The 56,488-nt window shown below is 71.5% G+C and carries 51 protein-coding genes (2 of these 51 only partly in view); 23 read left to right on the top strand and 28 right to left on the bottom strand.

The window, feature by feature from the left end; genetic code table 11:
* The 3 genes in view from ABZ622_RS18590 to ABZ622_RS18600 are tightly spaced (at most 60 nt apart) and all read left to right on the top strand, a layout consistent with a single transcriptional unit that may run on beyond the window.
* Positions 1–322 carry the final stretch of an ABC transporter permease gene (locus ABZ622_RS18590; protein ID WP_360544360.1) on the top strand. 728 nt of this gene lie to the left of the window's left edge, so the window shows 322 of its 1,050 coding nt (coding positions 729–1,050); its start codon lies beyond the left edge, outside the window; it ends in the stop codon at positions 320–322.
* Between the two features lie 60 nt (positions 323–382).
* Positions 383–1,450, top strand: coding sequence for a rhamnose ABC transporter substrate-binding protein (rhaS, locus tag ABZ622_RS18595; protein ID WP_360544362.1), 1,068 nt, complete (start codon positions 383–385; stop codon positions 1,448–1,450).
* A gap of 23 nt (positions 1,451–1,473) precedes the next feature.
* The gene (locus tag ABZ622_RS18600; protein WP_360544364.1) at positions 1,474–1,788 is read left to right on the top strand and encodes an L-rhamnose mutarotase; all 315 of its coding nucleotides are present in this window, start codon (positions 1,474–1,476) and stop codon (positions 1,786–1,788) included.
* Positions 1,789–1,812: 24 nt separating this feature from the next.
* Here the strand turns inward: ABZ622_RS18600 and ABZ622_RS18605 are convergent, their stop codons facing one another.
* The 5 genes from ABZ622_RS18605 to ABZ622_RS18625 form a co-directional block, all read right to left on the bottom strand.
* Positions 1,813–2,280: a DUF1772 domain-containing protein gene (locus ABZ622_RS18605; protein WP_360544366.1), complete on the bottom strand. Its 468-nt coding sequence runs from the start codon at positions 2,278–2,280 to the stop codon at positions 1,813–1,815.
* Positions 2,281–2,321: 41 nt separating this feature from the next.
* Complete coding sequence (locus tag ABZ622_RS18610) at positions 2,322–3,929, bottom strand: von Willebrand factor type A domain-containing protein (protein WP_360544368.1); 1,608 nt, start codon at positions 3,927–3,929, stop codon at positions 2,322–2,324.
* A gap of 132 nt (positions 3,930–4,061) precedes the next feature.
* Positions 4,062–4,940: an ABC transporter permease gene (locus ABZ622_RS18615; protein WP_360544370.1), complete on the bottom strand. Its 879-nt coding sequence runs from the start codon at positions 4,938–4,940 to the stop codon at positions 4,062–4,064.
* The gene (locus tag ABZ622_RS18620; RefSeq protein ID WP_360544592.1) at positions 4,937–7,507 is read right to left on the bottom strand and encodes an alpha/beta fold hydrolase; all 2,571 of its coding nucleotides are present in this window, start codon (positions 7,505–7,507) and stop codon (positions 4,937–4,939) included. Before ABZ622_RS18620 ends, ABZ622_RS18615 begins: the two co-directional genes overlap by 4 nt.
* Positions 7,508–7,746: 239 nt before the next feature.
* Positions 7,747–8,469 carry a DUF981 domain-containing protein gene (locus tag ABZ622_RS18625; protein WP_360544372.1) on the bottom strand — a complete coding sequence of 241 codons (723 nt, stop codon included), beginning with the start codon at positions 8,467–8,469 and terminating at the stop codon, positions 7,747–7,749.
* Positions 8,470–8,692: 223 nt separating this feature from the next.
* Here ABZ622_RS18625 and ABZ622_RS18630 point away from each other — a divergent pair, with 223 nt between their 5' ends.
* Positions 8,693–9,838: a DUF3103 family protein gene (locus ABZ622_RS18630; RefSeq protein WP_360544374.1), complete on the top strand. Its 1,146-nt coding sequence runs from the start codon at positions 8,693–8,695 to the stop codon at positions 9,836–9,838.
* 168 nt (positions 9,839–10,006) lie between these two features.
* Here ABZ622_RS18630 and ABZ622_RS18635 read toward each other — a convergent pair whose 3' ends face one another.
* A complete protein-coding gene (locus ABZ622_RS18635) occupies positions 10,007–10,612 on the bottom strand; it encodes a DUF4291 domain-containing protein (RefSeq protein ID WP_360544376.1) in 606 nt (201 codons plus the stop codon).
* Positions 10,613–10,825: 213 nt separating this feature from the next.
* Here ABZ622_RS18635 and ABZ622_RS18640 point away from each other — a divergent pair, with 213 nt between their 5' ends.
* Entirely contained in the window at positions 10,826–11,530 is a 705-nt protein-coding gene (locus ABZ622_RS18640) for a VC0807 family protein (protein ID WP_360544378.1), read from the top strand.
* Between the two features lie 120 nt (positions 11,531–11,650).
* On the opposite strand, the gene mmsA is transcribed toward ABZ622_RS18640, so the two are convergent.
* Genes mmsA through iolC form a run of 5 tightly spaced genes read right to left on the bottom strand, consistent with a single transcriptional unit; the run spans position 11,651 to position 17,839 of the window.
* Complete coding sequence (gene mmsA / locus ABZ622_RS18645; RefSeq protein WP_360544380.1) at positions 11,651–13,150, bottom strand: CoA-acylating methylmalonate-semialdehyde dehydrogenase; 1,500 nt, start codon at positions 13,148–13,150, stop codon at positions 11,651–11,653.
* Positions 13,151–13,162: 12 nt separating this feature from the next.
* Positions 13,163–15,046 carry a 3D-(3,5/4)-trihydroxycyclohexane-1,2-dione acylhydrolase (decyclizing) gene (iolD, locus tag ABZ622_RS18650; protein WP_360544382.1) on the bottom strand — a complete coding sequence of 628 codons (1,884 nt, stop codon included), beginning with the start codon at positions 15,044–15,046 and terminating at the stop codon, positions 13,163–13,165.
* A complete protein-coding gene (gene iolB / locus ABZ622_RS18655; protein WP_360544384.1) occupies positions 15,043–15,924 on the bottom strand; it encodes a 5-deoxy-glucuronate isomerase in 882 nt (293 codons plus the stop codon). Before iolB ends, iolD begins: the two co-directional genes overlap by 4 nt.
* Entirely contained in the window at positions 15,921–16,856 is a 936-nt protein-coding gene (locus tag ABZ622_RS18660; protein WP_360544386.1) for a deoxyribose-phosphate aldolase, read from the bottom strand. The genes iolB and ABZ622_RS18660 overlap by 4 nt, the downstream gene beginning before the upstream one ends.
* Positions 16,853–17,839, bottom strand: coding sequence for a 5-dehydro-2-deoxygluconokinase (iolC, locus tag ABZ622_RS18665; protein ID WP_360544388.1), 987 nt, complete (start codon positions 17,837–17,839; stop codon positions 16,853–16,855). The genes ABZ622_RS18660 and iolC overlap by 4 nt, the downstream gene beginning before the upstream one ends.
* A gap of 132 nt (positions 17,840–17,971) precedes the next feature.
* Between iolC and ABZ622_RS18670 the strand changes: the two genes are divergently transcribed.
* The 5 genes from ABZ622_RS18670 to ABZ622_RS18690 all read left to right on the top strand — a co-directional run bounded on the left by ABZ622_RS18670 (position 17,972) and on the right by ABZ622_RS18690 (position 23,524).
* Positions 17,972–18,949, top strand: coding sequence for a sugar phosphate isomerase/epimerase (locus ABZ622_RS18670; RefSeq protein WP_360544390.1), 978 nt, complete (start codon positions 17,972–17,974; stop codon positions 18,947–18,949).
* A gap of 103 nt (positions 18,950–19,052) precedes the next feature.
* Complete coding sequence (locus ABZ622_RS18675) at positions 19,053–19,478, top strand: peptidoglycan-binding protein (protein WP_360544392.1); 426 nt, start codon at positions 19,053–19,055, stop codon at positions 19,476–19,478.
* Positions 19,479–19,861: 383 nt separating this feature from the next.
* Positions 19,862–20,617 carry a PrsW family intramembrane metalloprotease gene (locus tag ABZ622_RS18680; RefSeq protein WP_360544394.1) on the top strand — a complete coding sequence of 252 codons (756 nt, stop codon included), beginning with the start codon at positions 19,862–19,864 and terminating at the stop codon, positions 20,615–20,617.
* 104 nt (positions 20,618–20,721) lie between these two features.
* Positions 20,722–21,030: a heavy-metal-associated domain-containing protein gene (locus ABZ622_RS18685; protein ID WP_360544396.1), complete on the top strand. Its 309-nt coding sequence runs from the start codon at positions 20,722–20,724 to the stop codon at positions 21,028–21,030.
* A gap of 118 nt (positions 21,031–21,148) precedes the next feature.
* Positions 21,149–23,524 (top strand): heavy metal translocating P-type ATPase, encoded by a 2,376-nt coding sequence (locus ABZ622_RS18690; RefSeq protein ID WP_360544398.1) that lies wholly within the window; start codon positions 21,149–21,151, stop codon positions 23,522–23,524.
* Between the two features lie 496 nt (positions 23,525–24,020).
* Here the strand turns inward: ABZ622_RS18690 and ABZ622_RS18695 are convergent, their stop codons facing one another.
* Positions 24,021–25,310 (bottom strand): citrate synthase, encoded by a 1,290-nt coding sequence (locus ABZ622_RS18695; RefSeq protein WP_360544400.1) that lies wholly within the window; start codon positions 25,308–25,310, stop codon positions 24,021–24,023.
* A 129-nt stretch (positions 25,311–25,439) separates the two neighbouring features.
* Complete coding sequence (locus tag ABZ622_RS18700; RefSeq protein WP_360544402.1) at positions 25,440–27,770, bottom strand: ATP-dependent RecD-like DNA helicase; 2,331 nt, start codon at positions 27,768–27,770, stop codon at positions 25,440–25,442.
* A gap of 108 nt (positions 27,771–27,878) precedes the next feature.
* Between ABZ622_RS18700 and ABZ622_RS18705 the strand changes: the two genes are divergently transcribed.
* The gene (locus ABZ622_RS18705; RefSeq protein ID WP_360544404.1) at positions 27,879–28,178 is read left to right on the top strand and encodes a hypothetical protein; all 300 of its coding nucleotides are present in this window, start codon (positions 27,879–27,881) and stop codon (positions 28,176–28,178) included.
* The gene (locus ABZ622_RS18710; RefSeq protein ID WP_360544406.1) at positions 28,175–28,645 is read left to right on the top strand and encodes a hypothetical protein; all 471 of its coding nucleotides are present in this window, start codon (positions 28,175–28,177) and stop codon (positions 28,643–28,645) included. The genes ABZ622_RS18705 and ABZ622_RS18710 overlap by 4 nt, the downstream gene beginning before the upstream one ends.
* A 95-nt stretch (positions 28,646–28,740) precedes the next feature.
* Here ABZ622_RS18710 and ABZ622_RS18715 read toward each other — a convergent pair whose 3' ends face one another.
* From ABZ622_RS18715 to ABZ622_RS18725, 3 genes are all read right to left on the bottom strand, one after another.
* Entirely contained in the window at positions 28,741–29,394 is a 654-nt protein-coding gene (locus tag ABZ622_RS18715) for a hypothetical protein (RefSeq protein WP_360544408.1), read from the bottom strand.
* An 87-nt stretch (positions 29,395–29,481) separates the two neighbouring features.
* Positions 29,482–29,835, bottom strand: a complete 354-nt coding sequence (locus tag ABZ622_RS18720) for a hypothetical protein (RefSeq protein WP_360544410.1) — start codon at positions 29,833–29,835, stop codon at positions 29,482–29,484.
* The gene (locus tag ABZ622_RS18725; RefSeq protein WP_360544412.1) at positions 29,832–30,161 is read right to left on the bottom strand and encodes a hypothetical protein; all 330 of its coding nucleotides are present in this window, start codon (positions 30,159–30,161) and stop codon (positions 29,832–29,834) included. The genes ABZ622_RS18720 and ABZ622_RS18725 overlap by 4 nt, the downstream gene beginning before the upstream one ends.
* Before the next feature lie 187 nt (positions 30,162–30,348).
* On the opposite strand from ABZ622_RS18725, the gene ABZ622_RS18730 reads away from it, so the two are divergent.
* Positions 30,349–31,188: a helix-turn-helix transcriptional regulator gene (locus ABZ622_RS18730; RefSeq protein WP_360544414.1), complete on the top strand. Its 840-nt coding sequence runs from the start codon at positions 30,349–30,351 to the stop codon at positions 31,186–31,188.
* Positions 31,160–31,384, top strand: a complete 225-nt coding sequence (locus tag ABZ622_RS18735) for a DUF397 domain-containing protein (protein ID WP_360544416.1) — start codon at positions 31,160–31,162, stop codon at positions 31,382–31,384. Before ABZ622_RS18730 ends, ABZ622_RS18735 begins: the two co-directional genes overlap by 29 nt.
* An 88-nt stretch (positions 31,385–31,472) precedes the next feature.
* On the opposite strand, the gene ABZ622_RS18740 is transcribed toward ABZ622_RS18735, so the two are convergent.
* The 5 genes from ABZ622_RS18740 to ABZ622_RS18760 form a co-directional block, all read right to left on the bottom strand.
* Positions 31,473–32,261, bottom strand: a complete 789-nt coding sequence (locus ABZ622_RS18740; protein WP_360544418.1) for an ABC transporter permease — start codon at positions 32,259–32,261, stop codon at positions 31,473–31,475.
* On the bottom strand, positions 32,258–33,250 hold the full coding sequence (locus ABZ622_RS18745) for an ATP-binding cassette domain-containing protein (protein ID WP_360544420.1): 993 nt from the start codon (positions 33,248–33,250) through the stop codon (positions 32,258–32,260). Before ABZ622_RS18745 ends, ABZ622_RS18740 begins: the two co-directional genes overlap by 4 nt.
* Before the next feature lie 81 nt (positions 33,251–33,331).
* Positions 33,332–34,177, bottom strand: a complete 846-nt coding sequence (locus ABZ622_RS18750; RefSeq protein WP_360544422.1) for a DUF4097 family beta strand repeat-containing protein — start codon at positions 34,175–34,177, stop codon at positions 33,332–33,334.
* Positions 34,178–34,244: 67 nt separating this feature from the next.
* The gene (locus ABZ622_RS18755; RefSeq protein ID WP_360544424.1) at positions 34,245–34,775 is read right to left on the bottom strand and encodes a toxin-antitoxin system HicB family antitoxin; all 531 of its coding nucleotides are present in this window, start codon (positions 34,773–34,775) and stop codon (positions 34,245–34,247) included.
* 267 nt (positions 34,776–35,042) lie between these two features.
* A complete protein-coding gene (locus ABZ622_RS18760) occupies positions 35,043–35,699 on the bottom strand; it encodes an NAD(P)H-binding protein (protein ID WP_360544426.1) in 657 nt (218 codons plus the stop codon).
* A gap of 103 nt (positions 35,700–35,802) precedes the next feature.
* On the opposite strand from ABZ622_RS18760, the gene ABZ622_RS18765 reads away from it, so the two are divergent.
* Positions 35,803–36,255: a helix-turn-helix domain-containing protein gene (locus ABZ622_RS18765; protein WP_360544428.1), complete on the top strand. Its 453-nt coding sequence runs from the start codon at positions 35,803–35,805 to the stop codon at positions 36,253–36,255.
* A 108-nt stretch (positions 36,256–36,363) separates the two neighbouring features.
* Here ABZ622_RS18765 and ABZ622_RS18770 read toward each other — a convergent pair whose 3' ends face one another.
* Genes ABZ622_RS18770 through ABZ622_RS18780 form a run of 3 tightly spaced genes read right to left on the bottom strand, consistent with a single transcriptional unit; the run spans position 36,364 to position 39,525 of the window.
* The gene (locus ABZ622_RS18770; protein ID WP_360544430.1) at positions 36,364–37,191 is read right to left on the bottom strand and encodes a sugar phosphate isomerase/epimerase family protein; all 828 of its coding nucleotides are present in this window, start codon (positions 37,189–37,191) and stop codon (positions 36,364–36,366) included.
* Entirely contained in the window at positions 37,188–38,330 is a 1,143-nt protein-coding gene (locus tag ABZ622_RS18775; RefSeq protein ID WP_360544432.1) for a dihydrodipicolinate synthase family protein, read from the bottom strand. Before ABZ622_RS18775 ends, ABZ622_RS18770 begins: the two co-directional genes overlap by 4 nt.
* A gap of 43 nt (positions 38,331–38,373) precedes the next feature.
* Complete coding sequence (locus tag ABZ622_RS18780) at positions 38,374–39,525, bottom strand: Gfo/Idh/MocA family oxidoreductase (protein WP_360544434.1); 1,152 nt, start codon at positions 39,523–39,525, stop codon at positions 38,374–38,376.
* A 131-nt stretch (positions 39,526–39,656) separates the two neighbouring features.
* On the opposite strand from ABZ622_RS18780, the gene ABZ622_RS18785 reads away from it, so the two are divergent.
* From ABZ622_RS18785 to ABZ622_RS18805, 5 genes are all read left to right on the top strand, one after another.
* Complete coding sequence (locus ABZ622_RS18785; protein WP_360544436.1) at positions 39,657–40,790, top strand: LacI family DNA-binding transcriptional regulator; 1,134 nt, start codon at positions 39,657–39,659, stop codon at positions 40,788–40,790.
* Between the two features lie 228 nt (positions 40,791–41,018).
* On the top strand, positions 41,019–44,147 hold the full coding sequence (locus tag ABZ622_RS18790) for a type 2 lanthipeptide synthetase LanM family protein (RefSeq protein WP_360544438.1): 3,129 nt from the start codon (positions 41,019–41,021) through the stop codon (positions 44,145–44,147).
* A 143-nt stretch (positions 44,148–44,290) separates the two neighbouring features.
* Positions 44,291–44,491 (top strand): hypothetical protein, encoded by a 201-nt coding sequence (locus tag ABZ622_RS18795; protein ID WP_360544440.1) that lies wholly within the window; start codon positions 44,291–44,293, stop codon positions 44,489–44,491.
* A 70-nt stretch (positions 44,492–44,561) separates the two neighbouring features.
* Complete coding sequence (locus ABZ622_RS18800) at positions 44,562–47,480, top strand: AAA family ATPase (RefSeq protein ID WP_360544442.1); 2,919 nt, start codon at positions 44,562–44,564, stop codon at positions 47,478–47,480.
* 187 nt (positions 47,481–47,667) lie between these two features.
* Positions 47,668–48,456, top strand: coding sequence for a sugar phosphate isomerase/epimerase family protein (locus ABZ622_RS18805; protein ID WP_360544444.1), 789 nt, complete (start codon positions 47,668–47,670; stop codon positions 48,454–48,456).
* A 38-nt stretch (positions 48,457–48,494) separates the two neighbouring features.
* Here ABZ622_RS18805 and ABZ622_RS18810 read toward each other — a convergent pair whose 3' ends face one another.
* A complete protein-coding gene (locus ABZ622_RS18810; protein WP_360544446.1) occupies positions 48,495–49,418 on the bottom strand; it encodes an EamA family transporter in 924 nt (307 codons plus the stop codon).
* A 171-nt stretch (positions 49,419–49,589) separates the two neighbouring features.
* Here ABZ622_RS18810 and ABZ622_RS18815 point away from each other — a divergent pair, with 171 nt between their 5' ends.
* Positions 49,590–50,498, top strand: a complete 909-nt coding sequence (locus ABZ622_RS18815; protein ID WP_360544448.1) for a LysR family transcriptional regulator — start codon at positions 49,590–49,592, stop codon at positions 50,496–50,498.
* Positions 50,499–50,666: 168 nt separating this feature from the next.
* A complete protein-coding gene (locus ABZ622_RS18820; RefSeq protein WP_360544450.1) occupies positions 50,667–52,520 on the top strand; it encodes a glycoside hydrolase family 3 N-terminal domain-containing protein in 1,854 nt (617 codons plus the stop codon).
* Positions 52,521–52,599: 79 nt separating this feature from the next.
* Here the strand turns inward: ABZ622_RS18820 and ABZ622_RS18825 are convergent, their stop codons facing one another.
* Both ABZ622_RS18825 and ABZ622_RS18830 read right to left on the bottom strand, forming a co-directional pair.
* Complete coding sequence (locus tag ABZ622_RS18825) at positions 52,600–54,069, bottom strand: S28 family serine protease (protein WP_360544452.1); 1,470 nt, start codon at positions 54,067–54,069, stop codon at positions 52,600–52,602.
* 148 nt (positions 54,070–54,217) lie between these two features.
* Entirely contained in the window at positions 54,218–54,589 is a 372-nt protein-coding gene (locus tag ABZ622_RS18830; protein ID WP_360544454.1) for a hypothetical protein, read from the bottom strand.
* Positions 54,590–54,853: 264 nt separating this feature from the next.
* Between ABZ622_RS18830 and ABZ622_RS18835 the strand changes: the two genes are divergently transcribed.
* Positions 54,854–55,351 (top strand): hypothetical protein, encoded by a 498-nt coding sequence (locus ABZ622_RS18835; protein WP_360544456.1) that lies wholly within the window; start codon positions 54,854–54,856, stop codon positions 55,349–55,351.
* Between the two features lie 29 nt (positions 55,352–55,380).
* Here ABZ622_RS18835 and ABZ622_RS18840 read toward each other — a convergent pair whose 3' ends face one another.
* Positions 55,381–56,488: the end of an ABC transporter ATP-binding protein gene (locus ABZ622_RS18840; protein ID WP_360544458.1), read on the bottom strand. Its footprint extends 2,648 nt past the window's final position; only the last 1,108 of its 3,756 coding nucleotides appear in the window; its start codon lies beyond the right edge, outside the window; the stop codon is at positions 55,381–55,383.

Raw genomic sequence — 56,488 nt, forward strand, 5'->3', positions numbered from 1 at the left:
CGCCTCGTTCACCGGTGTCCTGTTCACGCTGCGGTACGGCAGTGCCCGCGCCGACAACGGTCTCGGCTTCGAGATGCTCGTGATCGCCTCCGTGCTGCTCGGCGGGATCGACTTCGACGGCGGGAAGGGCACCCTCTTCGGCGCGGTCGCCGGGGTGCTGCTGATCGGGGTGCTGAAGAACCTGCTGACGCTCAACGACATCGCCAACGAGGTGCAGGTGATCGTGACCGGCCTGCTGCTCGTGGCGTCCGTACTCACCCCCCGGGTGATCGCCGCCGTCGTCGAACGACGGCACCGGCGCGCCGCCGGCGACCGGCTCTGAACCCCCTCCGCCCTCCCCCTCCCCCGTCCCCGTCCTCCCGTCGAAAGGCACGTCACCGCCATGATGCTCCGCACCGCCGCGACCGCCGCGGCCGCCGTGTCCCTCGCCCTAGCCCTGGCCGCCTGTTCCGGCACCACGAAGGACAGCGTGGGCAAGGACTCCGCGAAGTCCGGGGCCACGGCGAAGGCCGATCCGGACGCGCCGCTCAAGAAGGGCCTGAAGCTGGCCTTCCTGCCCAAGCAGATCAACAACCCGTACGAGAAGATCGTGGACGACGCGGGCATCGCGGCGGCCCTGGAGTACGGCGGCACGGGCAAGGAGGTCGGCCCCTCCGATGCCGGTGCCTCCTCACAGGTCAGCTACATCAACACGCTGATCCAGCAGCGCCAGGACGCGATCCTGGTCGCGGCCAACGACCCCAACGCGGTGTGCGGCCCGCTGAAGCAGGCCATGAAGAAGGGCATCAAGGTCGTCGCGTACGACTCCGACACCGCGAAGGACTGCCGTCAGCTCTTCATCAACCAGGCGAGTTCCGAGCAGATCGGCCGCAGCCTGGTCCAGCACCTCGGTGAGCAGATCGGTTACAAGGGGAAGGTCGCGATCCTCTCGGCCACCCAGAACGCCACCAACCAGAACACCTGGATCGGCTTCATGCAGGACGAGTTGAAGCTGCCGAAGTACAAGGACATGAAGCTGGTGAAGGTGGCGTACGGGGACGACGCCGACCAGAAGTCGTTCCAGCAGACGCAGGGCCTGATGCAGGCGTACCCGGACCTGAAGGGCATCATCTCGCCCACCACCGTCGGCATCGCCGCCGCCGCCCGCTATCTGAGCGACTCCTCGTACAAGGGCAAGGTCGTGCTGAACGGTCTGGGCACGCCGAACCAGATGCGCGAGTACGTCAAGGACGGCACCGTCGAGCAGTTCTCGCTGTGGAACCCGCAGGAGCTGGGACACCTCGGTTCGTACGCCGCCGCCGCGCTGGCGTCGGGGCAGATCACCGGTGCGCAGGGGGAGAAGTTCAAGGCGGGCCGGCTCGGCGAGTACACGGTCGGCAAGGACGGCGAGGTCATCCTCGGCGAGCCGACCGTCTTCGACCGCAAGAACATCGACAAGTTCAACTTCTGACCGGACACCGGGAGCCCCGCACCATGCAGCGCGTCTGTTTTCTGCTGACCATACGCAAGGACCGGATCGACGAGTACCGCGAGCGCCACGCCTCTGTCTGGCCGGACATGCTCGACGCGCTCCGCGCGGCCGGCTGGCACAACTACTCGCTCTTCCTGCGGGAGGACGGTCTGCTCGTCGGCTATCTGGAGACACCGGACTTCGACGCGGCCCGCGAGGCGATGGCCGCGACCGGGGTCAACGAGCGGTGGCAGCGCGACATGGCGGAGTTCTTCGAGCAGTCGGAGGCGGCCGACGAGGCGATGGTCCCGCTCACCGAGGTCTTCCACCTCGCGTGAGCGGGACGCGCCCCGGGGCACCCGCTAGAACTCCGCCCCGACCACCGCCAGCAGGGCGAACGCGGCGAGGGAGAGCGCCGCCCGGACCAGGTGGAGCCTGTTCCAGGGGGCCTCGAAGGCGGCCCGGGCCGCGCTGTCGTCACCGCCCTCGGACTCCGCGAGCGCCTTGTTCAGCGGGATGTTGCCGGCGATCGTGATCAGGTGCCCGGCGACCGCGCAGCCCAGCGCCGCGACGGCGAGCACCCGGTCCCTGCCGCCGTCGCCGCCGAACACCACGACCGCCGGGAGGGCGATCACGCCGAGGAAGAGGACCAGGAAGGCCGGCCCCGGCACCTTCTCGTTGAAGCGGCGCATGGCGTCGGTGAACCGCTCGTCGGGCAGTGCCGCGATGCCGGGCATGATCGCGATCCGGAACGTCAGCATGAATCCGGCGTACAGGCCCGTCGTGATCACGGCGAGCGCCAGGAACAGGGAGGACAGGGAGGACGACATGAGGGACATCATGTCGTCGGCGGATGCCCTTTGTTCCCCGTTCAGTCCAGTTCGCCCTCCGGCGCTCCGCCGGAACCGCCGTCGCCCGAGCCGCCCCTGAGCCGGTCGGCCTGCCCGATCGCGGTCGCCAGCTTCCGTACGGATGCGTCCTCGGTGGCGGACGCCAGCCTGCCCGCCCGCGAGGCGAGTTCGCCGAGGCCGGGCGCGCCGGGCAGCTGTTCGCCGCGCAGTGATTCGGCGAAGTAGGCGGCGACCGCGGTCACTTGGAGGCGCTTGCTGTCGCCGCTCCACAGCGGTCCGTCGATCGCGCCCGTCGCGACCGTGCCCTTCTCCTCGTGCGGTGCCCGGGTCTTCGGGTCCAGCCAGCGCACGGTGGCCGTCGCCACGTGCCCCGAGGCGCCCGCCCTGAGGCGTACGGCGTAGAGCGCGGTCACCGTGTGGCCGGGGCCGACCTCGCCGCCGTCGACGCGGTCGTCGCGGAAGTCCTCGTCGGCGACCTTGCGGTCCTCGTACCCGATGAGTTCGAACTGCTTGACGGTCTTCGGGTCGAAGGCGACCTGGGCCTTGGCGTCGCGCGCCGTCAGTTCGAGGTGGGCGGGCAGCTGGTCGACGAAGACCTTGCGGGCCTGCTCCTCGTCGGCGATGTAGGTGGTGTGGCCGTCGCCCTTGTTGGTGAGCTGCTCCATGAACGCGTCGCCGTAGTCGCTGCCGACGCCGACCCCGAAGAGGGTGATGCCGTGGTCGCGGCGGGCGGAGCCGATGCGTTCCAGGATGGCCGCGGCGTCGGTCTCGCCGGAGTTGGCGAGGGCGTCGGAGAGCAGCACGACCCGGTTGTTGGCGCCCTCGACGTGGCCGTCGACCGCTTCGTCGTAGCCGCGCCTGATGCCGGCCTCCACGTTGGTGGAGTCGGTGGCCTCCATGGAGTCGACCCGGTCGCGGATCCTGCCGCGGTGGTCCCGCAGCCGGGTCATCGGCAGCAGGGTCTCCGCCTCGTCGCTGAAGGTGACCAGGGAGACGGAGTCGTCGTCGCGGAGCTCGTCGGTGAGGATGTCCAGGGACTTCTTCACCAGGTCGAGGCGGCCCGTCTCGGCCATCGAGCCGGAGATGTCGACGACGAAGGTGAGCGCGGCGGGCGGGCGTTCGTCACGGGCGGGGGCGGCCCGGGTGGCCAGGCCCACCCGCACCAGCGACCAGTCCTCGCCCTTGTCCCCGGCGCGGGCCCCGTCGACGTTCACGCTGAAGCCGTTGCCGTCCGGGCGCTCGTAGCCCTGGCGGAAGCTGTTGACGAACTCCTCGGGCCGCACGGTGGACGGCTCCGGCAGCCCGCCGTCGGCGAGGGTGCGCCGGGCGTAGCCGTACGAGGCGGTGTCGACGTCCAGGGCGAAGGTCGACAGGTAGTCCGGCGGTGCGGACTCCCGCAGCCCGTCCTGCTTCTTCGCGCCGTCGCTCTCGGCGGGGCCGGCCGAGGCGGCGGGCCCGGGGCCTGAGCGTGCGCCGTCCCGGCTGTCGGTGGCGGCCTTGGTGCCGCTCGACGTTCCCGAGCACCCGGTGAGCAGCACCCCGCCCGCCAGCAGCACCCCGAGTGCTCCCCGCGCTCCCCGCCATGCCCGTACGTGCCGCCCTGTGTGTTTGTCCGTCCGGCGTTCCATCGCCTGCCCCCAACGTCGTCGTGCCAGCACTTGTGAATGTGACGTGCGAGACGGTGCCGGGGAGCCGACGAAGACGTTGCGGATGGATCTCGATGCGGCAACGAAGGCCGGGAATCCGGCGGAACATCAAGGTCAGGACACGATGTCCTTACGACTGAACCCCCGGAAGGCGAGCGCGAACAGGATCAGGGCGTAGGTCACCGAGATCGCCGCCCCCTTGGCCATGCCGCCCCATTCCAGGTCCGGCTGGAGCGCGTCCGCCCAGGCGAACTGCCAGTGCGCGGGCAGGAATTCGCGCCAGGAACCCAGCGCGGTGACGGCGTCCAGCACATTGCCGACGATGGTCAGCCCGACCGCGCCGCCGACCGCGCCCAGCGGTGCGTCGGTCTTCGTGGACAGCCAGAACGCCAGTCCGGCGGTGACCAGTTGGGACACGAAGACGAACGTGACGACGAGCGCGAGCCGGGGCACGGTCGCCGAGGCGGCGAGCGCGCCCCCGGTGGGCAGTTCGAGCGGCCCCCAGCCGTACGCGACGGCTCCCGCGGCCAGTGCGACGAGCGGCAGCAGGACCATCGCGGCCAGGCTGAAGCCGAGCGCCACGACGAGCTTGCTCCACAGCAGCCTGGCCCGTGGCACGGGTGCCGCCAGCAGGTAGCGCAGTGACGACCAGCCGGCCTCGGAGGCGACGGTGTCCCCGCAGAACAACGCGACCGGGATGACCAGCAGGAACCCGGCGGAGACGAACAGGCAGGTCGCGGCGAAGTTCGCGGCGGACGCGGTCGCGGTGTCCATCAGGGTGATCCGGTCGCTGCCGCCGCCCCGCGAGTCCGGGGTGCCACCGATCGCGAACGCGGCGATCAGGATGAACGGCAGCGCGGCCAGCACCCCGCCCATGAGCAGGGTGCGGCGCCTGCGCAGCTGGCGCATCGCCTCGACGCGCAGCGGCAGGGTGTGCCGGGCCCGGTAGCCGGGGGCTGCGGCGCCCTGGGCGAGATCGACTGCGGCACTCATGCGGAGCCTCCGGAGATCAGGGTGAGGAACGCGTCCTCCAGGCGGCGGTGCGGTCCGACACCGGTCAACGGCACGTCCAGCCTGACCAGTTCGGTGATCAGCCCGGACGCGGTGGCGCCGTCGAGCCGGACCAGCAGTCCGAGTCCGCCGTCGGTGCGGACCGCCGAGCCGATCCCCGCGAGGGCGGCGATCTTCTCCACCAGCGGTTCGGGGACCTCCTGCGCGGTGGTGACGAGCAGCATGTCGCCGGAGCCGGTGATCTCGGCGACCGGGCCCGCCTGGACGAGCCGGCCGCGGTCCATGACCACGAGGTGGGTGCAGGACTGTTCGACCTCGGAGAGCAGGTGGCTGGAGACGATGACGGTCCGGCCACCGGCCGCGTAACGGATCATCACGTCACGCATCTCGCGGATCTGGGGCGGGTCGAGGCCGTTGGTCGGTTCGTCGAGGATCAGCAGGTCCGGCATGCCGAGCATGGCCTGGGCGATGGCGAGCCGCTGCCGCATGCCCTGGGAGTACGTGCGGACGGCGCGGGCCAGGGCGTCGCCGAGTCCGGCGATCTCCAGGGCCTCCTCCAGGTGCGCGTCCTCGGCGGGGCGCCCGGTGGCCTGCCAGTACAGCTCCAGGTTGGCGCGCCCGGACAGGTGCGGCAGGAAGCCGGCGCCCTCGACGAACGAGCCGACCCTGGACAGCACGGGCGCTCCCGGCCGGATGGCCTGGCCGAAGACCCGGATCTCGCCGTCGTCGGGGGTGATGAGGCCCATCAGCATCCGCAGGGTCGTGGTCTTGCCCGCGCCGTTGGGCCCGAGGAGACCGAGCACCTGGCCCTTCTCAACCCGGAAGGACAGCTCCTTCACGGCGTACCGGTCGGTGGACTTGGCGTACTTCTTGGCCAGTCCGGTGATCTGGAGGGGTACGTCGGCGAGCGCCGGATCGGGTGCGGGCGTCGCGGTGCGGCGGCGGGCGGTGAGCAGCAGCAGGGCGGCGATCACGACGGCGGCGGCCGGGAGGCCCCAGGTCCACCAGGGCAGGGTGGCCGGTGCGGTCTTCAGTGCGGGCGCGGTGGGGACGGTCAGCGGGCCGGCGGGGGTCACGGTGTACGTCGTCGGCTCGGCCGGTGAGGAGTAGCCGAGGTCGGTGGCGGAGAGGACGAGCCGGAGCCGGTGTCCGGCGTCGAACCGGTGGTCGATGGCGGGGAGGGTCAGCCGGACCGGCTTGCCCTGCTGGTCCGGGGTGATCCGGAAGGGGGCGACGAGCTGGGCGGGCAGCACCTGCTGCTTGCCGTCCGGCGACACGTCGTACACCTTGCCGAACAGCACCGCGTCGCCCCGCTCCGCCTTGACGTCGACCCGTACGGCCGGTGAGCCGGTGACGCTCAGCGGCTCGTCCAGCGGGGCCGAGTCGAAGCGGGCGTACTGCCCGGGGAAGTCGATCGAGAGCCCGACGCCGAGGGAGGACAGCTGGGCGAGGCCGCCGCCGACTCCGGGAACGGCGGAGATGGCGGGCGGGCTGGCCCCGGCGGGGTTGCGGAACGTCTTCGTGCGCCCGCCGAGGGCGACGCTCTCCGCTCCGCTGGTCAGCCCCGGGTACGTATCGCCGCTCGCCCCGCGCGTGAGGGCGGCGCCGTCGGTGGAGTCGATGCCTCCGGTACGGGTGACGCGGAAGCCGGGACCGGTGCCGGCGCCCTTGTCGTCCTTCAGGTACCGGTCGAACCAGTCGCCGATCCGCCGCTGGACCCGGTCGGTCTCCAGGTCGCCGCCGTCGTGTCCGCCGGCGATCCAGTCGACGGCGACCGGTGCGCCGTTGCCGCTGACGGCCTCGGCCATGGCGTCGGCCTGGCCGAGCGGGAAGAGGGAGTCGGACTGGCCCTGCACGATGAGCGCGGGCACCTTGATCCGGTCGGCGACGGCGCTCGGCGAACGCTCGGTCAGCAGGGCGCGCGCGGCGGCGTCCGGCTTTCCGCTGACGGCGACCCGTTCGTACATCTCGCAGAGCCGCTTCTCGAACTTCTGGCAGCCGCCGCCGGTGGTGACGAAGATCCCGGCCCAGAGCTTCTTGAAGACCCCGTCGGGGAACAGGGCGTCGGCGAGGTTCCAGTAGGTGATCTGCGGGGCGATGGCGTCGACGCGCTTGTCGTACCCGGCGGCGAGGAGGGATACGGCTCCGCCGTAGGAGGCGCCGGTGATCCCGACGCGGGGGTCGCCCTTCGCGTCGAGTTCCACCTCGGGCCGGTCCGCGAGCCAGTCGATCAGCCGGGACACGTCCGCGACCTCGCGGTCGGGGGCGTTGAGCGAGATGTCCCCGCCCGACTTCCCGAATCCGCGGGCGGACCAGGTCAGCACGGCGTACCCGGAGCGGGCCAACTGCTCGGCCTGCGCCCGCACATCGTCCTTGCTGCCGCCGAAGCCGTGCCCGATCAGCACGGCGGGCCGGCGCCCGGTGCCGCCCGCGGTGAAGTACGAGGTGTCGACGGACACCCCGTCGGCCTTCATCATCCGGTCCTGGCGGTGCACGGTGGGCCCGCTGTCGTCGGCCGCGGCGTTCCAGGTGCCCGCGCCGGCCACCACGGCGAGCGCCGCGAGGCCCGCGACCCACCGGCCGCGTCTGCGGTGCGGCGGCCGCCGCCACCTGGACCTGCTCGCATCGGAAGTCTCCATGATGCGACCCTAAGCGGACCGCCGCGGCGTGCGACCGGCCACCAGGGGGAACTCTCCGGCCTCCTTGCGGCGTACGGCGGTCGCCCCCGGTACTCCATACGCGGTATGCCGGGCCGTTCGCCCGCGGGGGCCACCGGATACGGGCCGGCTCACATGGTGTTGACGATGAGGCCGATGTGGGTGAAGTAGTTGAGCCCGCCGAAGATCAGGAACGCCAGACCGGCCAGCCCCCAGACGACACCGATCACCGGGGCCATCCAACTCGACGGCCGGCGCAGCACGAACGGGAACAGCAGCGCGCCGATGCCCACCAGGACGTACAGCCCGGACATGAAGCTCGCCTCCAGGATCGGCCACCGCGCGAACTCCCCGGAGATGGGTTCCTCGGGCGGTGCGGCGAAGAGGGTGTACTTCCAGCCCGCGGCGGCGATGCCGAAGCAGGCGAGCCCGAGCCCGAACACGAAGACGGAGATGGGCATGGCGACGCGGGCCGACCGGTCGATGCGGTCCGCGCTGTTGAGTTCGGCTCCGCGTTTCCAGAGGTAGAAGGCCGCGGCGAAGAGGAAGACACCGAAGGCGAGCGCCGGTTCGCCGAAGATGATGTTGTCGAACGGGAAGCCCTGCCCGGCGAGCGGCCAGGTCAGGGTCATGTGCAGGCCCGTGGTGACCAGGGTGAAGCCGAGGGCCCCGAAGGCGAGGACCCAGCCTTCGGGGTTGATGGTGCGTTCGGGCACGAGGAGCTGTCGCCCCAGCGCCACCACGAGCAGCAGCCCCGCGCCGGCGGCCACCGACATGATCGTGTTGTACGTCGGCATCCTGACCCAGTCGATCTTCAGGCCGGATGCCGCCAGGGGGATGACATGGTGAATCATCCCGGGAGCGTATCGATGGATATGCGCTCTATGCGGCATTTACCCATCCGCCCGAGTCGCAGGGACGCACCACGTCCCCGCAACCCCGGCGGCCTTGTCATGAACACCCAGTCGCGGTCTACTCGCATAGACCGATGCGCTCACCTCCCCGCACCGCTCGCCGGATGCCGGTGGCCGCTTCGACATTCCCGTAGTGCTCCATCTGTCGGCAGGAGAGCTCCCCTTGAGTACATCCACACCGCTGCGCACGGCACTGATCGGTGTCGCCCTGGCCGCGACCGCCCTGGTCCCGCTCCAGGGCACCGCGCTGGCAGCACAGCCCGGAACGAACGCGACGGCCACCACCACTTCCTCGGTCTCCGGTATCGAGGACGCCACCGCGCTGGCGCTCGCCCGCTCCCTGGCCGATCCGGACTGGAGCAGAGAGGTCCGCAGAGCCGCCCTGGCCGCGGATTCGGTCGGCCTCGGCGCACTGACCGACGACGCCAACGCCCCGGCCGGGCGGAAGCTCGCCGCCCGGATCACCGCTGCCGACCGGGGCGTCGCCGCCGCCAAGGGCCTGGGCAGCGGCGTGGGTCCGCTGCTGCGGCTCGGTCTGGCGGACGCATCGATGAAGGACCGGCTCGCCCCGGGCACGGCCCCGCTGGTGGCCGCCGCTCCGTCCGACGACGACGGCGCGTCGACGTTCACCGCGTACGACAGCCGGGGCGCGGCCCATGAACTGCCCCTGGACATCGCCCCCGACCGGCCGGTCTACCTCGTCGACATCGATGGCGCGAAGGCCGTCACCGAGGGCCTGAAGGTCATCGACAAGACCCTGGAGTCCAAGGGCCTCGGCCTCCCCGCACCGTCCGCCGGAACCAGCCTGTCCGCCGCGTCGGGCATCGACACCACCCGGATCGACTCGGTGCGGCTCGGCGACGTCGAGGAACCGTTCTTCAAGGGCGACGCCGAGATCTTCACCCTCGTCACGGGGTTCGGCAAGGACGGCAAACCGCGCGTCGACACCGTCGAGATGCCCTATCTGAACAAGGAGGACACGACCTACTACCCGGGCCAGGTCCTGGTGAACTGGTCCAACTACAAGTACGACATGGCCGACGCGGTCATGATGGAGGACGACGGGGACACCAACTACCAGGCCCTGGCCAAGGCCATCGCCACGGTCCTGCTCACCATCACCGACCAGGGCGCGTACATCCCCCTGGTCGACGCGCTGCTCGACGCCATTCCCACCGCCTGGTGGACCGACGACCCGGACTACGTCGACTCCTGGTACACCCTCGCCAGGAGCAGCAGCGGCCAGCGCAACGGCGCCGCGGGCAACGGCTGGATGACCGTCTCGCCGTACCACGTGCCGGAACTCTGACCACCCGCGCCATGACGCGCCGGAGCATGCGCGGGGCTCGGTGCCGCGCATGCGTCCGGCTTGCCGATCGGGCGGTGCGGGCGGAGGTCGGGGCAGGGCGGCCGACGGGGCCCACGATCAGGGGCGCCCGCCTGCCCGCTTCTTGGCCGACGGGCACCTTCCCGTTGGTCAGGCCGCCGCCTGTGCCGGGAGCGGGACGCCGCCGAGCGGGTACGGGGTCTCCTCGGGCAGGAGCGCCGCCGCGTCGTCGAGCCGCCCGGCACGCACCAGTTGATGGATCTGCCGGGCGAGCGGGGTGACGTCGCGGATGGACACCGTCCACTCGTCCGCGTACCGCCGTGACGCCTCGCCACTGAGCCCGAGCTGGAGGGAGCGGTACGGCAGCCGGTCCAGGCGCAGATCGCGCTCGGGGTCCCACTGGACGCGGGCCGGGGCGCGGCGCAGCTCCCGCTGCCAGGTGGCGCGGTCCGGGTGGACTCCCCTGACGTAGTGCGAGAGTTCGGCGTGCTCCAGGGCCCGGTCGAAGCCCTCGCGGGTGATCTCGACGGCCAGCACGGTCTCCTGACCCTCCTTCAGCGCCCAGCCGCAGCGGTACATCATCCACAGGAAGCTCGGCTTTATCCATGTCATGCGGTCGCGCTTCCAGGCTTCGGGGAAGCGCCCGTCACGGACGGCGGGCACGCCGATGAAGGGGGCGTACGCCTGGTAGACGGTGACGGTGGTGTCCGTGTGCTGGGCGCGGATCTCGTACTGCGGCCTGGTCGGAGCGGTCATGGCCCCATCAGAACACCGGCGCGGAGGGCGCGGCGAACGGTTTACGGGCGTGACGAGGTCCCGGTGGGCGGACGTGTCACCCACGGGGGCTGACATTCGTCATACGGAGTCCGGTACACGCGGCTCTGCCGGGCACCGGGCCCCGGCGGCCAGTCTGTACGTATCGAGAGCGGGGCCGGAAAGGCACCGCCGACACGCGGGAGAGGACCCCTCATGACCAGCCCGGCCGCCACCGTCACCGCCCCGGTCGCAGATGCTCCGGCCGCCCCGCACACGCCGCGCAATGCCCTGCTGGACAGCCTGATGCCGCTGCTGGTGGATGTCGGGGTGCCGCTCGCCTCGTACTACGCGCTGAAGACGGCGGGCCTCGGCACCTTCGCGGCGCTGGCCTGGAGCAGTGTGCTGCCGGCCGTGCGCACCGTGTGGGGCGTGGCGCGCAAGCGCCGGCTCAACGGGCTGGCGGCGCTGATCGTGACGGTCAACGTGGTGAGCCTGCTGACCAGTCTGGCGGTCGGGGACCCGCGGCTGATGCTCGCCAAGGACAGCGGGGTGAGCAGCATCATCGGGCTGGTGATCCTGGTGACCGCGCTGAAGGGGCAGCCGATGATGACCGCGGGGTTGCGGCCCTGGCTGGTGAAGGGCGATACGGCCAAGGACGCCGCCTGGCAGCGGCTCGCGGCGGGGTCGGCGGCGTTCCGGCGGGCGGAGATCCGGTTCTCGGCGGTGTGGGGTGCGGCGCTGCTGGGCGAGTGCGTGGTGCGGGCCGTGGGCGCGTACACGCTGCCGGTGGAGACGATGGTGTGGCTCGGCACGGTGGCCATGGCGGCGACGCTGGTGTTCGCGTTCCTGCTCTCGGGCCGGGTGGGCGCGGTCCCGATGGAGCGGATGATCGCCGAGGAGGCCGGGGCCGGCCGCTGATCCCTCAAGAACCGCTGCCGACCGCCCAGAAACCGCCGCAGGGCCGCCCCGGGGGAGCGGCCCTGCGGCTCTGTCCGGCCCCGGACCGCGTGACGCGTCCGTTCGGGGCCGGGTCGTTGGTCAGTGGTTGCGGGGGAAGCCCAGGTCCACGCCCGCCGGGGCGTCGGCCGGGTCCGGCCAGCGGGTGGTGACGACCTTGCCGCGGGTGTAGAAGTGCACGCCGTCGTTGCCGTAGATGTGGTGGTCGCCGAAGAGCGAGTCCTTCCAGCCACCGAAGGAGTGGTAGCCCACCGGCACCGGGATCGGCACGTTGACGCCGACCATGCCGGCCTCGATCTCCAGCTGGAAGCGGCGGGCGGCGCCGCCGTCGCGGGTGAAGATCGCGGTGCCGTTGCCGAACGGCGAGGCGTTCATGAGGGCGACGCCCTCCTCGTACGTCTCGGTGCGCAGCACGCACAGGACCGGGCCGAAGATCTCGTCCTTGTACGCGTCCGAGTCGGTGGACACGTTGTCGAGGAGGGAGAGGCCGATCCAGTGGCCGTCCTCGAAGCCCTCGACGGTGAAGCCGGTGCCGTCCAGGACGACGTCGGCGCCCTGGGCGGCGGCGCCCGTGACGTAGGAGGCGACCTTGTCGCGGTGGGCGGCGGTGATCAGCGGGCCCATCTCGGACGCCGGGTCGTTGCCGGGGCCGATCTTGATCTTCTCGGCGCGCTCCTTGATCTTCGCGACGAGCTCGTCGGCGATGGCACCGACCGCGACGACCGCGGAGATGGCCATGCAGCGCTCACCGGCGGAGCCGTACGCGGCGGAGACGGCGGCGTCGGCCGCGGCGTCGAGGTCCGCGTCGGGCAGCACCAGCATGTGGTTCTTCGCGCCGCCGAGCGCCTGGACGCGCTTGCCGTTGGCGGTGGCGGTGGTGTGGATGTGGCGGGCGATCGGGGTGGAGCCCACGAAGGAGACCGCGGCGACGTCCGGGTGGCTCAGCAGCCCGTCGACGGCGACCTTGTCACCGTGCAGGACGTTCAGCACACCGTCCGGCAGACCGGCCTCGGCGGCCAGCTCGGCCAGCAGGTTGGCGGCCGAGGGGTCCTTCTCGCTGGGCTTGAGGACGAAGGTGTTGCCGCAGGCGATGGCGAGCGGGAACATCCACATCGGCACCATGGCCGGGAAGTTGAACGGGGTGATGCCGGCGACGACGCCGAGCGACTGGCGGATCGAGGAGACGTCGACCCGGCTGGAGACCTGGGTGGACAGCTCGCCCTTGAGCTGGGTGGTGATGCCGCAGGCCAGCTCGACGATCTCCAGACCGCGGGCGACCTCGCCCAGCGCGTCCGAGTGCACCTTGCCGTGCTCGGCGGTGATCAGCGCGGCGATGTCGTCGCGGTGGGCGTCGAGCAGCGCCCGGTAGCGGAACAGCACCGCGGTGCGGGCGGCCAGCGAGGACGTGCCCCAGGTGGCGTAGGCGTCCTTGGCGGCGGCGACCGCGGCGTCGACCTCTTCGAGGGAGGCGAGCGTGACCTGGGTGGTGACGGCGCCGGTGGCCGGGTCGGTGACCGGGCCGTAGTTGCCCGACGCGCCCTCGACGGTCTTGCCACCGATCCAGTGGTTGACGGTCTTCATGACAGAACTCCTTCAGAGGTGGGGGCGTCGGTCGGCGACGTGACGTTCGTACACTTTCCGGGCTTTCACGGCCGACGGCCGGGTGGCCGTCTCGGCTACGGGAACATCCCACCACGCCTGCGCCGGAGGGGGGCCCGACACAGTGTCTGCCGTTTCGGTCTCGACGTAGACACAAGTGGGACGGTCCGCACCGCGCGCCTCGGCGAGGGCTTCGCGCAGGTCACGCACCGTCCTGGCGCGCAGCACCCGCATGCCGAGCGAGCCGGCGTTGGCGGCGAGATCGACAGGCAGCGGCGGGCCGGTGAACAGGCCGTCCGCCCCTCGGTGCCGGTAGGCGGTGCCGAGGCGTTCGGCGCCGACCTGCTCGGACAGGCCACCGATGGAGGCGTAGCCGTGGTTCTGGAGGACGACCAGCTTCACCGGGAGTTCCAGCTGGACGGCGGTGACGATCTCGGTGGGGTTCATCAGATATGTGCCGTCGCCGACCAGTGCCCAGACGGGACGGCCGGGGGCGGCTAGCTGGACCCCGATCGCGGCCGGGATCTCGTAGCCCATGCAGGAGTAGCCGTACTCCACGTGGTACTGGTGCGGGGAGCGGGTCCGCCAGAGCTTGTGCAGGTCGCCGGGGAGCGAACCCGCCGCGTTGATCAGGATGTCGTCCTCGGTGACCAGGGCGTCGAGCAGGCCGAGGACCTGGGCCTGGGTGGGCCGGGCGTGCGGGTCCCCGGCGGTGAACGCGGCGGTGACGCGCCGCTCCCACTGCTCCTTGGCCTCGGTGTACTCCGTCTCGTAGGCGGGGTCGACGCGGTGGTTGCGGGCAGCGAGCGCGGCGGTGAGGGCTTCGAGGGCGGCGCGGGCGTCGGCGACGAGCGGGAGGGCGCCGAGCTTGTGGGCGTCGAAGCCGGTGACGTTGATGTTGAGGAAGCGGACCGCCGGGTTCGAGAAGAGCGTGCCGGAGGCGGTGGTGAAGTCGGAGTAGCGGGTGCCGATGCCGATGACCAGGTCGGCGGTGCGGGCCAGCTCGTCGGCGGTCGCGGTGCCGGTGTGGCCGACGCCGCCGACGTCGGCGGGGTGGTCGTGGCGCAGCGAGCCCTTGCCGGCCTGGGTGGAGGCGACGGGGATCCGGGTGGCGGCGGCGAACGCGGCGAGGGTCTCCTCGGCGGCACTGTGGTGGACCCCGCCGCCCGCCACGATCAGCGGCCTGCGGGCGGTACGCACCGCCCGTACCGCCCGGTCGAGTTCGTACGGGTCGGGGGCGGGGCGGCGTACGTACCAGACGCGTTCGGCGAAGAACTCCGCCGGCCAGTCGTACGCCTCCACTTGCACGTCCTGCGGCAGCGCCAATGTCACGGCGCCGGTCTCCGCCGGGTCGGTCAGGGTCCGCATCGCCTGGAGGGCTGCCGGGACCAGGGCCTCGGGGCGGGTGATCCGGTCGAAGTAGCGGGAGACGGGGCGCAGGCAGTCGTTGACGGAGATGTCACCGGCGGACGGGACTTCGAGCTGCTGGAGCACGGGGTCGGCGGGCCGGGTCGCGAAGGTGTCGCCGGGCAGCAGGAGGACCGGAAGGTGGTTGATCGTGGCGAGGGCGGCGCCGGTGACGAGGTTGGTGGCGCCGGGGCCGATGGAGGTGGTGACGGCCTGCGCGGAGAGCCGGCCCGACTGGCGGGCGTAGCCGACGGCGGCGTGCACCATGGCCTGTTCGTTGCGGCCCTGGACATAGGGCATCGCACGGCCCGACTCGACGAGCGCCTGGCCGATGCCGGCGACGTTGCCGTGGCCGAAGATGCCCCAGGTGGCGCCGATCAGGCGCTGCCGTCGGCCGTCGCGCTCGGTGTACTGGCGGGACAGGAAGGACATCAGGGCCTGGGCGGTGGTGAGGCGGCGGGTACTGCTCATGGGCGCGGCTCCGTCCCGTGGAAGGGGAGTCTGGGGTCCACCGGCTGCGCGGGCCAGGTGTCGCGGATCCAGCCGTGGTCCGGGTGGTCGCTGATCAGCCACTCCCGCTGCTCCCCCGGGCCCGCCATCACATTGAGGTAGTAGAGGGTGCGGCCGGGGGAGGCGATGGACGGGCCGTGCCAGCCGTCGGGGATCAGGACCGTGTCGCCGCTGCGGACCTCGGCGAGGACGTCCGTACCGCCGTCCCGGGACGGCGACACCCGGTGGTAGCCGAGGCCGTCGTGCTCCACCTCGAAGTAGTAGATCTCCTCCAGCACGGATTCGACGCCGGGGCGGTGCTCGTCGTGTTTGTGGGGCGGGTAGGACGACCAGTTGCCGCCGGGGGTGAGGACCTCGACGGCGATCAGCCGGTCGCACTCGAAGGTGTCGGCGGCGGCGAAGTTGTTGACCTGGCGGGAGCAGTTCCCGGAGCCGCGCAGTTCGACGGGTACCTCCGGCGCGGGGCCGTAGCGAGCGGGGAGTCGTCGCTCGCACTTCGCTCCTGCCAGGGCGAAGCGGCCTCCTGCGCCGGAGGCGATCTGTGCATGGGCGTCACGCGGTACGTACGCGAAGTCGGATACCCCGCTGAACACGCTTTCCCGGCCCAGCAGTTCAAAGATCTCACCTGAGGAGTGCACCGTACAGCCACCGGTCAACGGCAGAACGATCCACTCGCTCCCACCGGTGACGAGCGTGTGGACTCCGCCGGGGGCGAGTTCCAGGATCCGCAGGCTCGACCGGTCCCAGCCGGCCCGCTCCGGGCCGATGTCCAGGGTGTACGAACCGTTCGCCGTGCTCCCGGCCTTCAGGTGGTACCGCGATCCGTCGTCCGTCGTCATGGCCGTTCCCCACTCGTTGTCCGGTCCGTTTCCGGCTCTCTCGGCTCCAGCAGCGAGACGGCCGTGTCGACGGCCGCGGTCACCTCTCCGTCGGCCGGGTAGAGCAGCGAACGCCCCACCACCAGACCCTGGACGGTGGGCAGTCGCAGCGCCGTGCGCCATTTCTCGAACGCCCCGTCCAGGTCGTCGCCCACCTCCCCGCCCAGCAGCACCGCGGGCAGCGTCGACGCCTCCATCACCCGGGCCATGTCGTCGGGGTTCTCGGTGACGGGGACCTTGAGCCAGGTGTACGCGGACGTCCCGGCCAGCCCGGACGCGATGGCGATCGAGGTGGTGACCGCCTCGGCGCCGAGGTCGTTGCGGACCTGGCCGTCGGTGCGGCGGCAGAGGAACGGCTCGACGAAGACCGGCAGCCGGTACGCGGCCATGGCGTCGATGGCGCGGGCGGTGGCGTGCATGGTGTCGAGCGAACCGGGGTCGTCGTAGTCGATCCGGAGCAGCAGTTTGCCCGCGTCGAAACGGAGCCGGGCGAGGTCCTCGGGGCGGTGGCCGGTGAACCGGTCGTCGAGCTCGAAGGCCGCGCCCGCGAGCCCGCCGCGGTTCATCGAGCCGATGACGACCTTGTCCTCCAACGCACCGAGGAGCAGCAGGTCGTCGAGGATGTCGGCGGTGGCGAGCACTCCGTCGACGCCGGGGCGGGAGAGCGCCAGCCGGAGCCGTTCCAGCAGCTCGAAGCGGTTGGCCATGGCCAGTGCGCGGTCGCCGACGGAGAGCGAGCCACGGGCCGGATGGTCGGCCGCGATGATCATCAGCCGTCCGCCGCTGCCGACCAGGGGGCGTCTGCGGCGTCGCGCGGCGGCTTCGGCGACGGCCTCGGGGTGGCGCATGCGCAGCTGGACGAGCTCGGAGACGGAGGAGGCCGGGGGTGTCATGGAGTGGCTCCGGTGGGGCGGGAGGTGACGGCGCCTTCGGTCAGGGCCGCTTCGACCTCGTACGGGAACGGCATGGCCGACGAGCAGGCGAGCCGGGAGGCGACGATGGCCCCGGCGGCGTTGGCGTACCGCATCACGCGGGTGATCCCCCAGCCCGCGAGGAGCCCGTGGCAGAGCGCCCCGCCGAAGGCGTCTCCGGCGCCGAGGCCGTTGACCACCTCGACGGGCAGTGGCGGCACCTCGGCCACCGTGCCGTCGCGGTGGACGGCGAGCACACCCCCGGGGCCCTGCTTGACGACGGCGAGTTCGACGCCCGCGCCGATCAGGGCGCGGGCGGCCGCGTGCGGTTCGCGCTCGCCGGTCGCGATCTCGCACTCGTCGAGGTTGCCGACGGCGACGGTGGCGAGGGCGAGGGCCTCGCGGTAGCGGGCTTCGGGGTCGTCCTCCTGGATGTTCCAGAACATCGGGCGCCAGTCGAGGTCGAAGACGGTGGTGCCGGAGCGGTCGCGGGCGCGCAGCGCGGCGAGGGTCGCGGTCCGGCTCGGTTCGGCGCACAGCCCGGTGCCGGTCATCCAGAAGACCCGGGCGGAGCGGACCGCTGCGAGGTCCAGCTCCGAGGCGTGGATCTCCAGATCGGGGGCCTTGGGCTGCCGGTAGAAGTAGAGGGGGAAGTCGTCGGGCGGGAAGATCTCGCAGAAGGTGACCGGTGTCGGATACGCGTCCACGGGCGTCACCCACCGGTCGTCCACCCCGAACTCCCGCAGCTGGTGGTGGAGATACTCGCCGAAGGCGTCCCGGCCGGTGCGCGTCACCACCGCCGTCCGCCGGCCGAGCCGGGCCGCCGCGACGGCGACGTTGGACGGTGAGCCGCCGAGGAACTTCCCGAAGCTTTCGACCCGGGCCAGTGGCAGACCGGTCTGGAGGGGGTAGAGATCCACACCGATGCGGCCCATGGTGATGACGTCGTACCGCTCCTCGGGCATGACCATCCCTTCGACCGCCGTCCGGGGTGACTGCCCCCAGGTCTAGCCCTCCCCCGGAACCGTGTCAATGCTTTGTCCGGACATACGGACGAATGATTGACACCCGCTCCCCCGGCCGGAACCCTGGACCGCATGACCTCCTCCGCAGTGGCCCCGGCCCGTATCCGTATCGGTTCGGCACCCGACTCGTGGGGGGTGTGGTTCCCCGACGATCCGCTCCAAGTGCCCTGGCAGCGCTTCCTCGACGAGGTCTCGGCGGCGGGTTACGAGTGGATCGAGCTGGGCCCGTACGGCTACCTCCCGACCGACCCGGTCCGCCTCGCCGACGAGACCCGACGCCGGGGGCTCTCGGTCTCGGCCGGGACCGTCTTCACCGGATTGCACCACGGGCCGGGCGTCTGGGACCGGACCTGGGCGCATGTCGCCGAGATCGCGGCACTCACCCGGGCGATGGGCGCCGGGCATCTGGTGGTCATCCCCTCGTTCTGGCGCGACGACCGGACGGGCGAGGTCCTGGAGGACCGCGGTCTCACCGCGGAGCAGTGGCGCGATCTCACCACCCAGACGGAGCGGCTGGGCCGCGAGGTGCTGGACCGCTTCGGGCTGCGCATCGTCGTCCACCCGCACGCCGACACCCACATCGACACCGAGGAGAACGTCGCCCGCTTCCTCGACGCCACCGATCCGGACCTCGTCTCGCTCTGCCTCGACACCGGGCACTACGCCTACTGCGGCGGCGACAGCGTCAAGCTGATCGAGACCTACGGCGAACGGATCGGCTATCTGCACCTCAAGCAGGTCGACCCGGAGATCCTGGCCCGGGTGGTGGCGGACGAGGTGCCGTTCGGCCCGGCCGTGGCGCGCGGCGTGATGTGCGAACCGCCGGGCGGGGTGCCCGCGTTGGAGCCCGTGCTGGCCGCCGCCCGCGGGCTGGATGTCGACCTGTTCGCCATCGTCGAGCAGGACATGTACCCGTGCCCGCCCGACAGGCCGTTCCCGATCGCCCGCCGCACCCGGGACTTCCTCCGCTCCTGCGGAGGTCCGGGGCAGGGGCCTTCCTCCGAAGGGCCGGGGCGGGGGCCGGACATGCCGAGCGGTCCGGGGACGTGACGTAGCGGCGGTGTGCGGTGTTGTCCTCGGTGAGGGGCCGGGGCGCGGCCCCGGTCGCGCCCCGCCGCCGTACGCCACACCACCGCACAAGGAGCAGCCCACCATGATCCGAAAGATGCCGCCGTCCCGCAGGACGGCCGCGGCCCCGGCACTGACCGCGGCCGCCCTGGCCACGGTCGCCCTGGTCGCCGCCCTCGCCCCGGCGCCGGGAGCCTCGGCCGACGGCACGGGCAACCCGGCACCGCCGCCCGGCTCCAGCCCGGTCTGCGCCTTCTACGACGGCGATCGGCCGACCGCCTTCGGCGAGCAGGGGGAGCGGGTCTCCCAGGCGCAGTGCCTGCTGGCCAACCGCCACTATCTGCGGTGGTCCGCGGTCGACGGGACGTTCGGGGCCGAGACGCTCGTCGCCGTGCAGCGCTTCCAGGCGGACCATCCGCCGCTGGTGCCGGACGGGCGGGTCGACGGGGCGACCTGGTCGGCGCTCTGGCACGCGGGACCGAACCGCGTGGCCCCACTGCCCTTCCCGTAACGCGCCCGCTCGCCCCGGCCCCGTACGGGGCGAGCACCCCGTACGGGGCACCTCTCGCCCGAATGCCGCACCACGCCACACCCCATAGAATTCGGACAAATTAGGAGATATGTACGATACGTAGAGGGAGCCCGCGTGAACTGGCACAGCGATCCCGGCAGCCCGCCACCCGCCGCCCCGCCCGCCCGGCAGCCACCGCCCGCTTCACCGGATCCCAGTCCCCGCCGGCACCGCCGCAGCCGCGTCCGGGCCTCTGGAAGCGGTGCCTGTGGGGCGGCATCGCCCTCTGGCTGCTGACCGCGGTCGTCACGTACACCACCCGGAACACCACCCTGCTGCCGATCCTCATCCTGCTCGGCAGCTTCCTGGTCCCGGCCGTCTTCGTGCTGTGGGCGTACGAGCGGCACGGCCGCGATCTCGGCGCGAGCCTCATCCCCGGCTGCTTCCTGACGGGCGGGATCCTGGGTGTGCTCGGCGCCTCCGCCATGGAGTCCTATCTGCTGCACCCGTCCCTCTGGGTGTTCCTGGGCGTCGGCCTGATCGAGGAGGCCGTGAAGCTCCTGGCGCTGATGTTCGTGCTCCGCCGCCACCCCGGCATCCACGGCATGCGGGCCGGGCTGGTGCTCGGCGCGACGGTCGGATTCGGGTTCGCCGCCTTCGAGAGCGCGGGCTACGCCTTCAACGCCGCCGTCACCATGAAGGGCATCGACCTGCGCGCACTGCTGGAGACCGAGGTGCTGCGCGGGGTGCTCGCACCGTTCGGGCACGGGCCCTGGACCGCGATCGCCGGTGGCGTACTGCTCTCGTTCCGGACGCCGAACGGGCGTTTCCGCCTCGCCGCGCCCGCGATCGGCACGTATCTCGGAGTCGCCGTGCTGCACTCGCTCTGGGACTCGATGCACGGCATCGCGATCTGGCTGGTGGCCAGGGTCACCGACACGGGCCTGAGCCGTGCGCTGTTCGCGCAGGGATACACCCCGGCCCCCACCGACGAGCAGCGGCACCTGTTCACCGTCTTCTCGATCGGCGGCATGGTCGTGATCACGCTCGTGGCGCTGGCCTGGCTGCGGTCACTGGCGCGCGGCACACGGGGCGCCGGCGCGGACGGACGGCCGGACGCTCGCATTCATACCCCCTAGGGGTATAGTGTGAAGTGTGTCGGGCGCACCGGGCTCCCGGGTTCCCGACGCACCAGCTTTCGCACTCGTCACCACCCTTTGTGCTCGTCGAAGAGGAGAACACCATGACCGCCGAGACCCAGCTCCCCCAGGCCACCGGCTCCTGCTGCTCGCCCAGCGGCTCCTGCCACGACGGAGCGGACACCGGCGCCCAGGAGGGCGGGGTGACCACCGTCTACCAGGTGTCCGGCATGACCTGTGGACACTGCGAGGGCGCCATCTCCGAGGAGGTCTCCGGCATCGAGGGTGTCACCTCGGTGAAGGCCGTGGCCTCCACCGGCCAGGTGACCGTCGTCTCCGCGGCCCTGCTGTCCGACGACGCCGTGCGCGCCGCCGTCGACGAGGCGGGCTACGAACTCGTCGGCCGCGCCTGAACACTGCCGGCGACACCCGATGCACCGGGCGCGCCCGCGTCCCCCCTTTGCCGCCGGGCCGGACCTGCCAGCAGATACTGGTGGAGTACGGCCCGGTCGGCATTTCAGGAGTTCGGACATGCACAGCACAGCAGAGGCCGAGGCCCGGACGGCGGAGGACTCGACCGCCGAGCTCACGATCGGCGGGATGACCTGCGCCTCCTGTGCGGCCCGCGTCGAGAAGAAGCTCAACCGGATGGACGGCGTCACCGCCACCGTCAATTACGCGACCGAGAAGGCTAGGGTCGCCTTCGGTCCGGGGACCGGCCTCGCGGATCTGATCGCCACGGTCGAGAAGACCGGCTACACCGCGCAGCCGGCACGCCGTCCCGAACCGCCCGCGCCCACCCCACCACCACCGCCGGCGACCGCGACGGCCGGAGCCCACGCCGACGACCGGGCCGCGCACAAGACCGATGCCGACGCCGGCGATGACACAGGCACCGGCACCGGCACCGGCGCTTCCGTACAGCAGGACGCCGACCCGGCTCTCGTCCCACTGCGGCAGCGGCTGATCGTCTCGGCCGTCCTCGCCGCCCCCGTCGTCCTGCTCGCGATGGTCCCGGCCCTCCAGTTCGACAACTGGCAGTGGCTCTCGCTCGCCCTCGCCGCTCCCGTCGTCGGCTGGGGCGGACTGCCCTTCCACCGCGCGACCTGGACCAACCTCCGGCACGGCGCGGCCACCATGGACACCCTGGTCTCGATCGGCACCCTCGCCGCCTTCGGCTGGTCCCTGTGGGCGCTCTTCCTCGGCGACGCGGGCATGACGGGGATGCGGCACGGCTTCGACTTCACCGTCTCGCGCGACGGTGCCTCCTCGACCATCTATCTGGAGGTCGCGGCCGGGGTCGTCACCTTCATCCTGCTGGGCCGCTATCTGGAGGCGAGGTCCAAGCGGAAGGCCGGTTCCGCCCTGCGTGCGCTGATGCACCTGGGCGCCAGGGACGTCTGCGTACTCCGGGACGGTACGGAGGTACGCATCCCCGTCGCCCGGCTCTCCGTCGGCGACCGCTTCGTGGTCCGCCCCGGCGAGAAGATCGCCACCGACGGCACCGTCGTCGAGGGCGCCTCGGCCGTGGACGCCTCGATGCTGACCGGGGAGTCCGTGCCCGTGGAGGCCGGCGTCGGCGACTCCGTCACCGGGGCCACCGTCAACACCTCCGGCCGGCTCGTCGTCGAGGCCACCCGGATCGGCGCCGACACCCAGCTCGCCAGGATGGCGAAGCTCGTCGAGGACGCGCAGAACGGCAAGGCCGAGGTGCAGCGCCTCGCGGACCGGATCTCCGCCGTCTTCGTACCCGTGGTGCTGCTGATCGCGCTCGTCACCCTCGTCGCGTGGCTGCTCGTCACGGACGACGCGACCGCCGCGTTCACCGCGGCCGTGGCCGTACTGATCATCGCCTGCCCCTGCGCCCTGGGCCTCGCCACCCCCACCGCCCTCATGGTCGGCACCGGACGCGGCGCCCAGCTCGGCATCCTGATCAAGGGCCCGGAGGTCCTGGAGACCACCCGCCGCGTCGACACGATCGTCCTCGACAAGACCGGCACCGTCACCACCGGCCGGATGACCCTCCTCGACGTCCACACCGCCGAAGGCACCGACGAAACCGACGTACTGCGGCTCGCGGGCGCACTGGAACACTCCTCCGAGCACCCCATCGCCCGGGCCGTCGCCGCCGGAGCCACCGAACGCACCGGCGCACCCCTGCCCACCCCCGAGGACTTCGCCAACATCGCCGGCCTCGGCGTCCAGGGCACCGTCGAGGGCCACGCCATCCTCGTCGGCCGTCCGCAACTGCTCGCCGACGCGGGTGTCGACGTCCCCGAGGCCCTGTCCGGTGCCGTCGCGGGCGCGGCGGCCGAGGGCCGTACCGCGGTCATGGTCGCCTGGGACGGGAAGGCGCGCGGCGTCCTCGCGGTGGCCGACAGGATCAAGGACTCCAGTGCGGAGGCCGTCGCCGAGTTCCGCGCGCTCGGGCTCCATCCCGTTCTGCTGACCGGTGACAACCGTGCCGTGGCCGAGGCCGTGGCCCGTGCCGTGGGGATCGACGAGGTCCACGCCGAGGTGCTCCCCGAGGAAAAGGTGCACGTCATCGAGGGACTGCGGGCCCGGGGGCGCTCCGTCGCCATGGTCGGGGACGGGGTCAACGACGCGGCCGCCCTCGCCACCGCAGACCTCGGACTGGCGATGGGGACCGGCACGGACGCCGCGATCGAGGCGAGCGATCTCACACTGGTTCGTGGAGATCTCAAGGTGGCCGTGGACGCGATCCGGCTCTCCAGGCGCACTCTGACCACGATCAAAGGCAACCTTTTCTGGGCATTCGGCTATAACACAGCCGCCCTGCCCCTTGCGGCATTTGGCCTGCTCAACCCTATGATTGCGGGAGCGGCGATGGCGTTCTCATCGGTCTTCGTCGTGACGAACAGCCTCCGGTTGCGCGCCTTCACGTAATTTCCACAAAGAGATCCAGATCACATGGATTTCGGGGTAACCATCCGGCGGGTTCGTGAGTCTAAGAGTGCGATGCCAAGGATGTCTTGGGGGACGTCCGTCGGAGCGTCTTGGGGGACGCTGCGGGGCAAGCGTTGGCCGGGGCACGTGCACCGGGGAGCTTTGAGCGGCCCTCCCGTGCGTACGTACCCCGGCAGACCGCACCGGAAGGACAACTGAAGAGCGCAGCAAACGCAGTGCGCAGTGGTTGAGGAACGCAGGAGCTTCGGCTCCCTCAGACGCCCGGCCGGATCCCGTGGGGGGAATCCGCTCCGGGACATGGGAAGCGCCTCGCTGTCGGCCCGTGGGGGGATCGATGGCGGGGCGCTTCTTTCTTCCGCTCGGCGGTGAACGGACCGCCGGGCACGCAAATCGCCCCGGACACCGCGCTCTGTGCGAAAGCGCGGTACGCGGGGCGAAGTCGACCGGCCTCGGTGGCCGGGGGGTGTTACGAGGTTCAGCGAGCCTCGACCGGGACGAAGTCGCGCAGGACCTCGCCGGTGTAGATCTGGCGCGGGCGGCCGATGCGGGAACCCGGCTCCTTGATCATCTCGTGCCACTGGGCGATCCAGCCCGGAAGCCGGCCGATCGCGAAGAGCACGGTGAACATCTCGCTCGGGAAGCCCATGGCCCGGTAGATCAGACCGGTGTAGAAGTCCACGTTGGGGTAAAGGTTGCGCGAGACGAAGTACTCGTCGTTGAGCGCGTGCTCCTCCAGCTTGAGCGCGATGTCGAGCAGCTCGTCGGACTTGCCGAGCGAGGACAGCACGTCGTGGGCCGCGGCCTTAATAATCTTGGCGCGCGGGTCGAAGGACTTGTACACCCGGTGGCCGAAGCCCATCAGGCGGACGCCGTCCTCCTTGTTCTTCACCTTCTGGATGAAGGAGTCGACGTCGCCGCCGTTGGCCTGGATGCCCTCAAGCATCTCCAGCACCGACTGGTTGGCGCCGCCGTGCAGGGGGCCCCACAGCGCCGAGATGCCGGCGGAGATCGAGGCGAACATGTTCGCCTGCGAGGAGCCGACCAGGCGCACGGTGGAGGTCGAACAGTTCTGCTCGTGGTCCGCGTGCAGGATGAGCAGCTTCTCCAGCGCCGAGACGACGACCGGGTCCGGCACGTACTCCTGGGCCGGGACCGAGAAGGTCATCCGCAGGAAGTTCTCGACGTAGCCGAGGTCGTTGCGCGGGTAGACGAAGGGGTGACCGATCGACTTCTTGTACGCGTACGCCGCGATCGTCGGCAGCTTGGCCAGCAGCCGGATCGTCGAGAGGTGGCGCTGCTCCTCGTCGAACGGGTTGTGGCTGTCCTGGTAGAACGTGGACAGCGCGCTGACGACCGAGGACAGCATGGCCATCGGGTGGGCGTCGCGCGGGAAGCCGTCGAAGAAACGCTTGACGTCTTCGTGCAGCAGCGTGTGCTGGGTGATCTCGTTCTTGAAGGCCGACAGCTCGTCGACCTTGGGAAGCTCGCCGTTGATGAGCGTGTACGCGACCTCCAGGAACGTCGAGCGCTCGGCGAGCTGCTCGATGGGGTAGCCGCGGTAGCGGAGGATGCCCTGCTCACCGTCGAGGTAGGTGATGGCGGATTTATAGGCTGCGGTGTTGCCGTATCCGCTGTCCAGTGTCACCAGACCGGTATTGGCCCGGAGCTTCCCGATGTCGAAGCCCTTGTCGCCGACGGTGCTGTCGATCACCGGGTAGGTGTACTCGCCGTCGCCGTACCGCAGTACTACAGAGTTGTCGCTCACGTCATCCCTCACCGACGTAGTGCCTCTTCTTCGAGGTTCCCTGACTGTCTCCACCCTCCCCCATTTGGCTCAGGAGAGTGCACTCGGGGTCGTCCATTGGACCTACTCGCGGCACTGAGTGCCGCGAACTTACTCATCCTGCCCCCTCGGTTCCGGTTCCGGAAGGGCTGCGTGATGTTTCCCACCGATTTGATCGATCATTTTTTCCGCCGATCCTCCGCCCGAGCCCCCCGACAGCCGGTAATCCAGCGCCGTACAGCGCCTGCCTGCGGAAACCGTGCGGACTGCCTGGCCGATCGCCTGCCGTGAGCCGACCAGCACGACGAGCTTCTTGGCCCTGGTCACGGCGGTGTACAGCAGGTTCCGCTGGAGCATCATCCAGGCGCTCTTCGTCACGGGGATGACGACGGCCGGGTACTCACTGCCCTGGGAACGGTGGATCGTCATGGCGTACGCGTGGGCCAGCTCGTCGAGCTCGTCGAAGTCGTAGCCGATCTCCTCGTCCTCGTCGGTGAGCACCGTCAGGGTCTGTTCGTCCAGGTCAAGGGCGGTGACGACGCCGACCGTGCCGTTGAAGACGCCGTTCTCCCCCTTGTCGTAGTTGTTGCGGATCTGGGTGACCTTGTCGCCGACCCGGAAGACCCGGCCGCCGAACCGCTTCTCGGGGAGGTTCGGGCGGGCCGGGGTGATGGCCTGCTGGAGCAGTCCGTTGAGCGTGCCCGCGCCGGCCGGGCCGCGGTGCATCGGGGCGAGGACCTGTACGTCCCGGCGCGCGTCCAGCCCGAACTTGGCCGGAATGCGGCGGGCGGCCACATCCACCGCGAGCACTCCGGCGTCCTCCGTCTCGTCCTCGACGAAGAGGAAGAAGTCCTTGAGGCCCTGAGTGAGCGGCGGCACACCGGAGTTGATCCGGTGGGCGTTGGTGACGACGCCGGACTGCTGGGCCTGGCGGAAGATGGTGGTGAGCCGGACCGCGGGAACGGGGCTGCCGTCGGCGAGCAGATCGCGCAGCACCTCCCCCGCGCCGACCGAGGGCAGCTGGTCGACGTCCCCGACGAGCAGCAGATGGGCACCGGGTGCCACGGCCTTCAGCAACTTGTTGGCCAGCAGCAGATCGAGCATCGACGCCTCGTCGACGACGACCAGATCGGCGTCCAGCGGACGGTCCCGGTCGTACGCGGCGTCGCCGCCCGGCTTCAGTTCGAGCAGCCGGTGGACGGTGGAGGCCTCGGCGCCGGTCAGCTCGGACAGCCGCTTGGCCGCCCGCCCGGTCGGCGCGGCCAGCACCACCTTGGCCTTCTTGGCCCGCGCCAGCTCCACGATCGACCGGACGGTGAACGACTTCCCGCAGCCGGGCCCGCCGGTCAGCACGGCGACCTTCCGGCTGAGCGCGAGCCGGACCGCCGCCTTCTGCTCAGGCGCCAGCTGCGCCCCCGTACGCGTGCCGAGCCAGGCCAGCGCCTTGTCCCAGTCCACGTCCGCGAAGGCCGGCATCCGCTCCTCGGGCGTCCGCAGCAGCCGCTGCACCTGGGCGGCGAGGGCGATCTCGGCGCGGTGGAAGGGCACCAGGTAGACGGCGGTGACGAACTCGCCGCCCTCGGGCGACGGCACCTTCTCCCGTACGACGCCCTCCGGGTCCTCGGCGAGTTCGGCGAGGCAGTCGATGACCAGGCCCGTGTCGACTTGGAGCAGCTTCACCCCGTCCGCGATCAGCCGCTCCTCGGGGAGGAAGCAGTGCCCCTGGTCGGTGGACTGCGACAGCGCGTACTGGAGCCCGGCCTTGACCCGTTCCGGACTGTCGTGCGGGATGCCGACGGCCTGGGCGATCTTGTCGGCGGTGAGGAAGCCGATGCCCCAGACGTCGGCGGCCAGCCGGTAGGGCTGGTTCTTCACGACGGAGATCGAGGCGTCCTCGTACTTCTTGTAGATGCGGACGGCGATGGAGGTGGAGACGCCGACGCCCTGGAGGAAGACCATCACCTCCTTGATCGCCTTCTGCTCCTCCCAGGCGGCCGCGATCATCTTGGTGCGCTTGGGGCCGAGGCCGGGGACCTCGACGAGCCGCTTCGGTTCGTTCTCGATGATGTCGAGGGTGTCGACGCCGAAGTGGGTGGTGATCCGGTCGGCCATCACCGGGCCGATGCCCTTGATCAGCCCGGAGCCGAGGTAGCGGCGGATGCCCTGGATGGTGGCGGGCAGGATCGTCGTGTAGTTCTCGACGGTGAACTGCTTGCCGTACTGCGAGTGCGAGCCCCAGCGCCCTTCCATCCGCAGCGACTCACCGGGCTGCGCACCGAGCAGCGAACCGACCACGGTCAGCAGATCATTGGCACCGCGACCGGTGTCGACGCGCGCGACCGTGTATCCGTTCTCCTCGTTGGCGTACGTGATGCGCTCCAGCACACCTTCGAGGACGGCCATGTTGGGCGTGGAGGAGGTCGTGGAGGACGTGGTGGCCATGCCCGTGACGGTACCGGGCGGTGCTGACATCGCGGGGCCGTACCCGAAGGGGCGACAGCCCTCACCGGGCCCGGGACACCCCGTAACACTTGGTGTTACCGTGACGACATGGCAACCGAGCGCTTTTCGATCAGCATGTCTGCCGAGGTCCGCGACCGGATCAGGGAGCACGCCGCAGACGCCGGACTCGATGTCTCCACGTTCCTCACGATCGCCGCACAGGCGCAGATGGACCAGCAGGACCGCGTCAGGAGGGTCTTCAAGTCGTTCGAGGAGGCACGCGCGGAGGCCGAGGATCAAGCGGGCACCGGCACCTGGGCGGGCGACGAGATCGAGCCGACCAAGGAGGAACGGGCGGAGGTCGAAGCGATCCTCGGCCGCCCCTCCCGCGGTGAGGCCGCCGCGTGAATGTCGTCGTCTACGACACGGGCATGCTGATGGCGCTGGTGAGCCAGGACCGGCGGGCACACACGCTGCACAAGGGCTTCGTCACAGCCGGCGGCCACCAGCCGATCGTTCCCGGCCCCGCCCTCTCGCAGGCCTGGCGAACGAGCCCGAAGACCGCCTATGCGTGGAAGCGCCTTCTCGCCGACATCGTCGTATATCCCGCAGCCAGGACCCGCCTCCCGGCGGACCAGGCAGCCCGCTGCCTTCCCTGCGCGGGGGGAATGACCATCGAAGACTGGAAAACGATCGGCGACATGATCGGCGCGGCCGCACTGCCCCCCAAGAAACGCCCCGACCCGGTGGATGCCCTGGCCGTCTTCGTCGCGGCCGCCCACGGCGGGGGCGCTGTGCTGACCTCCGACACCGACGACATCGAGGCATACGCCGCTACGCTGCCCGGAGCCGATGTCTCGGCCGTGGCCATGTGAACCGCGAGCCCACATGGTAGGGACCGAGGGCTCCGTCGTGCGGTGAACGCGCGGCCGTCCTTCAGTGGCGCGTTGCCCTTGGTCCCTGTCCGGATCTACTCGTCGAGCACGTGCGCCACGGCCAGAGCAACGCGGTCGATCCAGTTGATCGCATCCGTGACGTCGTGCTCGGTGATCGGTCGCCGCTGCTTCAGGTCTCCGTCCACCAGGTCCGCGTCGTGCGCGATCTTGTTGCGGCGAGTGGTGATGCTCATGAACTGCGCCTTCAACGTCTTGTCCGTGTATGCGGTACGGCCGCCCTGCCAGGTGTTGATCTGCGCGGCTGCGCCCTGCCAGATGTTCTTGTCGGTCACAAGCTTCAGCACATCGGAGATGACGCGTGGATTCTGAAGTGAGGCGTTGCCCCACCTGTCCTTGACGTGCTCGACAACGACCTCGGCCAGCGTGACGTCACCGCGCTGCACGGCCTCGACCCGGTGCAGCGGGATTTCGTAGTTGCGGAGCTGGAGCGGCATCTCCGGGCTGTCCTTGGCGGCCAGTTCGGCGACGCGGCGGAACAGCTCCTCGTGGAACCAGTGGTCGATCGCGGCCACGGCCTGCACCCAGGCGGCACGGTAGAAGTCGTCGACGTCGACCGCCCCCGGCTGGAAGGGGGCCAGACAGCGCCCGGCGTCCACCATCTTGCGGGCGTAGGCGATGTTCGTGGTGAAGGCCTCGAACTGGCTGGTGCTCGGCCTGGGAATGGCCATCCGTAAGCCCCCGCACTGTCACATGTTCGCTGCGCTGCGTGAACAGGTTGGGTGACAGTCCGGGGGCTCATCAAGCGGTTGGCCGACTCACCGGTTGTCGATGTCCGGTTCTCGAAGCTGCGGCCGGTTCCATTCCGGTTCGAGCCCTGTCGCATTCAGCCGCGAGCCCCTGCTCTCGGCGACGCGCTTGACCTCCAGCAACGACTCGCTCAGCCGACTGGCGAGGAAGTGGAGTTCCGCGCCGGTGACCTTTCGGTCAGCCAGAAGGCTGGCGGCGTGACCGAGCAGGTCGCCCGCCATACCGAGTTGGACGCTCTCGATACCGTCCGCCATCCGCGACACGTACCCGCTTCCGTCCCCGAGGACGTAGCACGGTTTGCCGTCCTGCCCCGCCCATGGCAGCAGTCTGATCACGTGGGCTTCGCGCTCCTTGCCCTTCACGCGGCTACCTCGACTCCGTGGAGGAACCGGGGCCCGACACCCACTCCGTGCACGGCAAGCCACAGCGTGCGCCGGCGAGCGCGCAGGCGCCGTTCCTCTGCGGCCACCCGGGCCGCCTCCTCGGCCAGTTGCCGCTCGTGCGCGACGAGGTACGGGCGGACGAGCGGGCTGTCCTCGCCGCGCGGGGGCCGCTCACCGGTGCGGTACGCGGTCGGCCCGCCTACGTAATCGCAGGAGTACGGGTACGAGTGGAGGTCCCTCTTCCTCTTCCGCCGGTGTCGGCACCACACCAGTGACTCAAGGAGTCGGGCGATAGCGCGCTTCATGTCAGCCTGCTCTCTCAGGGTGTCCATGCCCCCGGACCGTTCGCGTCGGTCGCGGTGGTCTTCCTCTCTCCATGGCGAGTTCGCCGCGTTCTGTAGCCAACCCATCACAGAGTGGGGTCGGAAGTGGCTACGCTTCCAGGGGTTGGGGGATGACAGCACGCTGGTCAGGTCCGGGAGTTGAGGCCGCATGGAGATGAGCCGAAAGCCGCGCACACCGCGCGAAAAGTACGGAGAAGAACTGAGGTTGCGGCGGATTACTGCCGGGCTGACTCAGGAGGCCCTGAGCGAGCAGGTGGTCTGCTCGCCCACGCTGATCAGCCATTGGGAGGCGGGGCGGCGCTTGCCGAAACCGGACGACGCTCAGCGCATCGATATCGCGCTGAACACTGACGGCTTCTTCGTCCGCTGGCTGGCCGACTTGGACTCGAAGTTCGCCCAGTACTTCGCAGCAGTAGCCGAGTTGGAGCGTGAGGCCACGGAAATTCGTCAGTACGGCGCGTCCCTCATCCCCGGCCTTCTGCAGACGGACGCATACGCTCGCGCAGTGTTCCAGGCATACCGTCCCAACTACTGTGCCGAGGAACTTGACGATTTCATTGTCAACCGCACGGAACGCGGCCGGTTGCTCACCCGGTCAGCAGCCCCGGTCACCTGGACGCTGCTCGACGAGGCCGCGCTCAGGCGCCGTATCGGCGGACCGCACGTCATGGCGGAGCAATTGCGAAAAGTCGTGGATATGGCGGAGTCCGGTCGCCTGCGTCTGCATGTGCTGCCTTTCGCGGCGGGGGCACACGCCCTCCTGGAGAGCATGCTCTACCTGCTGAAGTTCTCGGATGCCGCTCCACTCGCGTACGTCGAGGCTCTGCGTACTGGACGTCTGATGGATGATCCGGCGCTGGTGGAGGCCTGCCAGGGGTCCTACACTCTCGCCCTGAGCGAGGCCCTCTCGCAACGGAATTCGGTGGCCTTCGTCAGGGCTGTCGCAGAGGAGCACGAACATGCACAGCATCAACCACACCGTCGCTGATGCCGGGACGCTGACCGGTTGGTTCAAGTCCAGCTACAGCGGAGGCTCCAACGGCGAATGCCTCGAGGTGGCATACGGCTACGCATCCGTCCCCGTCCGCGACAGCAAGGATGCCGGCGGCCCGGCCGTCATCTTCTCCCGCGTCGGCTGGTCGTCGTTCGTCAGGGCGGTCAAGGACGGCGACCTCACCACCTGATCGCGCTCGATGCCCGACAGGGCGGGGCGCTCACTCCCGGCCGGCTGATTGCCGGGAGTGAGCACCCCGCCCTCGGGTATGGCGGTGTTCAGCGCTTGGTGCTGCCGTTGAAGAGCGAGCGCGACCAGAGGTAGCCGACCAGGGTGATACCGGCGCACCAGGCGAGGGAGATCCAGCCGCTGTTGCCGATCGCCGAGCCGGTGAGCAGGCCGCGCAGGGTCTCGGTCATCGGCGTGAACGGCTGGTACTCGGCGAACCAGCGCAGGCCGGGCGCCATCGAACCGGCCGGCACGAACGCCGAGCCGAGGAACGGCAGGAACTGGATGAGCAGCGGCTTGTTGCTCGCGGACTCGACCGTCTTGGAGATCAGGCCGAGCGCCGCCGACAGCCAGGCCACGGCGAAGGCGATGGCCGCGATCAGCCCGGCCGCGGCCAGCCACTCCAGCGGGTTCGCGTCAGGGCGGAAGCCGAGCGCGAGGGCCACGCCCACCACCATGACCAGGCTCACCACCGTGGTGATGACGGAGCCGATGACATGGCCCGTCATGAACGACGAGCGTGTGATGTTCATGGTTCGGAAGCGGTTGATGATGCCCTCGGTCATGTCCTGGCAGACCGCGATCGAGGTCGACATGGCCCCGGCGGCCACGCCCATGATGATGACGCCGGGCGTCAGATACTCCAGATACGCGTCCCGGCCGCCGGAGCCCGGCAGACCGGCACCGATCGAGTCCCCGAAGGCGTACACGAAGAGCAGCAGCATCAGGATGGGCATCATGGCCGGGCCGAGCGAGACGGCCGGGTAGCGCAGCGCGTGCTTGAGGTTGCGCCGCAGCATCGTCATCGAGTCGTGCACGGCGTACGTGAGGGTGCTCATCGCAGGGTCTCCTTGACGTGGAGCGGAGTGGCGTCGGTGCCGTCGCCGGTCAGGGCGAGAAACACGTCGTCGAGGTCGGGGGTGTGCACGGAGAAGTCGGCGGCCCGCACTCCGGCCGCGTCCAGCTGGTCGAACAGGGCGCGCAGCGCCTCCATGCCGGCGTCGCTCGCCACCCGCAGGGAGAGGTTCTCGTCGTCGCGGGCGGCACCGGGGAAGGCGGCGGCCGCGCGCTCGAACTCGTCGACGGCGTCGAACCGCAGCCGCACATGGCTGCCGGGGATCTGTGCCTTGAGCTCGGCGGCGGTGCCTTCGGCGACGATCCGGCCGCCGTCGAGAACCGCGATCCGGTCCGCCAGCTGGTCGGCCTCCTCCAGGTACTGCGTGGTGAGGAAGACGGTGACGCCGCCCTCGACCAGCGTGCGCACCGTGTCCCACATCGTGCGGCGGCTGCGCGGGTCCAGGCCGGTCGTCGGCTCGTCCAGGAAGATCACCTTCGGGTCGCCGACCAGCGTCATCGCGAGGTCGAGACGGCGCCGCATGCCGCCGGAGAAGGTCGCGGCACGGTTCTTGGCGACGTCCGCGATGCCGAACCGCTCCAGCAACTCCTCGGCCCGCCTGCGCCCTTCGCGCTTGCCGAGGCGCAGCAGGTCGGCCATGAGGAGCAGGTTCTCCTCGGCGGTGAGCAGATCGTCGAGCGCGGCGAACTGTCCGGTGACGCCGATCGCGGCGCGCACCCCGTCCGGCGACGTGGCGACGTCGTGGCCCGCGACCTGGGCCCGCCCGCCGTCGGCGGCGATGAGTGTGGACAGGATCTGCACGGTGGTGGTCTTGCCGGCGCCGTTCGGCCCGAGCAGGGCGAACACGGTGCCGGAGGGGATCCGCAGATCGATGCCGTCGAGGACGGTCTTGTCGCCGTACGACTTGCGCAGATCGGCGGTGGAGACGGCGAGGGCGGGCGGCTGCGCGCCGTCGTTCCTTGGTGTGGGCATGACAGAATTAAGCATGGGGTCCTCCCCCTGGAAGGCGTGCTGAGCGGTGAAGTGGAGCGATCTGCCGACTGCTTGAGCGGGTCAGGCCTTGGCGCGGACGATGTCGATGTTGCCCCAGTTGGTCCGGGCGCGGACCTTGACGGAGTCCTCGGCCCGCTCGGGGGCACCGGACGCGGCGAGCGAGTTGCGCACCTGTCCCCGGTTGGAGCTGACGTCGAGCCAGGCGGCGGCGCCCTCGCGGATGCCGATCTCGATGGAGCCGTTGGAGGTCTCCAGCTGGACTTCGCCGCGGGTGACGTCGGCGACGCGCAGGAGTCCGTTGGTCGCGGTGCCGGTGACCGACGCCTCGGCATGCGCGATGTCGATGCTGCCGTTGGCGCCGCCCACCCGCAGTTCGCCGGTCACGGTGCCGACGGTGGTGGTGCCGTTCGAGTTCTTCAGGACGGCGGGGCCGTCCACGAAGCCGACGCGCACATTGCCGGTGCTGGTGGTGACCTCGGCCCGGCCCTCGACCCGGTCCACGGCGATCGAGCCGTGCGACGTGGCAAGCGTCAGCGGGCCGGTGGTGTCGAGGCGGACATCCCCCACGGAGGTCTTCACCCGGACCTCGCCGAGCCGGCCCTCGCCCTGCACCTGGGCCCAGGAACCGGTCACCTCCACCTGCGAGCCCGCGGGCAGTTCGACCGTCACGTCGACGGCGCCGGAGGGTCCGAGGAGGCGGCGCCCCTTGGGTGTCCTGACGGTCAACAGGCCGCTCGCGTAGCCGGCTTCGGTCTGCTCGGCCGCCCGCACGTCCTGGTCCTTCTTCGGGTCGCGGGGCCGCGCCTCGACGACGGTGTCGGGCCGGTCGGTGGCGACGAACCGGATGGATCCGGCCTCCACGTTGGCGGTAACGGAGATCGGCTGGGGAGTGTTGAAAGAAGGCATGGCTGTCCCGTCCTCTTGGGTCTCAGGGTGAAATTCCGGGTGAATCCGGGCAGGGTCCGGTGCGCGCTCAGCGCACCCAGCCCGTGAAGCTCTGTCCGTAACTGCGGGCGGTGCGGGTCTTCTCCGTAGCAGGCGGCCGGGCTCCGCCGTCGACCGCGGCCGACACGGCTCGAACCAGCCACGCGTTGACCGACAGGCCCTCGCGGGTCGCGGCCTCCTCGGCGCGCGCCTTGAGGTGGGCGGGCAGGCGCAGATTGACGCGGGCGGTGCCGCCCTCGTCACCGTCGGCGGGCGCCGGGGCCGGGGCCCTGAGCGGCTCGGCGAGCGCGCTCCGCTCCTCGGACACCTCCTCGGACGCCGGCCTCGTCACCACGAAGTCGGGGTCGAGCCCGCGCAGCCGTACGTCGACCGAGCCGGGGGCGAGTTCACGGGTGATCTCGTCCATCGCGGCGGAGAGCACATTGAGCATCGTCAGGCGGGTCGCCGACTCCAGCGGAGCGGTGAGCCGCTCGGCCAGCTCGCGGGCTTCTTCGCCGCCGGCTTCGGCGGCCACCGCGAGTTCGCGGCGGAGGTTGTCGACATACGGCGTGAGGTCCATGACGCCATAGTGGCACCACGATGGCGCCACATGCAAGTCCACAAGGGAGGGAATCGCGCGACGGTGACAGCACAACCCTCGTGACCTGCGAAAATGTTCTGACATCACATTGCATCAATGCGGCACCACACGGAATCTCGGCCCCGCTGACACCTCCGGTGGCACCACGTGGCACCGCGTGATGCCGCGCGATGCCACGCGGTGCCGGCACGGTGGACGTATCCGTGCCAGTCACCGGGCGGGCACGTCAGCCCGTGCCGGATGCGGTCAGGCCGCGACCGCGGTCAGCGAGCGATGGTGCTTCGGGCTCTCGATCTCGTCGATCAGCGCCACCGCCAGGTCCGCGTAGGAGAAGGAGGTCGCACCGTCGACGGCGGGCAGCACCCGGTTGTCTCCCGTCCGGTACCGGCCGGTCCGTGGGGCCTCGTCGTCCAGGACGACGGGCGGCGGGGCGATGACGAGCCAGTCGATGTCCGTCTCCGCGGCGCGCAGCACGTCGAGTTCCGCGGTGTGTCCCAGCGAGAAGGCCCGTGCCTCCTCGGGGAAGCCGGGGGCGTCATGGACCACCACCCCGGGTGCGGTCTCCAGCGTGGATCCGATCCCGATGAGGACCAGCCGGCCGACCCCGGCCCCGGCCAAGCCGTCCAGCAGCGCGTGGGCCGCGCTGCTGTAGAACTCCGCCGACGGCATGTCGAGCCGGCCGGCCGCGCAGATCGCCGCATCGTGCCCCGCCGCGACCTCCGCGACGCTGTCCGCCCGGGTCACATCACCGGCTACCACGCTCACGCCTTCACCGGCCAGATCCCGGTACTTGTCCGTGTCCCGCACCACCGCGGTGACCCGGTGCCCGCGGGCCACCGCCTCGGCGACCGCGCGCCGTCCGGCCCGCCCGCCGGCTCCGAAGACGACGATCCTGCTGCTCATGAGGGTTCCCCTCGTCAAAGCCCGCGGATTTGCGGGCAGTTGAGCCGGACGCTAGCCCCGCACCCCATGGTTTCCGCAACGATAGTTACGTACGCTCGCCAGGGTGAGCCAACCACTTGATCCCGAAATGTTCACCGGCTGCTCCCATGTCACCTCGCCGTTCCGGATCGGCGGCAAATGGACCCCGAAGATCATCAGGTGCCTGGAGGCCGGCCCGCGGCGTTTCAGCGAGCTGGCGGTCCCGCTGCGCGGCATCACGCCGAAGGTGCTGACCGAGACGCTCCGGTCGATGGAGCGGGACGGCCTCGTCACCCGTACCGTCCATGGCGGAATCCCCCCACGGGTGGACTACGAACTGAGCGCACTGGGCCGCACCCTGCTCGCCCCGATGGCCGCCTGCTGCGCGTGGGCGGCGGCGCATCTGCCGGAACTACGGGACGCGAGGGACGCGCACGGGAGCCCCGATCCGGCGCCCGCCCTCGCCCGGACACACGAAACGGGGCCCGGTCGCAAGACCGGGCCCCCCTCGCTTTCCCCCAACGTCGAGGCTTCCTGATCCCCCCAGATCCCTCCCCGGAAGCACCCGACGCCAGATACGACTCGGTCGGGTGCCAAACGGTTGCACGCCTTGACGATCTCTTTGCCTTGATGGCAAAGAGCCTTGTCAGCAGGCGTGCTCGGCGTACCGGGCGGCCACCTCCGCGAGGACTTCGGCGCCGTCCCGGGCCCAGAGGGCCTCGTTGAAGATCTCCACCTCGATCGGGCCGTCGAAGCCGGTGGCCTCGACCAGGGAGCGGAAGGCGCGGAAGTCCACCGCACCGTCGCCGAGTTGGCCCCGGCCGAGCAGAACGCCCGCCGGGAGCGGGGTGATCCAGTCGGCCAGCTGGAAGGAGTGGATCCGGCCGCCCGCACCGGCGCGGGCGATCTGCGCGGGCGCCTGGTCGTCCCACCAGATGTGGTACGTGTCGACGACCACGCCCACCTGGTCGGCCGGGAAGCGTTCCGCGATGTCCAGCGCCTGGGAGAGCGTGGAGACGACACAGCGGTCCGAGGCGAACATCGGGTGCAGCGGTTCGATTGCCAGGCGTACGCCGCGTTCGGCAGCGTACGGGGCCAGTTCGGCGAGCGCGTCGGCGATCCGCTCACGGGCGCCGTGCAGGTCCTTGCTGCCCTCGGGGAGGCCGCCGGAGACCAGGACCAGGGTGTCGGTGGACAGGCCCGCCGCCTCGTCGAGTGCGGCGCGGTTGTCGTCCAGGGCGCGGGCCCGTTCCGCCGGGTCCAGGGCGGTGAAGAAGCCGCCGCGGCACAGGCTGGTGACGGAGAGTCCGGAGTCGGCGAGCAGCCGGGCGGTGCGCTCGACGCCGTACGACTGGACGGGGGCGCGCCACAGGCCCACCTTGTCGATGCCCGCCTTGGCGCAGCCCTCGGCCAGCTCGGGCAGCGACCACTGCTTGATGGTCTCCTGGTTGATGGAGAGTCGGCCGTCGCTCATCGGGTGCCTCCATTGACGGCGAGCAGGGCGCGCATCCGGGATTCGGCCAGCTCCGGGTCGGGGAACAGGCCCAGCCGGTCCGCGAGTTCGTACGCCTTCGCCAGGTGCGGCAGCGAACGGGCGGACTGGAGCCCGCCGACCATCGTGAAGTGGTCCTGGTGGCCGGCCAGCCAGGCGAGGAACACCACGCCCGTCTTGTAGAACCGGGTGGGCGCCTGGAAGAGGTGCCGGGACAGCTCGACCGTGGGGTCGAGGAGGTCGCGGAAGCCCTGGATGTCACCCGTGTCGAGGACCCGTACCGCGTGCGCGGCCAGCGGGCCCAGCGGGTCGAAGATGCCGAGCAGGGCGTGGCTGAAGCCCTGGTCGTCGCCCGCGATCAGCTCGGGGTAGTTGAAGTCGTCGCCGGTGTAGCAGCGCACCCCGCTCGGCAGCCGGCGTCGGACGTCGATCTCGCGCTCCGCGTCGAGGAGGGAGATCTTGATGCCGTCGACCTTGTCCGGGTGTTCCGCGATGACCTTCAGGAACGTGTCGGTGGCGGTGTCGAGGTCCGAGGAGCCCCAGTAGCCGTCCAGCGCGGGGTCGAACATCGGGCCCAGCCAGTGCAGGACGACCGGCTCCGACGCCTGGCGCAGCAGGTGCGCGTACGTCTCCAGGTAGTCCTCGGGCCCCTTCGCCGCCGCGGCGAGCGCGCGGGAGGCCATCAGGATGGCCTGGGCGCCGCTCTCCTCGACGAGCGCGAGCTGCTCCTCGTACGCGGCGCGGACCTCGGCGAGGGTGGCGGGGCCGGTGAGCTGGTCGGTGCCGACGCCACAGGCGATGCGGCCGCCGACCGACTTCGCCTCGGCGGCGGAGCGGCGGATCAGCTCGGCGGCGCCGGCCCAGTCCAGGCCCATGCCGCGCTGGGCGGTGTCCATCGCCTCCGCCACGCCGAGGCCGTGCGACCAGAGGTGGCGGCGGAAGGCGAGGGTGGCGTCCCAGTCGACGGCGGCCGGCGAGTCGGGGCTGATGTCGGCGTACGGGTCGGCGACGACATGGGCCGCCGAGAAGACCGTGCGGGAGGCGAGCGGGCTGCCGCCGGGCGCGAGGCCGAGCGGGGTGGTACGGGGTTCGTACGGGCCCTGCGGGAGGTGGATGGTCAACTCAGATCAGCTCCGATGCGCCATACGTGTACGGGGTGGGCGGTCACAGGGACAGCTCCGGGACGTCGAGGCGGCGACCCTCCGCGTGGGACTTCAGGCCCAGCTCGGCGAGCTGCACGCCGCGGGCGCCGGCCATCAGGTCCCAGGTGTACGGCTCGTCGAGGACGATGTGGCGCAGGAAGAGCTCCCACTGGGCCTTGAAGCCGTTGTCGAAGACCGCGTTGTCGGGGACTTCCTGCCACTGGTCGCGGAAGGACTCGGTGACCGGGAGGTCGGGGTTCCAGACCGGCTTGGGGGTGGCCGAGCGGTGCTGGACCCGGCAGTTGCGCAGGCCGGCGACGGCGGAGCCGTGCGTTCCGTCCACCTGGAACTCGACCAGCTCGTCGCGGTTGACCCGGACCGTCCAGGAGGAGTTGATCTGTGCGACCGCGCCGCTCTCCAGCTGGAAGATGCCGTACGCGGCGTCGTCGGCGGTCGCGGCGTAGGGCTTGCCCTGCTCGTCCCAGCGCTGCGGGATGTGTGTCTGGACGTGCGCCTGGACGGTGGAGACCCGGCCGAACAGCTCGTGGAGCACGTACTCCCAGTGCGGGAACATGTCGACGACGATGCCGCCGCCGTCCTGCGCGCGGTAGTTCCAGGACGGGCGCTGGGCCTCCTGCCAGTCGCCCTCGAAGACCCAGTAGCCGAACTCGCCGCGCACGGAGAGGATCTCGCCGAAGAAGCCGCCGTCGATGAGGCGCTTCAGCTTCAGCAGGCCCGGCAGGAAGATCTTGTCCTGGACGACGCCGTGCTTGATCCCGGCCTCACGGGCCAGCCGGGCCAGCTCCAGGGCGCCCTCGACGTCGGTGGCGGTGGGCTTCTCGGTGTAGATGTGCTTGCCCGCCGCGATCGCCTTCTTGATCGCGTCCACCCGGGCCGAGGTGACCTGGGCGTCGAAGTAGATGTCGATGGTGTCGTCGGCGAGGACCGCGTCGAGGTCGGTCGACCACTCGGTCAGGCCGTGCTGCGCGGCGAGCTCCTCCAGCGCATGGGCGCGGCGGCCGACCAGCACGGGTTCGGGCCACAGCACGTCCCCGTCGCCGAGGTCGAGGCCGCCCTGCTCGCGGATCGCGAGGATCGAGCGCACCAGGTGCTGCCGGTATCCCATGCGACCCGTGACGCCGTTCATGGCGATGCGCACTGTCCTGCGTGTCACGAAACTTCCTCCATACAGCCGTAGCAAGCGCTTTCTACGAGGTATGACGCTAGCCTGCCGACAGCGGCCCGGACAAGAGGGGGCGCGCTGCCAAACTCCACTCACTCCTCGTCACTCCTCGGAGGAAAGCGATGACAGTCACCCTGGCGGATGTGGCGGCCCGCGCCCGGGTGTCGCCGGCCACCGTCTCCCGCGTGCTCAACGGCAACTACCCGGTGGCCGCGTCCACCCGCGAACGGGTGCTGCGCGCGGTGGACGACCTGGACTATGTGCTCAACGGGCCGGCCAGCTCGCTCGCGGCGGCCACCTCCGACCTGGTCGGCATCCTGGTCAACGACATCGCGGACCCGTTCTTCGGGATCATGGCGGGCGCGGCGCAGACCGAGATCGGCGGGCCGGGCGACGGTTCGGGCCGGGCGGGCGGCGAGAAGCTCGCGGTGGTCTGCAACACCGGCGGCTCCCCCGAGCGCGAGCTGACCTATCTCACCCTGCTCCAGCGCCAGCGCGCCGCGGCCGTCGTCCTGACCGGCGGCGCGGTGGAGGACCCGGTGCACCAGGCCGCGGTCTCCGCCAAGCTGGCCAAGCTCGCGGACGCGGGCACCCGGGTGGTGCTGTGCGGGCGGCCCCCTCTGCCGGACGGCGAGGCGGTCGTGGCCGCGCTGGCCTTCGACAACCGGGGCGGCGGCCGTCGCCTCACCGAGCACCTGCTCTCGCTCGGCCACCGGCGGATCGGCTATGTCGCGGGCCCGCTGGAGCGGACGACGACCCGCCACCGGCTGGAGGGCCACCGCGACGCGATGCGGGCGGCGGGGCTCCTCGGCGGCGGTACGGGAGCGGCGGGGCGCCCCGGCGGCGGTACGGGAGCGGCGGGGCTTCCCGCCGACGGGTACGACGAGGAGCGCCTCACCGTCCACGGCCCCTACGACCGTCGCTCCGGGTACGACGCCACCCTCGAACTCCTGCGCCGCGAACCGGAGGTGACGGCGATCGTCGCGGCCAACGACACGGTGGCGCTGGGCGCGTGCGCGGCCGTCCGGGACCGGGGGCTGCGCATCCCCGAGGACATCTCGGTGGCGGGCTTCGACGACCTGCCGTTCTCGGTGGACGCGGTCCCGGCTCTGACGACCGTACGGCTGCCGCTCTTCGAGGCGGGCGCCCGCGCGGGCCGGCTCGCGATGGGCAAGGAGACCCCGCCGCCCGGGGGCATCGCGACGATCGCGGCGGAGCTGATGGTGCGAGGGTCGACGGCACCGCCGCGGGCCTGAGCCACGACCTGTGACCCGGCCTCGCCCCGGCCTCGCTCCGGCCTCGCTCCGGCCTCCGGCCGGGGTGCGAACCGGGGTGCGAACCGAGGGCGAACCGGGGCCCGTTCCGGTTCCCGTTCGGGTCACGGGCAGAAAGATGGGGGCGTTGCCCCCATGTCCACCGGAGGCGTCGCCGGAAGTATGGGGCGTGGCGGACCGGTGGTACCGGCGCCGGACCGAGGAGGCGCGATGACGGAGATCCATACGGACGGCGGCGGACGACCGGGCGTTTCTTCCGCGTCACGTCCGGCTGCGGCAGCGGGTTCCTCCGCCGATGCGGTCAGCCTGCTGGAGGCCGACCGGCCGACGGCGGACGCGGCTCCCTGGGCCGCAGGTTCGTGGTGGCGGCCGGCGCTGACCGGCGATGCGGTGCGCGGTGATGCCCTGACCGGCGATGCGGTGGCCGGTGATGCGGTGCGCGGCGACGCACCGACCGGCGATGCACTCCCCGAACGCGCCCCGGACTGGGCGGTGTTCGTCCAGGACGCTATCGACGCGGCGCCCGAACGGGCGGCGATCGGCGACCGGGAGGACCTGCCGGGGCTGCGTGGATTCGAGCGTGTCCTCGCCCCGTTCACCGCCTGTGCGGCGCTGCGGATGCGGGACGGTCTGCCGCCGCGGCTGAGCCGGTGCGTCGATCTGGACTCCGTACGGGACGACTTCGAGCGGCATCTGTCCCGGCGGCTCGCGCGGCTCGCCGCCCGGACCCTGGTCCTGGAGCTGCACACGGCGCGGCGGGACGGGCGGCTGGCCGGGGACGGCCCCGAGGACCGGTTCACCGGCTTCCTGCGGCTGACCGGCGCCCGGTCCGGGCTGGCCGCGCTCTGCACCACGTACCCCGTGCTGGCCCGGATCCTGGCGCGTACCGCGCTCGACGCCGCCGCCGCGCTGGCCGAGATGCTCGTCCGGTTCGCCGCGGACCGGCCGGCGCTGCCGGGCGTCCACGAGTCCGGGGGCGAAGAGGCCGGAGGCGAAGAGGCAGGCGGCGGGCGGCTGGTGGGGGTCGAACCCGGTGCCGGGGACGGCCACCGGGGCGGGCGGACCGTGATGCTGCTCCGGTTCGAGGACGGCGCCCGGCTGGTCTACAAGCCGCGCCCGCTCGCCGCGCACCAGCACTTCAACGAACTGGTCCAGTGGTTCAACGCGCTGCCCGGCACTCCCGGGCTCCGTACGCTCGCCCTGCTGGACCGGGGGGCGTACGGCTGGGTGGAGTTCGTCGCGGAACGGCCCTGCCGCTCGGGCCGCGAGGTCGAGACCTTCTACCGGCGCCAGGGCGCGCTGCTGGCCCTGCTGCACGCGCTGGACGGCACCGACCTGCACCACGAGAACCTGATCGCGGACGGGGAGTACCCGGTACTCGTCGACGTGGAGACGCTGTTCCACCCGCCGCTGCGCACCGCGGGTTCGGACGATCCGGCGGCCCGCGCCCTGCACGACTCGGTGCACCGGGTGGGACTGCTGCCGCAGCTGCTCGTCGGGGACGAGTCGGCGCTCGACATGTCCGGGATCGGCGGTGGGCAGGCGGCCGATTCCCCGGTGCGCAGCGTGGGCTGGGCGGACGCGGGGACCGACCGGATGCGGCTGGTGCGGCGGACGGCCCGGTTCGGCGGTTCGGCGAACCGGCCCCGGCTGACCGGAACGCCCGCCGACCCGTCCGCCTTCACCCGGGCGCTGTGTGCCGGATTCCGCGCCGGTTACAACGCGATCAAGGAGGCCCGCGCCGAACTCCTGTGCACCGGTGGCCTGTTGGACCGGTTCGCCTGCGACGAGGTGCGGGTCGTGGTGCGGCCCACCTGGATCTACGCCTCGCTCCTGGACGAGTCCACGCACCCGGACCTGATGAAGGACGCCGCCGAACGGCACGAGGTGCTCGCGCTGCTGGGCACCGACACCCTGGGATCCGCCGCGCTGCCGGGCCTGCTGGACGAGGAGATCGCCCAGCTCTGGTCGGGCGACGTGCCCCTGTTCACCACCCTGCCCGAACGTACCGACCTGTGGAGCGGGACCGGCCGGCTGCTGCCCGGAACGCTCGCCCGGACCGGGCTGTCCCTGGTCCGCGCGAAGCTGGCGGCCATGGGCGCGGTGGACCGCAAGGACCAGGAACGGATCATCCGCGCCGCGATGGTGACCACCTCGCGCGAGCCCGCCCACGAGCCCCGGCCCGGCCCGCGCCGGGTCCGTACGGCCGCGACCGCGCCGGATCCGGACCAGCTGCTCGCGGCGGCCCGGTCGGTCGGCGACGGGCTGGTGTCCCAGGCCTACTCCGGGCCCACCCGGCTGAACTGGATCGGCCTGGAGCTGCTCGACGAGCGCTACTGGCGGCTGGGCCCGATGGCCGCCGATCTGGCCGGCGGCTACACCGGTACGGCGTGCTTCCTGGCCCAGCTCGCCGCGCTCACCGGGGCGGACCGGTACGCTGCGGCCGCCCGGGACGCGCTGGCACCCCTCGCCGGACTGCTGGACGTGCTGCACTCGCGCCCGGACGACCTGGGCCCGGTGGGCTCGGGTGCGTTCGCCGGGATCGGCGGGATCGCGTACGCACTGACCCAGGTCGCGGACGCGCTGGACGACCCGCGCCTCGGTGGACTGGTACTGCCCGCACTGCGGTTGACCGGTGCGGCGGCCGTCGCCGAGAGCGAGTACGGGGTGCGTGGGGGTACGGCCGGCGGGCTGGCCGGACTGCTCGCCGGGTACCGGGTCACCGGACGGGCCGATGTGTGGCATGCGGCGGAGCGCTGCGCCGGGCTGCTGCGCGAGGCGCCGCTGCCGGACACACCGGGGTTCGCCGACGGGTCCGCCGGGATCGGCTGGGCGCTGCTGCGCTTCGCCGAGGCGGGTGGCGGTGAGCCGTACCGTGCCCCGGGGCTCGCCGCGCTGCGGGCCGCGACCGGTTCCGTGGACCGCGACATCTCCTGGTGCCGGGGCCGGACGGGCGTGGCGCTGGCCGTACTGGACAGCCCGGCGGCGCAGGCCGACCCGCTGCTGTCCGCCTGGGCGCACGAGGCGGCGGCGGACATCGCACGCGCCGAACCGCCGCCGGACGACAGCCTGTGCCACGGCGAACTCGGCGTCCTCGAACTGCTGCGCCGGGGCGAGCCATCGGGTGCCCGCACCCGATGGGTGGAGCGGGCCGGAGCGCTGCTCGCGGCGGCCGACCGGACGAAGCCGCGCTGCGGAACGCCCGGCCAGGTGTCGCATCCGGGGCTGCTGACCGGCCTCGCGGGGATCGGGCACGGGCTGCTGCGGGCCGGATTCCCCGACCGGGTGCCGTCGATGCTGCTGCTCGCCGGGCCCACCATGTCGGCGGCGCCCGGCTGAGCGGTCACGCCCTCCCCGCACCCCGCACCCCGCACGTAACACCCGTACCGGAGCGTGTACTTACTCCTCATTCACGTACCACCGCGTCGTACATGTCGCGTAGCCCACGCAACGACAACCTCCCACGAGAGAAGAGGCAGACCATGCAGAGGACCACGCAGACCACCGGAGCTTCCGCCTTCCGCGCCGCCGAGTCCGACAGCGCCGCGGACGAGCACCCCGTCGGCCGAATCGCCCTGGGTGCGGGTGGCAGACTGGGGTTGCGCAGCAGAATCCTCGGCGCCGCGGACAGCGGTATCGACTGCACCGGGGACCTGCCGTGGACCACGATGACCTGGAACTGAGTCAATTCCTTTTGGGATCAAGCGATTTGCCGCACTGACCGGTGGGTAGTGGCTCAAGTAGCCTGCGTCCATGCGTGCCACTTCGTCAGTGATTGTCGGGCGTGTCGCTGAGACCGACCTGCTGAGCAATGCCCTGGACACCGCGTCGCGGTGTTCGGGGCGTGCGGTCTTCTTCGTCGGCGACGCGGGCATCGGCAAATCCCGGCTGGCCGGTGAGTGCGCCTACCGGGCGTACGAGCGGGGCATGCCGGTGCTGCGCGGCAGGGCCACGTCGACCGGGCTCGTGGTGCCGTTCCGCCCGCTGATCGAGGCGCTGTCCTCGCGGTTCCGGGCGGCCGGTACGCCCACCGACCCGGAGCTGGACCCGTACCGTCCGGCGCTGGCCCGGCTGGTGCCGGAGTGGCGCCGGGGTTCCGCCCCCGGCTATCCGGAGACCGTGGTCGAGCTGGCCGAGGCGCTGCTGCGGCTGCTGTCGGTGCTCGGCCAGGAGCGCGGCTGCGTGATCCTGCTGGAGGATCTGCACGACTCCGACACCGAGACGATCGCGGTGGTGGAGTACGTCATCGACAACGTGGCGGACCTGCCGGTGCTGCTGCTGGGGACGCTGCGTCCGGAGCCCGGTGTCGCACTCGATCTGGTGCGCTCGGCGGAGCGGCGGCAGGTCGCCACGGTGAGCGAGCTGGCGCCGCTCGGGGACGCGGACGTGCGGGAGATGACCGCCTCGTGTCTGGAGGCCGCCCCGGACGAGGTGCCGCAGGCCACCCACCAACGGCTGGTCGGCCGGGCCGGCGGCAATCCTTACCTGGTCGAGGTGCTGCTCGCCGATCTGCTCGACTCCGGCCAGCTGCGCCGGGCCGGCGGCCGGTGGGAGGAGCACGTCAACCCGGACGCGTCGGTGCCGACCGGAGTGGTGCGCAGCTGGTCGCGGCGGCTGGACCGGTTCGACGAGCCGGTGCGCGAGCTGCTCCTGTGCGCGGCCACGCTGGGCAGCCGGTTCTCGGTCACCGTGCTCCAGACGGTCACCGGGTTCGACGACCGTACGCTCTTCAGTCATCTGCGCTCCGCCGTGGAGGCGAACATCATCGCCCCCGACGGGGCTGACCCCGACCGCTACACCTTCCGGCACGCGCTGACCGCCGAGGCGCTGGTGGCCTCGCTGGCACCGGCGGAGCGGGCCGCGACGGCCCGCCGCGCGGCGCTCTCCCTGGCCGCCACCGAGCATCACCTCGGCGATGAGCAACGGCAGTTGATGGCGACGCTGCAACTGGCCGGGGGCGACCGGCACGGCGCGGCCCGTCAGTTCGCCGACGTCGGCCGCCGGATGCTGGCCGCGGGCGCGTCCGGTTCGGCCGTCATCCTGCTGGAACGGGCCCGCTCGCTCGCCCACGAGCGCGATCTGCGGAGCATCACGGAGTCGCTCGCCGTCTCCCACGCCGAGGCCGGTGAGCTGGACACGGCGCTGGCGCTGACCGCGGAGCTTCCCCCGGTGCCGCCGCGCTCCGACGCCTCCGAGCAGCGCGGGGAGACCCACATCCGGATCGCCTGGGCGGCCGTGATGGCGGAGCGCGTGGACGAGGCGGCCGGGCAGATCCGGACCGCGCGGAGCGTGCTCGGTACGGCCGTCCGCCCTGAGCAGGAGGCGGCGCTCGACGTGGTGGACGGTCATCTGGCGCTGCTGCCCGGCCAGGAGAGCCACGGGCGGCGGGAGTCCGCGCAGGACGCCGCGCGCCGGGCCGCCGCCGTGGCGGAGGAACGCAATCTCCCCGTGGTCGCCTGCCAGGCCTGGCAGTTACTGGCGCTGCTCTCCCGGGAGCGCGGCTTCGACGAGGCCGACGCGTGCCTGGAGCGGATGCTCGCGGTCTCCGAGCAGCACGCCCTGCCGGTGTGGCGGGTGGAGGCGCTGGTCCGGCTCGGCGCCAACACGTTCATGCGCACCGGTGACCCGGCCGGGCTGGAGACGGCCCGGACCGCCGCCCAGTCGCTGGGCGCGCTGGTGCCGACGCAGACCGTGGACGGGCTGCTCGCCATGAACGCGGTGATGCGGAGCGAGTGGGACGGGGCGCACGAGATCATCGAGCGGTCGGTGGCCGCCAGCGCGCGGGTCCGCAATCTGGGGGCGCACCGCTATCTGCTGCTGGCCTCGGCGACGCTCGCCGCGCACCGGGGCCGAAGACGGGACCTGGACCGGGCGATGGTCCGGTTCCGCCGGGCGGGCGGCGAGGAGTCCTTACTGGTCCCGCTGCAACTGGGGCTCTGCCGCGCCTTCTCGGCGCTGCTGGAGGAGGACCGCGAGAGCGCGCTGGCCGACCTGGACGCCTCGCTGGCCTGGGAGCGCGAGCACCCCAGTTTCTTCTACCTGAGCGGGCGTTACGGTCTGCGTCCGCTGTTGCGGATACTCGACGGCCGGGACGGCCGGGCGGAGCTCGACAGGATCCTGGAGAGCCCCGGCGCGGACCTGGCGTGGAACCAGCTGTTCCTGCGACTGGCCGATGGCGTGCTGCACGGCCGTGCGGGCGACGCGGACCGGGCTGCCCGGTCGGTCGGGGCGGCCCTCAACGACGCCGCCGCCTTTCCGCTCGCCCGCCATCTGGGGCTGCGGCTGGTCGCCGGCGCGGCGCTCACCGAGCAGTGGGGTGAGCCGGTGAGCTGGCTGCGGGCGTCGGAGGAGTACTTCTACGGGGCGGGCATCCAGCCGGTCGCCGCCGCGTGCCGGGCGGCGCTGCGGCAGGCGGGGGCCAGCGTCGGGCAGCACCGGGGCGGCTGGGACCGTATCCCTGCCGTGCTGCGGACGAACGGGGTGACGCCGCGCGAGTACGAGGTATTCGTGCTGCTGACGGAGCGGCCCGGCAATCAGCAGATCGCCCGGCGGCTTTCCATATCGCCGCGCACGGTGGAGAAGCACATGGCGAGTCTGCTGAGCAAGACGGGGCGTGCGGACCGCGCGGCACTGTGCGAGTTCTCCGCCGAGTGCGCGGCCGAACGCGACTGACCGGGGGCCGGGCGGGGCGGGGTGGGTCGAGTCCGGGCAGGTCCGGGCCGGGCGCGTCCGCCCGCTGCCGGGCCCCCGGCAGCGGGCGGGCGTGCCGAGGCTGCTGGATAGTCTGGGGCGGCTGCTCCGGGAACCCTGCCGAGGCCGGGCCGGAAGGGCGGCCGGACGACGACGGAAGGACACGTACGTGAAGCTCGCTTTCTCGACCCTCGGAGTCCCGGGGATGCCGGTCGCCGATGTCGTCCGGCTCGCCGCCGGGCACGGCTACCAGGGGGTGGAGCTGCGCGCCCATCCCGAGGAGCCGGTGCACCCGGGCCTCTCCGCGCCCGAACGGGCCGCCGTCGTCCAGGAGTTCAAGGCGGGCGGCGTCGAGATCCTGACCGTCGCCGGTTACGTCCGGGCCGCCGCCGAGGGCGACGACGCACCGGCGCTGGACGAGCTGGCCGGGCTGGTGGACCTGGCGCACGACCTGGGCGCGCAGAACGTCCGGGTCTTCCCGGGCGGCGGCGGCCAGGACTCCGCCGTGGCCGACGCGACCGCCGCCCGCCGGCTGGCCGCCGCCGCCCCGCACGCCACCGACCAGGGCGTACGCATCCTGCTGGAGACCCACGACTCGCACCGGGCCGGCGCCGATGTGGCCCGGGTCGTCGGAACGGTCGGGCACCGGCAGATCGGCGCGCTCTGGGACATCATGCACACCTGGCTGGCGGGCGAGGACCCGGACGCCAGCCATGCGGTGCTGGCCCCGCACCTGGGCTACGTACAGGTGAAGGACATCGCGTCGGCCGAGGACACCGAACCGTTGGCGCTGGGCGCCGGGGTGCTGCCGCTGGGGGCCTGCCTGGACACGCTGGACCCGGACAGCTGGGTCTGCTGGGAGTACGAGAAGCGCTGGCACCCGGACGCGGCGGAGCTGCCGGGGCTGCTGGCCGCCGGGCGGGAGCACCTGCTGCGGCTGGGGGCGCGCGAGCGGTAGGCGGCGCCCACTGCCCGGAACGGGCGCGGCCCGCGCGTTCAGGCGGCCCGCGCCACCTCCGGTTCCGGCTCGGGTTCCGGGGACCCGGGTGTCCCGTCGCGCGGCCGCCGCGCCCCCGCCAGCGACGTGAGCGCCACCCCGCCCACCAGCAGCGCCGCCGCGCACCACCGCAGCGGGCTCACCGACTCGTCCAGCAGCAGTGCGGCCGAGGACATCCCGAAGACCGGGACGAGCAGGGTGAAGGGGGCCACCGAGGAGGCCGGGTGGTGGCGCAGCAGGAAGCCCCAGGCGCCGAAGCCGAAGACGGTGGTGATCCAGGCGACGTAGACGATGATCCCGGCGCCGCTCCAGTCGAGCCCGGCCAGCGCCTGCGCGTCGCGGTCCCAGCCCTCGAAGAGGAGGGAGAGGCCGAGCAGGGGAAGTACGGGCACGGTCGAGACCCAGACCATGAAGTTGAGCGAGTCGGGCGGGGCGGCCCTGCGGGTCAGCACGTTGGACACGCCCCAGCAGGCCGCCGCCGCGATCACCAGGACGAAGGCGAGCACGGGCCCGCCCGCCCCTTCGTCGACCGCGGCGACCCCGATCCCCGCGAGCGCCACCCCCATTCCCAACACCCTTGTCCTGCCCGGTCGTTCGCCGAGCGCCACGGCGGCGAACAGGGCGGTGAAGACCGCCTGGACCTGGAGCACCAGGGAGGAGAGACCGGCGGGCATCCCCCGGTCCATGCCGATGAAGAGCAGGCCGAACTTCGCCACTCCGAGGACCAGCCCGACGCCCACGATCCACTTCCAGGCGACCTTGGGCCGGCCGACGAGGAAGACCGCGGGCACTGCGGCGACCAGGAAGCGCAGGGCCGAGAAGAGCAGCGGCGGGAAGTGCCCGAGACCGACCTCGATGACGACGAAATTGACACCCCAGACGGCTGCCACCAGGGCGGCCAGGGCGATGTGGAGGGGACGCATGCACCGAGGATCACCCGCAACGACCATGTAGCACCAGCGCGGATTTCTTCATGGTGAAATTGAGTGTCGCTAATGAATCACGTGAGGGCCGGCCGAATGGACCACGTGACGGCCGGCTGATGGACCGGCCGGTGCGTCGGCCGGCGCATCACCGAGGTCCGGGAGGTTCCGGTGCTCGATCTGGCCCGGCTGCGCGCCCTGCACGCCGTCTCCGTCCACGGCTCCGTCGCGGGCGCCGCCGCCGCGCTCGGCTACACCCCGTCGGCGGTCTCGCAGCAGATCACCAAGCTGGAACGGGAGACCCGTACGACGCTGCTCGAACGGCGCGGGCGCGGGATCGCGCTGACGGAGGAGGCGCTCCATCTGGCCGCGACGGCCCAGCAGCTGCTGGCGATCGTGGAGCGCGCGGAGACCACGCTGGAGGAGCGCAGGGGGCTGCCGACGGGGCGGCTGTCGATCGGCGCGTTCGCGTCCGCGGCACGCGGGCTGCTGCCCGGGGTGCTGGCCGGGCTGGACCGGGACCACCCGGCGCTGGAGGTCCGGATGACCGAGGTCGATCCGCACCTCTCGGTCGACCTGGTGGCCAAGGGGGTGATCGATCTGGCGGTCGCGCACGACTGGGACATCGCCCCGCTGCCCGCCCCGGAGGGCGTGGCCCAGGCGGTGATCGGGGACGACCGCTGCGATCTGCTGGTGCCCGAGGGGCACCGCCTCGCCGGGCGGGACGCGGTGCGGCGCGAGGAGCTGGCGAAGGAGCGGTGGATCTGCCAGCCGCCGGGGACGGTCTGCCACGACTGGCTCGTACGGACGTTGCGGGCGGCGGGTTACGAGCCGGACATCCGGCACCAGGCGGAGGAGAACCACACCCAGCTGGCCCTGCTCGCGGCCGGCCTCGGGGTCGCGATGATCCCGCGCCTGGGGCGGGGGCAGCTGCCGCCGGGGGTGGTGGCGGTGCCACTCGATCCCGTACCGGTGCGGCGGCTGTACGCGCTGTGGCGTACGGAGGCGGCGCGGCGGCCCGCGATCACGGCGGCGGTGTCCGCGCTGCGGGCCCACGGGGCAGCGGTGGGGCTGGGCTGAGCAGGGCCTCCGGTCGCCGGGCGGGGGCGTGTCCGTTGCCACGCCGACGGGCTCAAATCGGTCCGGACCCTTGACCGGAAGTTATTTTCTGGATATCCGTGCTCCTTGGAAGTTTCTTTCACCAGTTCTCACCACCTCTCGTCCCCGAGTACGGCCGAAGGAGCTCACGTGCACCACCGCACCTCCAGACGCACCCTCCTCACCGCCACCGCCGCGACGGCAGTCGCCGCCGTCACGGGCGCGGGCCTCGCCCCCGGCGCGGTCGCCGCCCAGCGGTCCGCGAGCAGCGGACAGCACCATTCAGCCGCCACGACCAAGCGCCTCAAGCGGATCATCTCCGGGATGTCCCTGGAGGAGAAGGTCGGGCAGCTCTTCGTGATGCGGGTGTACGGGCACTCCGCCACCGACCCCGACCAGGCCGACATCGACGCCAACATGGCCGAGATCGGGGTCCGCACCGCCGCCGAGATGATCGACAGGTACCACGTCGGCGGGATCATCTACTTCACCTGGGCGCACAACACCCGCGACCCGCACCAGATCGCCGAACTCTCCAACGGCATCCAGCGCGCCGGTCTGGCCGGCCCCACTCCCCTGCCGCTCCTCGTCTCCACCGACCAGGAGCACGGCATCGTCTGCCGGGTCGGCGAACCGGCCACCCTGATGCCGGGCGCGATGGCGCTCGGCGCGGGGGGTTCGCGCTCCGACGCCCGCCGGGCCGGGCAGATCGCGGGCGCCGAACTGGCCGCGATCGGCATCAACCAGAACTACGCCCCGGACGCGGACGTCAACGTCAACCCGGCCAACCCGGTGATCGGCGTACGCTCCTTCGGCTCCGACCCGCAGTCCGTGGCCGCCATGGTCGCCGCGCAGGTGAAGGGGTACCAGAGCAGCGGGATCGCCTCGACGGCCAAGCACTTCCCGGGCCACGGCGACACCAGCACCGACAGCCACACCGGGCTGCCCGTCATCACCCACACCCGGGAGCAGTGGGCGGAGCTGGACGAACCGCCGTTCCGGGCCGCGATCGCCGCGGGCATCGACTCGATCATGACCGCGCACATCGTGGTGCCTGCCCTGGACCCGGCCGAGGACCCGGCGACACTGTCCCACCCGATCCTCACCGGCATCCTGCGCGAGGAGCTCGGCTACGACGGGGTCGTGGTGACCGACTCGCTCGGCATGGAGGGAGTGCGGACGAAGTACGGCGACGAGCGCGTGCCGGTACTCGCTCTCCAGGCAGGCGTCGACCAGCTGCTGAACCCGCCGAGCCTGGACGTCTCCTGGAACGCCGTGCTGGAGGCCGTGAAGAGCGGTGAGATCAGCGAGGCCCGGATTGATGAATCGATCCTGCGCATCCTGCGGCTGAAGGCGAAGCTCGGGCTGTTCGACGACCCGTTCGTCAGCCGCTCGGGGGTGGACCGCACCGTGGGCACCCGCTCGCACCTCGCCGCCGCCGACCGGATCGCCGAGCGCACCACCACGCTGCTCGCCAACGACGGGGCGCTGCTGCCGCTCTCCCGCCGCTCGCACCGCGACCTGCTGGTGGTTGGCGCCGATCCCGCCTCCCCGTCCGGCACCACCGGACCGCCGACCACCACCCTGGCCACGGCGTTCGGCGAACTCGGCTACGCGGCGACCGCGCTGTCCACCGGCACCGCCCCCACCGCGGCGAAGATCGCCGCGGCGGTGGCCGCCGCACAGGGCAAGGACGCGGTGGTCGTGGCGACGTACAACGTCTCGGCGACCAGCTCGCAGCGCACCCTGGTGAGCGAACTGGCGGCGACCGGCGTCCCGGTGATCACGGTGGCGGTCCGCAATCCGTACGACATCGCCCAGCTGGCCGGGACCGGATTCGCGGCCAACCTGGCCACGTACTCCTGGACCGATGTCGAACTGCGCGCCGCCGCCCGGGTGATCGCGGGCCGCGCCGAACCGGAGGGCACCCTGCCGGTCCCGGTGCAGCGCGCGGACGACCCGGCCGTGGTGCTGCACCCGGTGGGTTACGGGCTGAGGTACTGACGGAACGGGGAGGGGCCGTGCCATTCGCCGGAAGAGTCGCGATGCGCGGCCCCTCCCCGTCACGGGTGACGGCCCGGCCCTACGGCCGCGTCCTGCGCTCGTTCATCACGTCCTGCCGGTCGAGCCGCGCGTCGAACTTAGCGAGCGGCTTCGCCTTCGACGGATCGTCCCGCACGGCGGCCGGGGCGACGCCCGCCCAGCGCAGGATGGCCGCGGTGGCCTTCGCGCTGTCGTTCTCGGCGAGCCCGGCCACGCTGGCGCCGTGGTTGCCGCCGGGCTCGGTCATGACGTAGCTGTCACGGGAGCCCGCGCCGACCCGGAAGCGCTCCGCGCCCCACGGGTCGTTCTCCCCGTACACGTACAGCATCCGGTCGGCGTGGTGCTTCACCCAGTTGTCGACGTCGCGCATCACCGACGGCTGGAACTTCATCGGGATGGAACGCGGCACGAAGGTGCGCGGCGGCTGGTACCCGTACCGGCTGAGACCGCCGACCCACGGCTGGCGGATGTCGGGCGAACCGAGCTGGGTGCCCGCCTGGTAGTAGTACGGGGTGTACCGCTCCAGGCTCTGGTCGGTGTAGGTGGAGAAGCCGGAGACCGAGTCGATGGAGTCCCAGATCGCCTGGTCGGTGGCGGACCCGGCGCCGGCCGGGACGGTGTCGCAGTCGGACTCCAGGCTGTACTGCCAGTACGCCCAGACGTAGTCCATGACGACGGCCTCGTACGCCTTGTCGAGCGAGCCGGTGGTGTCGAAGGTGTAGCCGTTCGCGGCGGCGTACTCCCGGTACTTCTGCTCCAGCGGCTCGCGGCGGACCAGCGCCTCGCGCTGGACCCCGTTCAGCCGGTCGCGGCACTCCTTGGTGCCGACGTTCTCGAGGAACCGGTCGTAGGCCGAATCCTCCTTGTCCACCACGTCGTTGGGCGCGACGTACGCGACGACGCCGTCCATGTCCCCGGGGTGGAAGCGCTCGTAGTAGGTGGCCGTCATGCCGCCCTTGGAGGCGCCGGTGGTGAGCCACTTCTTGGTGTAGATCCGCTTCAGCGCGGTGAAGACGCGGTGCTGGTCGTCGGCGGCCTGCCGGATGTCGAGCTTGGACCAGTCCGCGGGGGCCGGCCGGGACGGGGTGAAGTAGCGGTACTCCAGGGAGACCTGGTTGCCGTCGATGATCCGGGTCGGCTCGGCGCGGCCGGGACTCGTGGAGACGTTGTATCCGCTGGTGGAGAAGACCGTCGGGCGGGAGGTGTCCTTGTGCAGCACGGTGACGCGCTGCTGGAAGGTGCCCCTGGACGGGTGCCGGTGGTCGACCGGCTGGGTGTAGTTGAGGACGAAGTAGCGGTAGCCCGCGTAGGGCTTCTCCTCGATGAGGCTCATCCCCGGGATGGCCAGGATGCGGTCCTTGATGTCCGTGCCGGTGCCGTTCTCCGCGGCGGGGCCGGTCCGGATCGTGGCCGGTTCCGCGGCGGTGGCCGCCCCGGCCGAGGCACCCGTCACGCCCACCGTGCCGATGAGCACCGCGAGCGACAGGAACCCTCTGAACGCCTTGCGCATACGCCCTCCCAGGAGTCACAACAGTCGCCGTGAACCTAGCGGGGGCAACACCCGTGCCGCCAGACCCGGTCGACACGGAGCGGCCGCGGGTCGGGGCCGGTCGGCAGAGAATCCGGCCGGGAATCCGGCCTGGGAATCGGCCGGGAGTTCAGCAGAGGATCCAGCCCGTGGAGCCCGACTTTCCCGCGATGGTGGCCGAGGCCCTGACGCACCGGTTCAGCGCATGGACCGTCACCGGGCCGGCCTGTTTGGTGTACCGGCCCCGGTCGACGACGGGGCTGCCGCCGCGCGCCTGGAGCGTCACGGACATGGCGCGGCGCGGGCCGGACTTCTTGGCGACCGCGATCGCGCAGGCGTAGGAACGGCTCTTGTAGACGCGCAGCTCGCCGGTCTTGAACGAGACCGTCTTGGCGGGGCGGCCGGCGCAGGGCGACGCGGCGTCGGCGCGGCCGGCCGAGGGGCCGCCGAGCACCAGGCCGAGGGCGGCCACCAGCGGCAGGACGGCCGAACACACCATCATCCGACGGGTGCGAGGACTCCCGTCTCTGCCTCTGCCGTCACCCTCGTCGGAAATTTCGACCTTTCCGGACTTTCGCGTCCCTCTGATCACCAGCAACTCCATCGCCATTCGAACACCTACGCCCCTGCGCGGCGCATGCGCATACATGCGTACGACGCAGGAGGCCATCCGGAGGTTGCGTGTGGCGTGCTCCTCACCTTGGGCAACCGAATCGCCACAGCATGACTCCAACAGGACAGAGCCATACGAAAGGCAGGAACTGTCATGCTTCAGCTCCGCAACGCACAGGGCCCCCGCGCCCGGCGCCTCATCGGCCGGACGCTGCTCGCCTCCGCTCTCCTCACCGCCGTCGCCGCTCTCCCGGCAGCGGCGGCGGCCCCGCAGTCCCCGGCGACCCCGGCGTCGGTACGCAGTGGTCTCTCCACCCCGGCCCACCAGCAGGTCGCCCACTTCTACGGCGCCTACATCGACGCCGTCTCCGCCGAGGACGGCGGACGGCTCGCCACCACCCTGCGCACCTTCTATCTGACCCCTCGCCTGCGCTCCGAGCTGAACACCTGGGAGCAGCGCAACCACGCGGATGGTGTGCTCCGCGCCCAGAACACCCCGCTCGCCTTCCGGGTCACCCCGGGTGACAGCGCCGCCGGCCACACCTGGTCGACGGTCCGGCTCACCTGGAGCGGCGGCAAGCACCCGACGTACTCGTATCTGACCGTCCGCTCGGATCTGGGCACCGGAAAGATCTCCGGAATCGGCGACTGACCCGGAACGGGCCGGGGCGGGCCCGCTTCTCACACCTGTGCGGGCTCGTCCTCCCCGATGAACGTGCGCCACAGCACGGCGTAGTGCCCCTCCCTGGCCAGGAGTTCGTCGTGGGTGCCGTCCTCGACGACCCGGCCGTGGTCCATCACCACGACCCGGTCGGCGCGGGCCGCCGTGGTCAGCCGGTGGGCGACGACCAGGGTGGTGCGGCGGCCGGTGAGCCGGTCGGTGGCCTGGTTGACCAGGGCCTCGCTGGCCAGGTCCAGTGAGGCGGTCGCCTCGTCGAGCAGCAGGACGTCCGGGTCGACGAGTTCGGCGCGGGCGAGCGCGATCAGCTGGCGCTGGCCCGCCGAGAGGTTGCGGCCCCGCTCGGCGACCTCGTGCAGATAGCCGCCGTCCAGGGTGGCGATCATGTCGTGGGCGCCGACCGCCCGCGCCGCCGACTCCACCTCGGCGTCGGTGGCCTCGGGCCGCCCGTAGGCGATGGCGTCCCGGACCGTGCCCTCGAAGAGGTACGCCTCCTGCGGTACGACGCCGAGCCGGTGCCGGTACGCGGTGAGGTCGAGGCGGCGCAGATCGGTGCCGTCCGCCGTGACCCGGCCGCCCGTGGGGTCGTAGAAGCGGGCGACGAGCTTGACGAGGGTGGACTTGCCGGCGCCGGTCTCGCCGACGAAGGCGACCGTCTGCCCGGCCGGTATCCGCAGGTCGACCCCGACGAGGGCCTCCTCGGCGCCGTCGCCGGAGCCGTACGCGAAGGACACGTCCTCGAAGGCGATCTCGCCGCGCAGCGACAGCACGTCCAGCGGTTCGTCCGCGGCGTCGGTGGAGGTCGGCTCGCGCAGCAGCTCCTGGATGCGGCCCAGCGAGACGGTGGCCTGCTGGTAGCCGTCGAAGACCTGGGAGAGCTGCTGGACCGGGGCGAAGAACAGATCGATGTAGAGCAGGTAGGCGACCAGCGCACCGGTGGTGAGCGTGCCGTTGTCGACCCGGCCCGCGCCGACGATCAGGACGGCGGCCGCGGCCACCGAGGACAGCAGCTGCACGAACGGGAAGTAGACCGAGATCAGCCACTGGCCCCGGACCCGGGCCTCGCGGTAGTGGTCGCTGCGCTCCGCGAACCGCTGCGTGCCGTCGTGC

The sequence above is a fragment of the Streptomyces sp. NPDC007164 genome (assembly GCF_040634135.1).
Classification (GTDB): Bacteria; Actinomycetota; Actinomycetes; order Streptomycetales; family Streptomycetaceae; genus Streptomyces; species Streptomyces sanglieri.

Excerpts from the sequence above, each read along its gene's own strand:
- ABZ622_RS18635 (WP_360544376.1), bottom strand. The coding sequence starts at position 10,612 with ATGACCGCTCCGACCAGGCCGCAGTACGAGATCCGCGCCCAGCACACG.
- iolB (WP_360544384.1), bottom strand. The coding sequence starts at position 15,924 with ATGACGACGGACGACGGATCGCGGTACCACCTGAAGGCCGGGAGCACG.
- ABZ622_RS18745 (WP_360544420.1), bottom strand. The coding sequence starts at position 33,250 with ATGCCCACACCAAGGAACGACGGCGCGCAGCCGCCCGCCCTCGCCGTC.
- ABZ622_RS18700 (WP_360544402.1), bottom strand. The coding sequence starts at position 27,770 with ATGGCCACCACGTCCTCCACGACCTCCTCCACGCCCAACATGGCCGTC.
- ABZ622_RS18685 (WP_360544396.1), top strand. The coding sequence starts at position 20,722 with ATGACCGCCGAGACCCAGCTCCCCCAGGCCACCGGCTCCTGCTGCTCG.
- ABZ622_RS18610 (WP_360544368.1), bottom strand. The coding sequence starts at position 3,929 with ATGGAACGCCGGACGGACAAACACACAGGGCGGCACGTACGGGCATGG.
- ABZ622_RS18715 (WP_360544408.1), bottom strand. The coding sequence starts at position 29,394 with ATGGCCATTCCCAGGCCGAGCACCAGCCAGTTCGAGGCCTTCACCACG.
- ABZ622_RS18640 (WP_360544378.1), top strand. The coding sequence starts at position 10,826 with ATGACCAGCCCGGCCGCCACCGTCACCGCCCCGGTCGCAGATGCTCCG.
- ABZ622_RS18785 (WP_360544436.1), top strand. The coding sequence starts at position 39,657 with ATGACAGTCACCCTGGCGGATGTGGCGGCCCGCGCCCGGGTGTCGCCG.
- ABZ622_RS18755 (WP_360544424.1), bottom strand. The coding sequence starts at position 34,775 with ATGGACCTCACGCCGTATGTCGACAACCTCCGCCGCGAACTCGCGGTG.
- ABZ622_RS18670 (WP_360544390.1), top strand. The coding sequence starts at position 17,972 with ATGACCTCCTCCGCAGTGGCCCCGGCCCGTATCCGTATCGGTTCGGCA.
- rhaS (WP_360544362.1), top strand. The coding sequence starts at position 383 with ATGATGCTCCGCACCGCCGCGACCGCCGCGGCCGCCGTGTCCCTCGCC.
- ABZ622_RS18705 (WP_360544404.1), top strand. The coding sequence starts at position 27,879 with ATGGCAACCGAGCGCTTTTCGATCAGCATGTCTGCCGAGGTCCGCGAC.
- ABZ622_RS18675 (WP_360544392.1), top strand. The coding sequence starts at position 19,053 with ATGATCCGAAAGATGCCGCCGTCCCGCAGGACGGCCGCGGCCCCGGCA.
- ABZ622_RS18760 (WP_360544426.1), bottom strand. The coding sequence starts at position 35,699 with ATGAGCAGCAGGATCGTCGTCTTCGGAGCCGGCGGGCGGGCCGGACGG.
- ABZ622_RS18810 (WP_360544446.1), bottom strand. The coding sequence starts at position 49,418 with ATGCGTCCCCTCCACATCGCCCTGGCCGCCCTGGTGGCAGCCGTCTGG.
- iolD (WP_360544382.1), bottom strand. The coding sequence starts at position 15,046 with ATGAGCAGTACCCGCCGCCTCACCACCGCCCAGGCCCTGATGTCCTTC.
- ABZ622_RS18735 (WP_360544416.1), top strand. The coding sequence starts at position 31,160 with ATGCACAGCATCAACCACACCGTCGCTGATGCCGGGACGCTGACCGGT.
- ABZ622_RS18835 (WP_360544456.1), top strand. The coding sequence starts at position 54,854 with ATGCTTCAGCTCCGCAACGCACAGGGCCCCCGCGCCCGGCGCCTCATC.
- ABZ622_RS18690 (WP_360544398.1), top strand. The coding sequence starts at position 21,149 with ATGCACAGCACAGCAGAGGCCGAGGCCCGGACGGCGGAGGACTCGACC.
- iolC (WP_360544388.1), bottom strand. The coding sequence starts at position 17,839 with ATGCCCGAGGAGCGGTACGACGTCATCACCATGGGCCGCATCGGTGTG.
- ABZ622_RS18625 (WP_360544372.1), bottom strand. The coding sequence starts at position 8,469 with ATGATTCACCATGTCATCCCCCTGGCGGCATCCGGCCTGAAGATCGAC.
- ABZ622_RS18800 (WP_360544442.1), top strand. The coding sequence starts at position 44,562 with ATGCGTGCCACTTCGTCAGTGATTGTCGGGCGTGTCGCTGAGACCGAC.
- mmsA (WP_360544380.1), bottom strand. The coding sequence starts at position 13,150 with ATGAAGACCGTCAACCACTGGATCGGTGGCAAGACCGTCGAGGGCGCG.
- ABZ622_RS18615 (WP_360544370.1), bottom strand. The coding sequence starts at position 4,940 with ATGAGTGCCGCAGTCGATCTCGCCCAGGGCGCCGCAGCCCCCGGCTAC.
- ABZ622_RS18600 (WP_360544364.1), top strand. The coding sequence starts at position 1,474 with ATGCAGCGCGTCTGTTTTCTGCTGACCATACGCAAGGACCGGATCGAC.
- ABZ622_RS18770 (WP_360544430.1), bottom strand. The coding sequence starts at position 37,191 with ATGAGCGACGGCCGACTCTCCATCAACCAGGAGACCATCAAGCAGTGG.
- ABZ622_RS18740 (WP_360544418.1), bottom strand. The coding sequence starts at position 32,261 with ATGAGCACCCTCACGTACGCCGTGCACGACTCGATGACGATGCTGCGG.
- ABZ622_RS18750 (WP_360544422.1), bottom strand. The coding sequence starts at position 34,177 with ATGCCTTCTTTCAACACTCCCCAGCCGATCTCCGTTACCGCCAACGTG.
- ABZ622_RS18795 (WP_360544440.1), top strand. The coding sequence starts at position 44,291 with ATGCAGAGGACCACGCAGACCACCGGAGCTTCCGCCTTCCGCGCCGCC.
- ABZ622_RS18725 (WP_360544412.1), bottom strand. The coding sequence starts at position 30,161 with ATGAAGCGCGCTATCGCCCGACTCCTTGAGTCACTGGTGTGGTGCCGA.
- ABZ622_RS18730 (WP_360544414.1), top strand. The coding sequence starts at position 30,349 with ATGGAGATGAGCCGAAAGCCGCGCACACCGCGCGAAAAGTACGGAGAA.
- ABZ622_RS18790 (WP_360544438.1), top strand. The coding sequence starts at position 41,019 with ATGACGGAGATCCATACGGACGGCGGCGGACGACCGGGCGTTTCTTCC.
- ABZ622_RS18825 (WP_360544452.1), bottom strand. The coding sequence starts at position 54,069 with ATGCGCAAGGCGTTCAGAGGGTTCCTGTCGCTCGCGGTGCTCATCGGC.
- ABZ622_RS18605 (WP_360544366.1), bottom strand. The coding sequence starts at position 2,280 with ATGTCGTCCTCCCTGTCCTCCCTGTTCCTGGCGCTCGCCGTGATCACG.
- ABZ622_RS18660 (WP_360544386.1), bottom strand. The coding sequence starts at position 16,856 with ATGACACCCCCGGCCTCCTCCGTCTCCGAGCTCGTCCAGCTGCGCATG.
- ABZ622_RS18830 (WP_360544454.1), bottom strand. The coding sequence starts at position 54,589 with ATGATGGTGTGTTCGGCCGTCCTGCCGCTGGTGGCCGCCCTCGGCCTG.